Source organism: Limnohabitans sp. JirII-31 (genome assembly GCF_002778315.1).
Taxonomy (GTDB): domain Bacteria; phylum Pseudomonadota; class Gammaproteobacteria; order Burkholderiales; family Burkholderiaceae_C; genus Limnohabitans.
Genome location: NZ_NESA01000007.1, coordinates 57,672 through 112,715 on the forward strand (window position 1 = coordinate 57,672; position 55,044 = coordinate 112,715).

The window sequence follows — 55,044 nt, forward strand, 5'->3', positions numbered from 1 at the left end:
TGGTTTTTTCGAACCAACTTGGCTTGATAGGCTTTGGTAAATCTGGCCTGGTGCGTTGCCATTCCAATGCCGCCCAACAGTTCAATGTCAAACCATTCCGCCCCCTCCTTAGCTTCGTGTTTGAACCAAGCTTCAAAGATGGCGTAGGTCAGTGGTCTCAAATTCCAGCGAACAGCCACCTTGGCAGGGGTTTGTGTAAATCGACGCCGCGCACGCGCAGCGCCTGACTCCATGTCCGTTCGAATCACACCCTCACTTGGGGATATCTGATACCCATCGACTGTTGGAAGCGGGATCTTGTCCGGCCAAACTAAATTAGTCATCGCATTGCTCCTGCGGCGGGGTTGAGTCCATAGCGACGCTCAAGCGTTGGCGCAATACCCGTGCCCTGACCAATCGATCGGGACATGCGGGCTTCAATTTGCTCAACGATGATGTCTAGACGCATGGAGCCATCTGCCTGTTGTGAGGACTGCACGCGTGCATCCACGCCAGAAGCGTTGTTGATCACGTTCACGGCCACACGCACTTGGGGTTGGTTCTTCGTTGAGAGCGCACCACCCAGCGCACGCATCTGACCGGGCGTGAACACAGCCTCACCTGGCTGGGCAATGATGGGCACCTCCCCATCGACCAAACCACCTGTGTGATACCGGGTAGCACCTGCGAAGTTGTGAAGCCCAACAGAGCGGGAAGCCAAACTGTCCGAACCAATCAAGCCACCCGTGTGTGCCACTGCAACCAAGGGATTCATAAGGTCTGTCGCACCGATTGGAACGATGCTGCCCCCGGGTGCAGGTGTTGGTGATGAGCCCAAACCTCCCAACCATCCAGCCAATGGCAAAGTGACCATGCGCTGGATCTGAATGCGCACCAGGTCAGCAATGATGGAGTTGGCCAAGCTGCTGAAGTCAAGCTTGCCCGTGGTCACAAATTGAACCAGCGCATCTTCCATGCCTTTAAAAGCAGTAGTCACCGCCCGCTCAGCTTGCTTGGCAGCGTTGGTGGAATCCTCCACATAGCTACGAACAGATGAGCGCATGCCGTAATCAAAGCTGCGTTGATACTCTACATTGGCACGGGCCAAATCCACAATCACAGGCAACTGGCGCGACAGCGCGTGGTTGATGAGCTCGATGGCCTCAGCCTTCAGACCCGGGTCCGTGATTTGATCCGCTTGCTTACGGGCAGCGTAGGCAGCTTTTTCCAAATCGAAGCGTACTTGCATGCCAGCGCGTTCGATCTCGCCCACATCCAGCATCTGACGCTTGAGCATCAGCTCCTCTTGCTTGAGTCGGTTGTTGCCGATGTAGCCCTCGGTGATCTGGTAAACCTTTTGGATCTCTTTCTCGTACTCATCGAACTTTTTGTCTGAGACCTTTTGCTTCTCCATGGCCTCAATGACTTGGATGTACTTCTCAGCCTCAGCCCGAACGCCCGCGTAGCCCTTCTTCTCTAAGTCCAGCGCCTTGGCTCTGAGCTCGGCAGCTTCACCACCCGTCACACGCAGTGAGCGCTGCTCGAGTTGTTTTAAGAACTGCAGGCCTTCGTTGTTCTTATCAAAGCCCGAGAGGTCCATCCCAGTGGGAGCCTTTCTGGGCATCTTTGGCAAGAACTCGTCATAGATCTTTTGAACCTGTGCGGCTTGCTCAGCCGTATCAAGTACAAACTTCTGCCCCATCACCCGAACAGTTCGACGTTGCTCGTCGAAGAACTTCTCAATGGAGTTCACATAGCCGGGGTTGTCATTAATGCGTGCCAGGCGCTCATTGGCCGATTCGACAAACTTGTCACGGGCACTTTGCAGCTTGGCAATCTCTGCATCAATCTGCTGTTCGTTGTAGCCCATGGACTTCATCGAGCGCAGCATGTCGCTCTTCATCCAAGTCTCTACGTCCTTGCTCACCACCGACAAACTGTCGAATGGTTGAGAGATCACCCGCTTAGCCAACACCGCCGATTCAGCAATGAAGCCAAGCCCCTTGGCAACGTCTTCAAGGTAGTTGAGGACTTGCTGACGGTTGTTACTGATGGCAATGAGCTCACTGCTAAAACCGCCAGTCTCCGTCTTAGCAATGAAGATATGCTCAGTCAGGTCAGCCAAGATTGGAATGAAGGCCGAGCCAATTTGGCGCTGTACACCTTCGTTGACTGCGTGCAGTCGCTTGAGGTTGTCGTTGAACTCTTCAGAGGCTCGGGCAGCATCTGCCGACATCACTAAACCCAAACGCTTGGCTTCTTCCATCATGGCCGTGATGCCCTCACGCCCTTGGTTGAGCATCGGGATCATGTCCAGACCGTTCTTGCCAAAAAGCTTCACAGCCAATGCCGCCTTCTCGGCGCTGTCAGGCATGGCCGAGAACTTGTCGGCCAGATCGAGCAAGACTTCTTCAGTTGGGCGAATCTGGTTGTGCGCATCCACAGCAGAGATGCCAAACGCGCGCAACGCTGCGCTGCCCTCGCCACCTTTGACTTTCGCGTCAAACATGGCGGTAGACAAGAACTTCAAAGCCTTGGTCAAACTCTCCGTGCTCACGTCCGACAGCTCGGACGCATACAGCAGTGCAGACAAAGCTTCCACGGACACAGCCGTTTTTTGGGACAACTTGTTGAGTTCTTCGCCCACCTCAGCCACGGGCACGATCAGCTGGTGCATGCCGTAGCCTGCGGCTGCGATGGATGCTCCAGCGATTAAACCTGCGGGCCCGAGTTTGCCCAGCACGGTACCGAGCATGCCAAGACGCGACGTTGCATCCTCCATTTGGGCGAATGCATCGTTCGCTGCTTTGGAGACGATCTGCAAACCCGCCGATGCGGGGTGGGAAGCTGATTCAATGCGCTTGAGAGATTTCTCCCCGGCTTCACCCACATCAGACAACTCAGCCTTGACCTTGCCGCCATCCACCACCGAGAGTCGAATTGCGAGATTGCGTTCAGCCATGTCCGTTACCTGTTGTTGATACGTTGCTTGAAGAATTCATGGCTGCCGTCACTCCTGCCTCAATTGCAGGAAATATGTGCGACATCGCACAGACATCCGCATCCAAAACCTCACTGGCTTGTTTCCATGCGTTGAAGTCCAAGCCAATGACTGTGTTTTGAGCCATGCGAAGCTGAGCCGCGCAGACCTCAAGCACCGACAGCGCCTGCCAACCTTCTTCGGTCTGAGGCGCGTTCAATCGGTAGGGACACTCATGGCACGTTGTTTCACACGCTTCGCAGTAGGTGGGCCCGCCACCGAAGTGCCATTCGGTGCGAGCCTTCAGACGTTTTTTTCTGCATCCAGCAAATAAAGCGCCGCCAGATACTCACGCTCGAAAGCGTCGGCCACAGGCCACAGCTCCATCAAGGCTTCAATGCCCTCTGGGGTCACTGGTGTGGCCTTGCCCTTTTCGTCACCCACACCTTCCCAAGCCAGCACTGCTAACTTGGCAAGTTCGGTGATCAAAGTCGCGGTGCGTTGGCCTGCTGCTGCATGGTCTTTGCCATCGATGACAGATGCCGCATGGCGCGCAGCCATGACCAGTGCAGTGGTGGCGGGTTTGACCTTGACGCGTACGCCATGGTTCAAGTCGAGCCAATACGGCTCACGTTTTAAGTTCAGTTTGAGCATGGGGATGAATCTCTTGGAGTGGCTCAATAGCTGGCCACATCGTTGTGAAGAATGACCGTGAACATCCGACCTGCGGCAGTGTTCTTGGCGGCTTGCCAGTTGAAGGTGGCCTGAATGCCACCAGGCCCAGAGATGGAGAGCTTGGGCTTTGGCAGATACACCTCATGCGCGATGAAGGTCAAACTCTTCGTGGCATCAATGACGTAGCTGAACGTCAACTCCAGCGGCGCGTTGTTGGTCGCCGCATCGATGAGGTCTGTGTCAGCAAACCGAACCTCAAGGTTTCCGGTCAGACTGGCAACCGTTGGATCAGCTCCTTCGATTTTTCCGTCAGAGCGGATGGTCTCGATGCGGGCTAGGTTGTTTGAAAAGGTGAGCTGCGCTGCCACCACGTTGCCAAGCGCCTGTCCGTTCTTTTTGATCGAACCTTGGAACTGGTTAAAGCGGGTGATGCCCAGCGCCTGTGGCGTTGCATCCACTGACACCAGTTGCTTGACCTCCCCTTGCGCGATTAACCCCAGGGTCGCATCCGCTGCGCCTGAGCGCGCGAACTTGACCTGAACGGAGTTGACCATCACACCCGAAGACTCAAAGTACGCGGGGATATCAGGCAAGCCCGTCTCAAGCGCGAGGCTTGGCAAAACAGGCTGCCCCGACCCAAAGGTGTGCTGATGATCCACATCGCCTGTAGAAACAGGAGCGCCTAACAATGCCTTGAGCCACAAGCCAAAGTTGCGCAAGTCGATTGGGACCACCATGTCACCCTCGACCTTGATCACATCCCGAATGGGAGCACTTGGGTCTCGCCCCAGTCCAATCAGGTCATTGGCAATGAGGCCTTGTTCAGACCCCAATGAGGTGGACACAAAGGGAAGCTTCCAGTACTCGGTCGTGCCGCTGGGGTGCGTACCGTAGGAAGGTTCGAATGCAGCCAGCAAGCTGGCATTTGCGCCATAGGCACGGGCCATAGTTTTTCTCCAGTTTCAAAAAGATTCAAGCCAGCGGATCGCTGCTTGCGTAATGCATCACCACATCCAAGGTGCAGGCCTTGATACCCACAGCACCATCGGGTGCGACTTCTTCGAACTTCGGGGGATGAATTTCGATAAACTCCACAACGCCACCCAAAGTTCGGTCTGCCCTGACAAGGGACGAGAACTGCTTAAGCAACGCATCCATGCGCGCGTCTCGCTCCGCGCCATCCGGGTGACTCACGTACACCTCCAGATTGGCCGAGTGCTCCCACTGATAGGTCAGTGGCGAGAGCATCACTTCGACTTCGTTCATGTCACCATCACGCAGCACCACCATGGAGTGCTCTGTCATGCGCTCGGGCAGCGCGCTGTTGCGCTTAGGGGGATTGCCACCAAGGGGCAACTGCCCCAACAACTGAAACAAAGCACCGACGGCCTCTTCACGCTTAGACATAAAAAAATAGGCCCATGGCCTGCTCCGGTAAATCAACCCCTGCCCTCATTCATCGGGCCAGTTGGAGATGACGTTTTGTATGAGCTGGGATTCCCAGCGTTGAACGGCTGAATTGATGTCGAACTTCTTCTTGAGCTGAGCCTGCGGCACCAGCAAGAAAATCGGCACACTCACCAGCCCCTTACCGGACTGCTGCGCAGAAGCAGAAGCGGTTGTGAAACCACCCCGCTTGCCTGCTCTTGCACGTTGGTTGTCCGCCACCAAGAGTGACGGCTTACCTGATCGGTAAACGAATCGAAGTCTCTGGCCACGCATGCGCTCCCAAAGCCCCGGTGTGATGCGCTTGCCGCGTGGGCCTGTTCCTGCAGCGGGCAATGGAATGGAGAGCCAAAACCCGTTCTTCGAACGAATCAGTGCTCCCTCGTCATGAGCCGCCACAACCACAGGTGCTCGGCTGTAGACCAAACCTGCAGCTCCCAGACTCTCACGCCCCTTGGGATAGACCTCACCGCGCCAAGTATTGGCAAGACGTGCGCCAAGACCAGCACCTGTGATCTGACTGCGCAGTTCACCTTTCAGGCCCTCGGTGGCATCACGCACACCTGTGGTCACCGCATGTCTGGCCGCCTTGAGTTCAGCAGCCATCAGCTCTTGCAGATTGCCACTGAGCGCAGCAATAAGTCTTGAAGACACGCTCAATCCTCCGGCCAAATAGACGCACTCACCGTCCAGACGAGCCGCTCACGGTCAATGAGCGGCGCCCCATTAAGGACATAGCGCGTCCCACCCAACACCAATCGGTCCCCTTCTCTTGGCTGTTTGACCTCGAATGCCATCAACTCAAAACGCTGGGTATCAACCACCAGATGGGTTTGACCGAAGTTTTGAACCGCATCGGGCGCTTTGGCGATCACCCGCACATCGAGATAGGCCCCCGCTTGTGTGATGTACACAGCGGGAGCCCCCAAGCGAAGAAACAACCGAGAGATGAGCTGAACGAAAGGATCTCGACTCATCAACTAAGCCCTCAGCTGGCTAAGACTTTGACCAACAGGCTGGGACGATGGCACATGGGCAACGGGTTGCTCTGCGTGTGCAAGTCCGTACCGCGACCGAAGTCACGCGGCTCTTGCTTGGCATACAGCGGCTGGCCCAATGTGTTGACCGTCTCATTGAAGTCGGCGGGTGCGAAGTACGTGGCAAAGGTATCGAGCGTGCCCTCAGGGAATGCTTGGCCCTCGCCGGGTTCAATGAAGCGGCGCAGATTGCCCGACATGTCAGTCGCCTGGCCCAAGTACTCTTCAAAGGTCACACCTGCAAAGGTGAAACCAGAGCGTTGGTCTGTGCGCAACATGGCGCTCTCTTGGGTGAGCTGATACGCACGGATCACATTGGGGTGGCTGGTGAGCGCATCGAAGAAGTCCGAAGACACCAGCACACGCACATTGGTCATGTACTCGCCTTTGAGGTTGAGCTCAAAGTAGCGTTTCAAGTCCAGACACTTTTTCTTGACGTCTGTGTCTTTTTTGTTGAGTTCGAAATTGAACACGGCAGGCGTGATCTGAAACTCTTCAAACAGGTCGTACAGCAAGGACCCATCCGCATCCAAGATCACGCCTTTGAGGGCACCCATGCGCAAGTGCTCCAAAGTGATCGCGTGCTTGTTGCGCATGGACTGCAAGTGATCGGTCATCACATTGGCCACAGTCTCGGTGTCTGTCTCAGAACCAAAAGCGCGCAGGCCTTGAATTTCCTCGGGCAACACCACATCGTCGTGTGGGATGTGAGGAATCATGAACGAGCGCAACTTGCGACGGCTGCGCTGGCCCACCGTACCGGGGGCACCCACAGGCAATGTGGGCAGGAGGTTCAACACGCCATCACGCTCTTCAATGGCAATCTGGCGAAAACGCACAGGCTTGGCAGGCATGAGGTTGATCTGTTCAATCTTGCCAAATTGATTGGGCAGGATGTTGATCGCGGCGGTCAGTGCGGTCATTGAGAACGCGGGGGACTGGAAAGGATTGTTCATTGCTTAGACTCCTTGACGAACGAGAATGCCCAGAGCTTCGAGCTGCGCAGTGGCAGTCGCTTTTTCTTCGGCGGTGATGGCAGCGGGCCACACGAGTGCGTGGTGCGCGACGATGGACTGACGGGTCACTGCGATGCCGCTGGACTTGTCGTTTGTGGTGGCATCCACGGACTGCAACAAAACAGCCGTGGCGATTTGCGTGCCATCGGTGGCAGCGGGGTCGAGTGCTTTGACCTTGCCGTTGGCATCAACGCGTCCGAGGACCGTGCCGATGCGCAAGTTCTGGCCTGCAGCGACTGTGACTTGGTCGCGGGAATAGAGGGACTCTTCCTCATACTTGAGCAAGTCGCCCAAGGTCAACTCATTGGTGAGAACCGACATTTAAAACTCCTAGTTGGATTTGTAAGAAGGACGATTGGCCGCGAGTTTTTGGGCACGCTGCTGTGCAGCGATTACCACAGGGCTTTGCTCAGGCTTGGTCGTCGTTTGGGTACCGGCTTGCGGCAAGATGTGAGAGCTGATCTCGGGGCTGTCTGAAGCCTTGGCGGCCAGCAACTCATTGCGAACTTGCTCAACACTCAAGCCACGCTCCAGCGCAGACAACGTCATGTCTGACTTACCAGCCAACAAACACATCTCGGCAACGGCCAGCACGTTGGCACTGGCTTTACGGATGTCATGACTGGCTGCAGATGCTGCGGCAACAGCGGGCTTAACCTCAGGGGTATCTTGCGTTGACTCACCAGCGCCAGCAGGTAACTCAACCTCTTGATGTGGGGCCTGAGGCTCTTGGGGATTTGCATCCCCAGGAGCCACAACGGTGGATGTGACGGGAACAGCTTCTGTCGAAGCGGTAGATGCAGGCGGCGATGTTTGCGACATCAATTTCTCCTTAGAAAGAACTGGATCGGGAAGTGAGACTTCCATCTCGCGCCCCGATCCAAACGATCGCGCGATGGCAGATTTGCGTTGTTGAACTTCCATAGCCAGCGCGCGCAAGGCGTCGTCTGCCGTGCCAATGGCATCAGCAAACCCAGCCTCAATGGCGTCACCCGCGTAGAAGAGTCCCGCTTGCGTGTCTCGGACGGCTTGCGCACCCAAACCTCGGTTGGTTGCGACCGTCGAGACAAACATTTCGTAAAGCCGATCGACTTCCGTTTGCAGTGCCGTGGACGCTTCGTTGGAGAGAGGCAGATGTGGGGAGAGGTCGTTTTTGCGGTCACCTGCGTAGATGGCCGTGTATCGGTAGCCATCGAGCGCATCGCGCTGCGTCTGGTCCACGTGCAGTGCAATCACGCCGATGGAGCCCACACCACCTGTGCGCGTCAGATAGATGCGCTCCGCACTGCACGCAATCGCGTACGCAGCAGAGAACGCATCGTCATTGGCCACCGCCCAGATGGGCTTGGTACTTCGTGCAATCACGATTTCGTCGGCCAAGTCGAACGCCCCGCCCGCCTCACCGCCAGGCGAGTCAATATCAAGCAGAACAGCGTCCACATTGGGATCGGTGATAGCCGCATTGATTTGCGCGCTAATGGAGGCATAGCTCGTTAAGCCTGATGCAGCGTCCATGGCACCCGTGCGTCTCACCAGCGTCCCTAAGATGCTGATGACTGCGATGTTGGGGACTTGAAGGTCTGTGCGCATCACACGCTCAGGCGGAGAGATTTGCGCTAGCTGCGCTGAGGTTTCTGGAACGACCATGCCCATTCGTGCCCCCACCACCGAGAGGATGACCTCAAGCTTGCGGGGATGAATGAGCAAAGGCGTGCCAAAAACCCGCGAAGCCAGATACGGCATCGTCGGAAGATTTGTCATAAGACCTCTGAGTTAAGAGATGAAAAAAACCGCGTCTAGGTTTATTGCTCCACCAGCGATGCATCAGGCACATCAGGTGGATGAGTGGGAGCGACTTGGTTAGTAGCTCCGTTGCGTGCGACCAAGCGTGGGTCGGTGTCGAGCACCAAGCCCAGCGAATCGGCGCGTGCGTTGTCTGCGGCGATCTCCCGATCAATGGATTCCGCGTCGTAGCCGTAGGACGAAATAGCTTCTGAGCGACTCATCAAGCCAGAGCGAATGGCCAACTGCATGGCCTTGAACTCTTTCTCGGGATCCACCCATTGCCAGCCCTGTGGGATCCACTTGGCCGCTTGATACTCGCGCGCTTTGGTTCGGTAGTTGGGCAAATCCAGCTTGCCCTCGAGTACCGCTTGCTGCATCCATGCGCGCCAGATCGGGCGACACAACTGATGCACGATCACGCCGTGCTGCAAGGTCTCGCACCGACGCCGAAACTCCAACAAACCTGCACGGATGGATGAGTAGTTCACTTGGGTCAAGTCGCCCGTGAGCATCTCAAACGTGATGCCCATCGCAGCGGCCACCGCTCTGAACTGCTGACGCATGAATTCGGCATAGCTCGAACCCACATCTGCTGGTGCAGAGAACTTGATGTCCTCACCAGGCTCCAAGATCTGCAATGTTCCGGGCTCCATGCCTGCCAAGGCCACGCCGCTTTCATCGGCATCACCCTCGCCCATGAGGTTGTCCTCAGGGGCCATGCGGGTGATGAAGCCCGCAAACATGGCAGCCGTTTTCTTGCGCACCAGCTCAGCATCGTCGTACTGGTCCAGCTCATTGAGCTTGACCAACGCTCTGGCAAGCCATGGCTCACCCCGAATCTGTCCCGGTCGAAGTGGTCTGTACAGATGCACGATTTCAGTCGCATCCACACGGACCGAATCAAGACTCCCCGCACCAGATGCACCAGACATAGGCGCCAGCATCCCGTCATTGGGATGCGCGCGGTACAGGTGATACGCCACTCGTCGACCCAAGAGGTCGAACTCAATGCCCGCTCGAATCATATTGCCGTTCGGCAAGTCTTGATTCAGACTGATGGGCAAATGCTCAGCTTCAAGCACTTGGAGCTGAAACGCCACAGACAGGTTGTCTTCCGCTCTTCGGTAGCGCATGCGCACAAACGCCTCACCACCTTCGAGCATGGCGCGTGTGGCCAAGCCTTGAAGACCATAGAAGTCGGTGAGCCCCGCCGCATCGGCATCCTCACACCAACTCCACCACAGGGCATGAACTGCCTCGCGCTGGGGTTGGTCTTGAATCATGCTTTGCGGCTTGATGCCCGTGCCAATCGCGTTGGCCACAAAGGCATCAATGCCTGCAGCGGCCCATGCGTTGCGACGCACAAGGTCACGGCTCTTGGTGCGCAACTGGTCTTGGGTAAGCGCCAGCGCTGAAACAGCTCCCGGATTGCCCGGATTCCATTTCAGCGCGCGCCGTCCCATCCCCGCGCCGTCATAGACCGGGGTGTTGCCAAACATCCGGCGCTTGATGGTGTTGATCCAACTCATCACAACCCCTTAGACGTTGTGATGCGGATCTGGCGAGACTTGCGCTTACCTACGGCACGTGCAATCTGCGACTCCACTTCGGCGATGGCAGCCTTGAGGTCAGTCACGCTTCGGTACTCGACACTCTTGCCGTCGTACGTCACGCGATGCTCGCCGCTGGCCAAGGCCTCTCGCAAAGCCTGAAGGTGTTGTTCGGTATAGCTCGTCATCACTTCATCCAGTTACTGCGAATGACCCTCCTGCCGCGCTGGGGGACTTTGTTCATAAAAAAGCCACCGACGGGGGTGGCTGGGAGAGTTGTAGGACTTGAGGCACTGGGCAATGGAGACGGGTTTCGCCATGACACATCCTCAACCGGCTCGTCCACCTCTTCATCCACATCCTGATCGGCATGGACCTCGACCTTGGGCTCTGCTTCCACAAAGTCGACGTCATCGTTGGGTGGCCGCACACCCTGAATCCCTTGCAAGAACTCAGCTGTCTCAAAACCTGGACGCACCGGAAACAGCCCATCCATGCGCAACTCCGGTGGCTCAGCACTCAGCGGAATTCCCAGTTGGCGCTCAAGCTCCAACCAGTGACGTTCCTCAAAGCGGTCTAAGCCCGCCAGACTGGCAGCGGCACGTGCGTACACGTAACAGTCCAAGGCCTCGTTACGTTCACGCACTTTTTGCCACTCGCGAAACGAGAAACCATTGCGGTCACGCCGCGTGACCAGTTGTTCGGAACACAGTTGCTGGACGTACTCGGCGTCGACTTGCGGCAGGTGGACATACCCATTGGGGAACACAATCTCGCCATCTTCGGTGACCTCAATCGTTTTGCGCAGGTTGTTGAAGAACTCCAACTTGGCAATGCCACCCACCACCGCATAGACACGCAGGCCTCGGCGCAAACGTCTGCCGTTGGTGGTCATGTCCACAGCAGTGGGCAAGCCAACCAAAGCAGCACCGCGCGCGACGCCTTTCATAGGAAGCAAGCGGGGGTCGTGCTGGCGACGCACAAAGGCATAAGCCTCTTGGGTTGCGTAGCCCGTATCGAGTCCCATGCGCACCAAGCGCATCGGCACACCACTGATGTGCGTCCAGCTCTCTTGCAGCATGAGCCCCAAGCGCAGCCAGACATCATCTCGGGCGGTATCGCCTTCGAGTACTCGGTGCTCAATGAGCCAAGAGCGCTTTTCCCGACCAAAGCCCCAGATGGAGACTTCGATACGGTCTTTTTGAATGTCGATGCCGCCTGCAAGCAATAGCGCGCCATAAGGCACAGTGCCCATGCGGTACGACTCACGTCGCTCAAGTAAGCGTTCCCACTCAGGCGTTTCGCCTTGCTCGACCCAAGTCTCACCCAGCTCGGTGTTCTTGAAAGCCTTCAGTGCGGTGGCTGACCCTTGCGCCAGCTCCCACGCCTGTGCAATCTCGACCCAACTGCGCCAGCCCACCGGGCTGTACAGACTAGACAGATGAAAACCAGCAGTTCGGCCATTGGCGGGAATGGTTGCCACCCAGCGCCCCTGCTCGAGCATTTGGGTCTTGGCGTGCTCGTAGATGGGCTCCTCGCATCCCGTACAGACGTAACGCACGGATTCCGGTTGACCCTTCTCCCAGATCAAACGCTCAAACTGCAAGCGTTGCTCATGCCCACAGTGAGGGCACGGCACCATGAAGTGACGCTGGTCGGATTGCTCAAACTCCCGCTCGATGCGCGAAGCACCAGAGATGGTCGGGGTCGACACAATCAAAATCTTGCGCCGGGCAAACGTACGGGTACGCGCCTCGGCCAGCGAGATGGCGTCACCCTCACCTTCCACGTCACCGGGATATCCATCCACCTCGTCCAAGAAGAGGTAACGCACTGGCATGGAGCGCAGGCCTACCGCGCTGTTGGCACCTGTGAGGACCAACACCCCGCCACGGAACTCCTTGGCAAGGATGGTGTTGCCCGAGTCACGGGCGCGCGCAGGTGCGATGAGGGCCGAGAGTGTTTCGCTCTCCTCAATCAGCGGGTCAATCCGCTGCTTGGAGTTTCGTTTGGCCATCTCCACTGTGGGGGCCACGGCCATCATGGGACCTGGTGCCATGTGAATCACATAGCCAATCCAGTTGTTACCGCACTCGGTACCGCCTACCTGAGCGCCCTTCATGAACACCACACGCTCCACGGGTGAGGTGGGCGAGAGGCAATCCATGATCTCTTTGAGATAAGGCGTGCGGCTCGTGCGCCAGCGGCCAGGCTCAGAGGCTGACTTACCCGACAAGAAGCGGTACTGGTCAGCCCATTCAGAAACACTTAGTAATGGGTCGGGGGTGAGTCCCTCGCGCCATGCCTCAGAGATGGCATCAATTCCGTCGTAGTGTTCAAACACATTGGTGTTCCTCAATCGATTCGCACCGCCATGTCACCTAAGTCGAGCAAATGCTCACGCACCGCCTTCTCCAAGACCTGGTGCATTTGGTGAGCATCGACGTTCAAGTCAGACGCTAGCTGTGCAGAGACACGAGCGGGCCAGTTCAGCCACGCATCGCGCTGTGTGCGCGCTAATTTGTAGACATGGGCCACCGCTTGGGATCGGTCCACTAAGTCGCCTTTGAGGCGCGCTAAGCGCACCTTGTTGGTTTGCGCTTTGAGCACCTCGTTGGCTGTGCGGGCTTGCAGCAAGGTGGTACCACCCGATGCAGGCGCTTGTGCCCCCGTTGAGTCACCCAGCGTTTCACGAACGCTGGCAATCGCTTCGTTGGGTACGGGGCGTTGTTCGCCGCGTTGCTGAGCGGCATCGGTGTTGCGCCGCCACTCATCGTTTGCCCGGTCCACATCAATGGAGCCATCGGCATTGGCCGTGATACGCCCTGAGTTGATGGCTTTGCGCACAGCGCCTTCGGAAATTCCACGGTAGCGGGCATAAGCGCGCATGGACATGTTTTGACTCATGAATGAGGTCCTGTGAGTGCGTGCGCGCGAATAAGCGTACTAAAGCGTGCCAGTGCGCACTCATGTCCAAGTGATTCAGTCTGACTTAAAGAACAACTTGATCTTGTTTGCGAATGAAGCGTTCATACGTACATGCGCTAACGCATTTGAATAACTTTTTTGGAGCGATTGATGAACCACCACACCACGACCAACGCGATCACCGCGCCCTCTTCGCTTTTGGAGCAGATCGCTTTGAAGCACTTTTTTGTCCAGACCCTGCAGACACAGAACCGCGACTCTTTGGACTTCCACGACGTTTCGGTTTGGGCGATTGAGTCGGCTCTGAAGGCTGCGTTTGAAGCAGGGGTTCAGGCGGGACAACAGGCAGCTTTGAAGGAGAAGACAAAGAAGGCTTAAAGAGCACAAGAAGTTCAAGCAAGAGATTCACAACTCGCTTGACTCGATCGGAAATAGAAGCGTTCATCACGCACCTCACTGATAAAGATTTGAAAAAGGAATGAAAGACATGACCACACAACTCACAGCCACCCAGCAAGCCATCCTTGCCCACGCCTACCAACACACGGCTGGCAAGATTGAATGGTTCCCCGAGAACATCAAGGGCGGCGCGCGCCAGAAAGTGCTCGACGGATTGTTCAACCGCGCACTCATCACCAAGAGCGCCAGCGACTGGTTGATTGCAGCCGAGGGCTACGACGCGCTCGGTGTGCCACGCAAGGGGGCAGTCAACGCGCCAACGGCAGATACCACCGATGCGCCAGCGAATCCCACAACACCTCGCACACGAGAAAACAGCAAGCAAGCTCAAATGATTGAGTTGCTCAAACGTCCCGACGGAGCAACCTTGAATCAAATGGTCGAAGCCACTGGCTGGCAAGCACACACGGTGCGCGGCGCGATGGCCGGGGCTTTGAAAAAGAAACTGAGCTTGAACATCGCGTCAGAGAAGACCGATGGTCAAGAACGTAAGTACAGCATCATCACCACAACTGTTTGAGGACCCCATGAACCCTATCAACATCACGATTGAATCCAAGCCCACAACCATTAACTTCGATGGCCGCGAATTACAGGTTCAAAAGCTCAGCATCCCACTGCCCTTTGGCCGCAAGCCTACAGACATCTCCGACATTGCCGCTTGCGGCGTTGAGGCGGTCTACGTGACCGAAATCCGGGAGATGGACCCCGAGGAATTTGATGGCTTCAAATTGAACCTAGGCAAATCTCGCGCCTGGCTCAAAGGCAAGGGTGGCGATTACTGGGATGGCCGGTTGTGCGTGATGGTGCACGCACCCGGTAGACCCTACTTGTTCATTGATCCATCCGGAGGAGACAGCGTTCGCTACCTCGCGCGTCTGGGCTGATCAGTCGCAGAAAAGCAACTAATCAGAAAGATCTGATGAATCGCTTTACTTCTGTCCAAGGTAGAGCGTTCATAGAGTCATCGCAACGCAAACGGAGAAACAACATGAAAACCGTACACGAAATCAAAGCGCAATACGCCGAAGAAGCGGCCCTCAAAGCCCTGTTGCATGCACAAACGACACTCGAGGCAAACATGCGTGAATTGGATCGTTACATCGAAAAATTCAAAGAAGCCTCCACCCCACAAGATAAAGCAGCAGTTTTGAATTGGAGTTTGAACCACTTGGTTTGCAACATCACACCAAACTTGCGCTTAGACCTGATTGCCAACGCCCAAGCGGAATTGGCACGAACAGAAAGCTTCCCCAAAGGAGAGTCGGCATGAGTCAATCGGAAAAAGCTACCCAGGTTTTAGTGAGCCTGCGCAAGAAAACCAAGCAGGAAGTCTTTACCGCATGGACAACGCAATGCTTGGGAAAAATCCACAATGCCAAGGTTCATGAGATGCGCAAGTCTTGGATGATCTACGACATCATCAGAAGCCAGTTCGGTGAATTGATTGCCGACCAACTGGCTTGAGCATGGAAATCGCTCGGGCGCATCGCACAGATGCCAACAATCGGTCACGTGGGCAATGCGTGGTCACTTTGGAGTGGCACCGCAACACCATCATGGCCATCACTCACATGGAGCGACGCTATCTACCCACGGGGAGAACAAGCATTCGCTCAACTGGTGAAGTAGTCGTTGAAATGATGACCCGTGATTATTTCGTTGAGCGTCTGTGGCTCAAAACAGATGGCACCGCTCTTTGGGAACAACAGCCGCTAGCGCTGTAAAAAGAAAAGGCGGCAAGGTAGAAACCTCTGCCGCCTTGTACGAGACACAAGAGAAATGATTACTTCTTCTTGTTCACTGCTGCTTTGAAAGCTGCACCAGGTGTGAACTTAGGCACATTGGCAGCAGCGATCTTCAATGCTTCGCCAGTACGTGGGTTGCGACCCGTACGTGCAGCGCGCTTGGTAGCCTTGAAAGTACCAAAGCCAATCAACTGGACATCTTGCTTCTTAGCAACAGACTTGGTGATGATTTCAAGTAATGCATCGATTGCACGACCAGCAGCGGCCTTTGACATTTCGGTTTCGTGGGCCAACGCCTCGATCAATTCAGTCTTGTTCAATTTTTTCTCCTTTTGATGAACGGTCGAGATTCTGACACGGCCATGTGTCAACTCGCTCAAGGGTTTTCGACAAGAACTTGAGGCGTATCAAGCTCTGCCGTATCTGCACGGTGAAGGACTGCCTTCTTGCCCGTGAAGTCCTCCCAACGCTTGACGATCACATCAACGAACTTGGGATCCAACTCCATGAGTCGGGCGTGTCGGTTGGTTTTTTCACATGCAATTGCTGTGGTGCCTGAGCCACCGAACAAGTCGAGCACGATGTCTCGGCTCTTGGATGAGTTCTTCACTGCGCGCTCAACCAGCTCCACGGGCTTCATCGTGGGATGCAGGTCATTGACGCGGGGCTTGTTGTAAAACCAAACATCAGCCTGATCGCGGTCACCGCACCAGAAGTGATCGGAACCTTGCTTCCAACCGTACAGGATGGGCTCGTATTGGCGCTGATAGTCAGCACGTCCTAACGTGAACGAGTTCTTAGCCCAAATCACAAAGGTCGACCACTTACCACCCGCATCGAGCCAAGCTTTTTGCAAGGTGTGGAGCTCAGATGAGCTCATGCACACGTAGCACGCGCCCTTGGTCATGATCAGCAGGTTCAGGCAAGCGTCGTACAAGAACTTGTAGAACCCATCGCCCAAAGCATCGTTCAAGATTCGACGATCTTTGCCGCGCATCTTTTCTTTGGCGCTGTTGCCATAGTCCACGTTGTAGGGCGGATCCGTGAAGGCCATGTCTGCGAGTTGGCCATCCATGAGGCGCTCAACATCCGAGAGTACCGTGGAGTCACCACAAAGAAGGCGGTGATTGCCGAGAATCCACAAGTCCCCAGGTCTGGAAACAGGATCTACTGGTGGTTCTGGGATTGCATCATCCTCGGTTAAACCACCGCCTTCATCTTGAGGATTGAGCAAGTCGTCAATCTCGTCATCCGTAAAGCCCATGAGAGAGAGGTCATAGTCGGCTGCTTGCAACTCAGCCAGCTCGAGCTTCAAGAGCTCTTGGTCCCAGCCAGCGTTTTCCGCGATGCGGTTGTCGGCCAAGATGTACGCCTTCTTTTGCTCAGGGGTCAGGTGAGCCAGTTCGATGACTGGCACTTCCTTCAACCCTAGCTTTCTAGCTGCCATCAATCGACCATGGCCTGCAATGACACCTCGCTCTCCGTCTGTGAGGATGGGGTTGGTCCAGCCGTACTCGGCGATGGATGCTGCGATTTGTGCGACCTGCGCATCGTTGTGCGTGCGGGCATTGCGGGCGTACGGGATGAGCGTATCGACCGCGACCATTCGGATCTCGGTTGTCATAGGGGCCTTGGTAAAATTGCGCAAACAACAACGAGAAGCTGCAGTGCGGATAAAAGTCATAAACGGGGTCTTAGCCCGTCAGAAAAACAAAGATGGAAGCGATGCAGGCTTTGCACCACTAGTCGCAGGGACTTACGAGGTCACAGGCCCCGCCAAGGAAGGCCTACTCGAAGTCAAGAAAGATGCTGAACACAGCGTGTTCATGCCGCTCGATAAGCTCGACAACTACGTCAAGCAAGGCGACATTCAAATCATTTGAGATAGGCACTGGGTGCGTACCCGGTGCGTACTGCGTACCCCGAATTAAGGGCTGTCGGTAGCGAAATCTCGCGCCTTTGCCCCCCGCATAGGTTTATCGCCAGGAAGGACCCGTGAATTCTGGAAGTTGGGGGTAACTTGGCTTGATTGACGCCAGTGGTTGAGCGTTTTGTGCCTGAGATGGCGCATGAATTCGTGAGGTCACGCGCTACGAGTCACTTACTCTTTCGCACTTAGCCACTTACGGTCACTGTGTGGGTTCACTTGACTCACAACTGCCGCGACCATAGACAGAAATGTAGCTTCAAAACGCTGAAATGTTGCAGCGTGATTTGGGCTCAAAAGCCGCGCATTTCCTCTCCCCCTTTAACTGCGCCGCTCACTCACTTCAAATCACGCTAGAACCCTCACAAACGGTTCGCAGACGGTTTTGCTTTGGCGTTGAGCTTGTCGGTCACGACTTGCATGTCCCGCTTCCAACGTCTCCACGCTGTGGTGCGGTCGCAGCCAAAGCGCTTACCGATCTCTCGCCAGTCGTATCGCTTGGCGCGCATCCACACCAAGTGCCGCTCATCCAACTCCAAGACTTGCACCCACTGCATGACCTCAAGCATCAGGTCCACATCCTTGGGACTAGGTGGCGGCAATCGATAAAGCTTCTCGCGATCGGGATATGCCTCGAGTTCACTTTGCGCGACCACTGGCCAAGTGCTCACGTAGCCTTGCACAGTCACTCGAGGCAGTCGCCTCGCAGTGCGTGCAGCTTCTGTGAAACGCTCGGCCACAACATCAATCGTCCACACCTCATCCATGCTGGCCTCTCTTGGGTGAGTTTGGTGAGGCATGGTGTGATTGGCCGTAGAGCCGCTCACCAATGCTGCGAATGAGTTGGCGCTCCAAGAAGTTCAGACGTGTGTCTTGCTCAGAGATGACCAAGATGTGTTGCTCTTGCCATCCTTGGCGCTTAGTGGCTTCAACATCCATGGGGTTGGCTTGCATGCGCCCAAGGGGCGATGGATAGTGCGGTTGGGGAATGTTCATTGAACACCTCCAACCGTGAAATATCCATGTGCTGATGGAAGGGCAAATGCGTCGAATGACGCATTTGACGTTTTAAAACATTCCTTCTCTTTATGCGCGTATGTACGTACGCGTAGAGAACTACTGTTAAGTAGTGTCGTAAGTGTCAAAGTACCTGTTTTTGAATTCCTTAGTTTCATTTTTATCTCCTAGTTATCGTTGTAGGGGTAGCTGCGATTAGGGAAATTGGTGGGCTGTTTGATGTCGATACCTGCAAAGCCACGAACGCCCATGGAGTTACGCCACTTGTCGAAACGTCGCGTGATGAGGGCATCAGAAAATCGGCGTTGTGTGCCCACAAACTCACCGCTCATCTCGGCCCATTGCTTCCAATCGTTGAAGAGAGTCACCGTCAGCGCTTTGTCATTGGCTCCAAGCTTGCAGCGCTCATCCATCCAACGCCCCATGGCGTCTTCGCCCTCGAAATACTCATCCGTGGCACTGGTCACCGAGAGAGGTTGCTTGAGCCCGATCTGCTGCCAGAGCAAACAACCCTGTAGCGCCCAAGCCAAGATGCCGTCGCGCTCAGAGAGCAACTTCTCCGTGAGCAAGGGGTCACGTTTCTCAGGCGGCACCGTGATCGTGAAAGGGATCAAATGCATGCGACGACGCATCGCCTCATCAATGTTTCGAATGGCGGGCTTGTGATTGCCCGCAATCAAGAGCTTGAACTGAGGTGGGTAGGTGAAGAAGTCTTGGTGCATCAGTCGAGCCGTCACCAAGTCACCACCTGTGATGGCTTTGATCTTGGATTCGTTCCAACGCCTGCCCTGCTCGGTTTCTGTGGCCGAGACGAAGCGTGCGCCACGCAAGCCCGCAAGGTCTGTTGGGTGACGGTCTGAGCGTGTTTCCATGAACGTGTCCATGGGAGCGTTAGCCGCGTAATCACCCAAGATGGTTGAGATGACGTTGACGAACACGGACTTGCCGTTTGCCCCTGTGCCATACAAGAAGAACAACGCGTGCGTGCTGATATCGCCCGTGAGGCAGTAACCCACCACGCGCTGCAAGTACAGCTGCAACTCTTTGTCGCCCCCTGTGACGTTCTCAAGGAAATTAGCCCACACAGGGCTCTCGCCTTTGGGTGTGGCTGTGGTGACCTTGGTCATGCGTCGATCACGCCTGTGCGGCCCCATTCCGCCACGCCTTAGGTCAATGATTCCACCAGGCGTGTTGAGCAACCAAGGATCGGCATCCCACTCCTCAACGGTCGCACTGTGACGTGGGTCGGTGCGAACAATACGTTCAATCGCAGACATGGTGCTCGAGCCAGCCAAGCGGGACTTGAGTCTTGGCGTGTCTGCTTTGTAGGACGCGGCACGACAAACCGTTCGACTCAGGTGATGCACGTAGAGCGACTTGTCGATGTTCCAGCGCACGCCATTCCACACCAACCATTTGCCCCATGGTGAACAAAACCGCCAGTCCTCACCAAACTGGCGCGTAAACGCCATAGCCAAGCCATCTTCAGTGGTGTAGTCCAGTCCATCCACGATGTCTGTTGCCATGTTCTCGTCGGCTTGACGCACAACAGGCATGCGGTCGCCTGCCGCGATAAAACCAGCGACATCAAACCCTTCGACGCGCGCATCGGCCACATCCCAGCCTTCAGGTTTTTCCTCTGGGGGCTGGAGAATTGCGCAGCTGAGTGCCCCCGCAAGCAGGATGGCTTGTGACGCACGGTCCGCATAGTCCCAGCCGGGCTTGTCGCGATCAGGCCAGATGAGCACATGCTTGCCAGCAAGTGGTGTCCAGTCAGTTTTATCCACGGGCGCATTAGCACCGTGCATGGCCGTCGTGGCGCACACACCCAACTCAATGAGCGCTTGGGCGCACTTTTCACCTTCAACCAAAACAATTCGCTCGGAGTACGAGATACCGGGCTGGTTGAACAAGGGTCGTGGGTCAGGCGGTGCCATCTTGCGACGCTTCACATCCCACGGACGAAACTCTTTCTTGCCGGGCTCAGGATCGTAGCGATAGACCACTGCAATCAGCTTGCCTGTTGCATCTTGGTAGTCCCACTTGGCAGTGGCGGGCCCAAGTTCATCGACTGCTGGCGTTTTGGCTTTGTCTTTACTTGGGGGGCGTTGCGGCAGTGAATCCACTCGACCCAGTAAATCCTTGGCACGTTTGAGCACATCGGGGAAATGGGTCTGTATGTTGAGCTGGTAGTGACGCGCAATCAGATCGAAGATGTCACCACCCTCACCTGTTGCGCGGTCAGTCCACAGTCCTGCTTTGGGGCCTGAGAGCAGCAACTCCAAACTGTCACCTGGGCCGCCCATCACATCGCCCACCAAGTACTTGGTGTTGCGGCGTTTGCCTGCTGGCCAAATCTCAGCGATGAGTGAGCTCAAGCGCTCAAGCAAAGCTTGTCGGATGTCGTCTTTCTCGCGCGAGCTATCCGTTTTAGTTGGAATCGTTTTACGAAACGCCTCTTGGGCAGGGTCATTGAAATCAAGCATGTGCAGCCTCGCCTCCTTGAGAGTGGCGAGATGGCTCAGACGAAAGTTGGTCTTGTGCCTCCTTTGCTTGCGCAGCCAACAGCTCACCAAGTTGTGCATGCCACACCCGCAACTCGTTGAGGCGATAGCGCACCAGCTTGTTGATGTAGTAATGCGGGATCTGAAGCTTCTTGCGCTTATAGGGATTGCGGAAAAAGTAAAACGGCAGGTTGAACGCGATGGCAGCTTGCTCAGACGAGATCATGGTCTCGAAGGAGTTTGAGTTGGTGTGTGAATTTCGGGGTGTTTGATTTGTCATGGCAAAAGCTCTCCCTACCAACCACCGCAGTGGTCAGCATCAGGTTTGAAAATTGAATAAGACGCAGCAGCTCTTACTGCGTCTGGGGCTTAGATCTAGGTCTAGCCGTAGGACTCGTGGCCAAGCATCCGTAAGGGCGGGTACTTGCTCGCTTCATGCGCTTGCACCATCGCTTCGACATAGGTGGTGACCACAGCGTTGATCAAGAGCAAGGCCTCCTCCTGTGAGTAAGTACTCAGCGCGCGGTCCATGCCCACTTCGTTCGCTGCCTCGCCCAAGGGTTTGAGGCAACGACGCATGGCGGCCATCTCAGCTTCAGAAGGATCAATCACATCGACCTCCTTCACCGAGATGCGCACATCGCCACGGTTGAGCAAACGCACGCCTGCTTCGTAGAGTTTGTGAAAACACCGCTGGCAGCGCATCGAACAAAACACCCAATCTACGGGGTAGCGTGCAGCACGCCCCACCTTGAATCGAATGTCCGCATGACCGAAGCCTCTTGCCTGCCGTGCACACACCCAACACTTCATGACTGCGTGTTTGCTCACCATGTGTCAGGGCTTTGTTCACTGCGCCCATGAAGGACGTCCCTGCGTGCTGGGCACGCGCGTTTGGGTGGAGTACCCAGTGGGTGGGTAGTTCGATGGAGGCAAGTTAGCAGGCGGAACGTGTGACACGGGGACAGCTGCAGCGGGTGCACCACCATTTGATCCACCATGCCCTGCTGCTTGCGCCTTGGCCAAAATCAGATCGGCATAGTCTTTGTGGTCAGGCTCAATCACCATGCGGATGATGTTGCGTAATTCACCCTTGCCGTCTTTTTCAACACCGATGCGTGCGGGGAACTCCACGCCATCGAGATCTGCAAAGCCTCGGATTTGTCGCGCATGCGCCGCCTCGGGTGAGTTGTCATCCGGGTGGATGTTGCGTGAGCTGTTGAGCACCGCTTTGATAAAGCTGCGCCCCATTTGCCCCCATGTAGGTCCCTTATTGGAGTGCAAGCCCACATTGCTCCAGATCTTGCGTTTGACAAACTGGCCGTGCAACACAACAAACTCGCATGATAGGAAGACCGCTCCTGTTTCATGTGAAGCAGTTGCGTAGCCTCCCGTCCATCCGCGCTCGGGTTCGTCGTAGCCACCAGGTTTGATGGTCATGCGCACCACGGCTTGGGTGCCTTTGGGAATCAGATCGAAGCCACTTTGTTGGGCTTCGGCGTCATTGAAATCGTTCCAACTGCTGGGAGCGCTATGGGTGTGTTGTTCTGGGTACATGTGTAAATCCAATGAATGTGTGAATGAGGGGTAGATTCAGAGCTGGACTTCGCCGACCCAATGAATCTTGAATTGAGGCTCGGTGACAAGCTCTTGGCGTGCGGGCTGGAAAGCCGCACGAAGTAATGGATGCCACTTGGCATAGTCCTCCTCGGACACTGACAAGTGAACTTCCATGAAGTCCTGCACGCGGTCCCCGGCTGCGACCATGCGGTCGGCGATTTGAGTGAGGTGTTCCTGATCCCAGACTATCTCTTTTGCTTGCGAGACATCAATCTGCAAGTCCCCGTCGTCAATCCGAAAACGTGCTGACTCCTCCTCACCAAAGCTATTGGCTTGTCGGATTTGTTCGTCGTAGCGTTGTTCAAGACCACGGTTAATACGACCACGCATCTGGATGGTCCAGTCATGGAGTTCTTGCACCGCATGGCTGAACTGAGCCAGTTGGTCTTTGGGGAGTCGGCTGATTTGGTTGGCCGAGAGGTCAGGCAATCCAGCCTGGTGAAGTTGGAGGTGGTTCATGTTTGGCTCCTTAGCTTGCGACACGTTGCGAAGTTGAGATGTGCTGAACGAAGTTCTCGTACGCCTCAATCGCATTGATCGTGTAAGTCACGCGCTTGCCGAGTTTTAGGTAGTGAGGACCACGACCTTCGGTTCGCCAACGTTGCAGGGTTTTGGGGCTCATGCCCCAGCGGGATGCCAGATCGGCTTCGGTGAAGACCATTCGCTCGGCTGGCAGGGCTTCTTGGCCGGGGATGCCAAGAGGGGAAGTGCGCCCGGTTCGGGCAGGTGTTGCAGACCGCATATTTACTCCTTTGATTCATTAGAGGGACAACGGCTCTATTTCAGGAAATCAATGGAGAACTGATAAGGAACTGATTGGTGAACTTGTGCGAAAACTCTAGTTCGCCAATCTTTTGAACGGCAGCTCATGCACCACCGGCCTATCAGACCGGTTGGCGAAAATAGCGCTAAATTCGCCAAGCCCTGAAATGACTAGGGCTTGAGGCCAATGCGGAGGACTCCCTCGCACCACATGGCTAGGTTTTGTGCCATGTTGCAGACTTAGCCTAAAAAATGTATCATCCAGTCATTGAGCTGTATTTGCTTGATTTATTTAATATAAATCAATCACTTACGACTATTTTTATTTGATGGTCAATGAGCCATAAATGTTTTCATGAATATCACCGACCGCATCAGACGCTCCATTCGGAGCCGTGCCGAACTAGTGTTTCGGCCTGCCGACTTCCTGCCATTTGGCAGCGAAGCATCGGTAAAGCGCGCACTTAAGGAACTCATGGACATTGGCGTGTTGGTACGGCTAGGCGTGGGCATCTATGCCAAGGCCAAACCCAGCGTGATTTCCGGCAAACCCATTCCGATCCAACCCCTTGAAGTACTTGGCCCGCAGGCGTTAACCAAACTCGGGATTCGCCTAAAGGAATCGTTCCAAACTGCTGAGTACAACTCAGGTCGAAGCACTCAGGTACCTACGGGCATCGTTGTCAACATTGGCAAACAACGAGTCAGCCGAAAAATTGGCTTCAACGGCAAGTTCCTAAAGTATGAGCACGCATGAGAACGCTATCAGCTGAGCGTCAGGAGCTCATTGATGCATTGGTTGCCGAAGCAGACATTGGCGGTGTGACCGCAAGTTTGCTTGAAAAAGACGAGCACCTGACTGCCGGATTGCAGGCGGTTTTTAATCTCAATTTTGAATATGCATCGCTAGTCTTTTGCGGTGGCACCAGTTTGTCCAAAGCACATGGACTGATTGAACGCATGTCCGAAGATGCAGACATCAAAATTGTGCTGTCGCAAGACACTACAAATTGGTCACAGAATCAATTAAGACGCTACCTTGGTGATGAAGTTCGAGGACCAGTAATCAAGGCACTGGAAGCTATCGGACTCGTTGAGGATGAAACCTCCCGACGCTCATTAAATAGCAACCGATATATCCATAGCCAATGGATATACCAACGCGCGTATGAAGGCATTGCAGCTCTACGCCCTAACCTGCAACTGGAATTAACAGCACGTGCACCAGTTAGAGCAACTGAAACTGCATCGATAGGAACATTGGCAGACAAACTTGCGGGCCGCGCAGAGGCGATGTTTTCAGTACCAGTCGTCTCAGTCGCAGAAACTTTGGCAGAGAAGGTTCTATCTTTTCTGAGACGATTTGCGCAACACCGCTCTGGACAAATGCAACAAGATTGGGATACGGCGCTAGTACGTCATATCTACGATGTACATTGCATCGCATCAAGAAAATCAGAAGCCCTGGACGATTCCGTTGCTGCCTTTGTTGCCCTAACGGCTGGTGATGTGGACGAGTTTGGTTACCAAGATGCCACTTTCGCAGCTGACCCTAAGGCTATCCTCACAACTGCATTACATCAAGTTGGAAGTGACACGCAATCACATCATGAATATAACGGGGTACTTTTGCCATTGGTCTACGGCGAAGGGAAGTTCTCCTTCGAAGAGTCTTGGGAAAGCTTTAGCGAAATCGCAAAGCGATTAATTGATCAGCTTTAATGCCAATCACAAAAAGAAGTTCGACCTACTTGTCGCCAGCCTGCCTAACCAATTCACCTGCTCGGTGTCCAGCATCTGATATTGCACTAGCTAGTGCCTCGCAAAAAACAGCGACGATGCAGGGGTCTAGTGGCGCAACTAGCCCCTTAGTTCGTTTTAACCATTCAGTGGCTCCTGGTGAATTTCCAACTAGCTTCTTAAACTCTGAAGCTTGCCTCTCACCAGAATTACCAAAATAATCAGGTCGACGATAGTTCCAAGTATTTCTTATACGGCTTGGAGATAATTCCGCATTTTCCAGTAAGTCAATATAGTAATTCGCATCCGTCCACCCTTTCCCGCCTAGAACCTGTCTAAGAACATAAAGCGCATTCTCCCAAGCTGCCTGATGAGGCTTTGTTCCAATTGAACGAAAAATCAACTTACCAGCATGTTCTGAACCTACAAAATTCGTATGCTTCGCTGCAAAGAATGCGGCATGATCAGTCCCCACAGCTTTACAAGCAAGAGAGTAAAGATCGCTATCCTCTAGGCTCATCGGGATACGGTTCATGATCTTGCCTAGCTCAACACATGCAAAGTACGCACAATAATATGTAGAGACTAGCAACCAAGCGGCAGAAGCACCACACGCTTTCAAACGCAAAACGTCTTCATACTGCTTTCTGACACGAGTTACCCCAAGCAGAAAGTCTGAGAGCCGAGCCTGTGAGATAGCAGGACCATTAGGAACAATCATCCCTAAACTGGATTCATAAATTTCAAAAGATGACGCCCCTGTGATTACCACCGATATGCTTGGATCGCAAAGCATCAAATACTTAAGCGAACCATTAAACGTCAAATGGTCAATCTTTATGGCGCCGCTTGACCTAATAAAACCAGCAAGGGTAGTTGTGCATTTATCCGCAAGGACTTGTGAACATCTATTCATTGATTTAGTTAGAAAAGATCATTCGAAAATTTCGATTTTTTATCAACATCTAACTTATCAATTAAATCCTTTTCGAGATTACTAATCGCTTCTTCATTGGTGCCTGTGTGGTACTCAAAATTTACGCGATGCAATGCCTCAAAAATATATTCAAACGACTCTGCCTTAAAGTTCCCTCTAAGCAACAACGCGTTGTCACAAGCCTTTTCAAAGACGCGAAATATAGCAACAAAGAATGCCGCCTGAGTCAACTTAGATGCAAGCTCAGCGTCAAGAAGTACGTTGTACACGCCAGAGAGAAAGTTTTTGATTAAAGCCTTCTTCTGAGAATACTCTAAATCTTTTAGGCGATCGCTTACCAAAATTTTGTTAATGGCAGTTTCAAAAGGGACATGCGACAAATAACCTTGCCCTTTTGTTTCAGCGCTGAGCTTTCCACACAGAGGCGAGTCCGGTTCTGAGTTGAGATCTTTAAATAAGCGAAGACGGATGTCGTCAATCGAGTCTTGGGTTACAAGAAACTTAGTCAGTTCAATGCGAAGAGTTTTAGGAACGCCCTTAGCTGTTGAATTGATATCGATAAAGTATTGAACTTCATCTTCAATAGAAAGTCCCGACAAAATGCATATTGGCAAAACAACGTTGGGACCATCTTTTTGATCTGCCGCAATTTTTGCACCAAAGAGACGATGTTGACCATCAATTACAAGAAGCGAACCTGGTTCATCACTAATGGTGAGGATTCCATTCTGTGAATTAAAGGTCGAAGGGAATTCAGCCTTTGTGCTCAAAACTATCGCCCCGGGGATTACACGGTCTTCAAGATATTTAGCAATTCGACGAGCTCGAGGAGCGTCTAATTGCCTCTGAAACCCCTCCTCTGGATTCGTACTGACTCGCTCAACTCTGCATAAAGGAAAAAGAGCTTTAGCATCTAATGCAGAAAGATAAAACCCAGTCTGGGCACGACTCAAGTCAAAGGCTTTTAGCTCCATAACCTATCCAATCATTAAGAAGTTTTCGATAGTGTATTTGATATGAATTTGCAATACGTTAAAGATTGTGACGCGCCGAGATTGCGGTCCTGCTGACGCTAGAAGCAAATGAGTACAGTCCTAATCTTCGATTCCTAACGACTAGTTTTTTGTAGACAAACAAAGGCCCCTCGTATAAAAGATTTCCCTTGTTCGAAGCCTTAACTTTGAAGACATCAATGAGCTTTTCACTAGACAGATGAGCCTTGCTCATGATCGTCTCAGCTGACTGCGGTTGCCCTTGGTACCGCCAGAGAACTCCAAAGATTGCCGCCTGCGCTGCAGTCAATCGAATAGGCTCACTCGACCAATCTGGCAAGTGAACCCATTCAAAGGTCTCTGAGAACGGTCCATGCACCGCAGTTGATTTGGACTCAACCACAAGAACGAGTTCATCGCTCCCCTCCTCCACAAGCCGAAGCCCATTGCCATGAATTGCAAAGCGATCTTCAAGATGCCACCAGGTTGCAGTGCCAGAGAGTGGGTCCGCTGAGGTACGACCTAGTGGTTTTGGCGTAATCACCCAACTGTCTGGGCGAGGTGCTTTACCGTGAAACAAATGCAACGCATTGGCCACAACGAGCTCAATTCGTTGAGCCAATAAAACTGCACGTTTCTTGTAGACGCCTATCTGCCACACCCCCTCGTGAATTTTCTCGACTGCAATGTGCGCCGGGATGTTCAATGCAGCTCTGAGCTTTCTGATCATCCATTCGGTATCGATCGCCCAATTACGTTGCTCAGTCAGGTCCACCTTGTATGGACCGCATTCTGGACACTGCACATGCATCTCGCCATCGACTCGAAAGACAGGACCTCGGTGCAAGCCACAAAACGAGCAACTTGCGTAACGTGAATCAAATGGCCCCGGCACCACGGCCTTGAGTTCACTCAGAATTTTCAGTCCATTGACTTGCGTTTTAGGAATAGAACGCTCGTAGGAATAACCACCACGGGTAAGGAGTAACGAAGCCAAAGCCATCGCTTTTTTATTCGCAGGCATATGAGCTCCTTTACTCGAAAAGGCTCATTGGTTGACTACTCCCTGTTGTCCTCGCTTCATGGAAGTTCAGCGCCTGCTTGGGCTCAAGAATTTCGAGATGAACAAGGTAGCTCTCGAGTTGAGCGCGCAACTTCTCATCGAACTTGTGTAAGTTCAAACGACCCTTGCTCGTCACCTCTACGCTCACAAGTGGGCAGCGCGACTTTCCATGTGCGGGAGCCATAAACAGATTCAGGGTTGCAGCGTGAATCTCCCAACCACGGCTGAGTGGGTTTTCATTCTGGAAGTACGCCCCAATCAAATCCGTGACACATTGACGATCTGTGGAGCCACTGGCTGTGCATTCAATTTTCAGCCGCTCACAAGGGCTCAACAAGTGCAAGCTCTTGACTTGCAGCCCCACAAAGCCATCCTCGAATGCCTGTGGAATTTGCATCCCGAGGCGCAGCTTTGATAAATCGAGAACCGGACGTTGAATCCGCTGCGCCTCTGCACTGACACCCAACATGTGCGTGGCAAACGCCTCACACAGCATGGCGTGATATTTCGCTCCACCCCTGATGATGGTTCTTGCAACGCCTGTAATCTGCGAATACTCCAACACCATGTGAATGTTTGGGCTACCGACGCGCCGTTGCAACTGTGTGCCCTCGAATTCCAAACGCGCAGTAGCGAGGTCTTTGGCGTGAATCGTGATCAGCTGCGTTCCTTGGGAACGGTCCAGCACATTGACCACGCACACTTCGCCACAACCCAGCTCACGTTGGTAGAAAACTTTGATCGCATCGCAAAAGTTCGTAATCGAACCCTCATCACGATTGACCTCTCGACGTAGTCCTAAGTCATGTTGTTGAGCTTGCTGGCTGTGTTGGTCTAGATACTCAATCTCAGCAGCGGCCTCAAACAACGAGGGGTGATTGACGTATAGCCAAAAGGATCGATGCAAGTCGTTCTTGCAACCAATGAGTCCTACGAGCTCATTGGGTTTGTCATGGGTTGCTTGAAACATCGCCTGCTTACCAAGTGGGTGTGCAAGTGTGGAACTTGCATGGAGTCCCGCGATGATGCGATCACGCTTGATCGTGTTTTGGTAGCTCTGGATGAGCTTGACCAATGTGCGCGATGTGTAGGTGTTGTCTTGCCATGTCCACCTCGCTGGCAGGGGAAGTTCATGACGAACCATGAATGTTTTAAGCGTCTCGTCGACGGGCAGACACAGCAAGATGTCTGCGTAAGTCTGTGGCTTACTCACGTTGTCTCCTTCTTGTTTTTATTGGGGAAATTGACACCTCTTGGCACCCTTGAGAGGTATGCCAATTCATATCAAATTTTTAACCAATGCTGGATAAATATACAGTATCTGAAAAATCTGTCAAAAGCACCAATACAAACCCCTAAAACAGGGCCTCGCTCATAGAAAAGCCAATGTTTACGGGCCCTTCAAGGCCCAATGTCGCCACTATCCCCACCACTTGGAGTTACTCGTTAAGGGGGTCAGACCTACGATTTCAAGCCAGTTTTAGCAAAACCCAACCTAGCCATGAAATCACCACAACTTCCCGCCCCAGTCATCGTTTATCGCCCCCGCTCAAACGGTCAGCCGCAAAAGTGCAAACACCTCACCTTGGACAAGGTAACGGAGCTCATTGCACACGCTGCGGTCATGACCAAAGATGATCTTGAGCAAGCCTCGAAGAGTCAGATTTATGCGACTGAAAGAGATGAGTTTGTGGACTTATCTGCCCACCAGAGCGTCAATACGAACCCCTCAACAAATACAGGAGTTCGCTCGTGATTGACGACATCGCAACAGAAGATGCATTGCCATTGACCAATATGGTGGGCAATCAACTGCATTCGTTTTCCACCTTGGCAATGCCAGAGTTTTGGGAGCTTTGGGACAAGCACTTCAAAGATCGCCCTAAACGCCCCAATCGCAAACAACTGGAATCACGCTTGTCCTATCGGCTTCAAGAAATCGCATATGGCGGCCTAGACCCAAAGACCCGCAACTTGCTCGCAGACATCGGAGAGCGACTCTCCAAGATCAAAACCAGTAAACGCCTCAACACCACCCTACTGCCGGGAACCGTTTTGATTCGTGAGTTTGACGGCATCGACTACCGCGTCACCGTCGCAATTGATGGTCGATTTGAGTTCGAAGGACACAAATACAAATCGCTATCCGCGATCGCAAAACAAATCACAGGAACTCAATGGTCAGGTCCTCTTTTCTTCGGCTTAAAACAAGGTAACTCCAAATGAACACCATCGCACCAAAACGCTGCGCCGTCTATTGCCGCGTCTCCTCCGACGAACGACTGGACCAATCATTTAACTCCATCGATGCCCAGCGCGAGGCAGGTATTGCCTATGTGGCCAGCCAAAAAACAGAAGGCTGGGAGCTGGTGCCAGATTTTTATGAAGACCCGGGGTTTTCTGGCGGCAACATGGAGCGCCCCGGTTTAAAGCGCCTGCTCAAAGACATTCAGGCCGGAAAGATTGACATCGTGGTGGTCTACAAGATTGACCGCCTCTCACGCTCGTTGGCTGACTTTGCCAAGATGGTGGAGGTGTTTGACAACCACATGGTGAGTTTTAGCTCGGTGACCCAGCAGATCAATTCGGCCACCTCCATGGGACGCCTGATGCTCAACGTCTTGTTGTCATTTGCACAGTTTGAACGGGAAGTGACTGGTGAGCGCATTCGCGACAAGATTGCTGCTTCCAAGCGCAAAGGCATGTGGATGGGTGGATCCGTCCCTCTTGGGTACCGTGTTGAGAACCGAGCTCTGCACATTAACCCCGAAGAGGCCGAGCTGGTGCAGCGCATCTTTGAGCAATTCATTGCTGAGCAATCCACCACCAAGATTGTCAAAGAGCTCAATGAACAGGGTATTCAAACCAAGCGTAAAAAAGCTTTTTGCAAGCAAAGCATTTACAAGATCCTGCACAACCGAAACTACATCGGCGAGATCTCTCACAAAGGAGAAAGCTTCCCCGCTCAGCACGAGAGATTAATTGACCAAATCACTTGGGAGCGAACACATGCCATCTTGTCGCAGGACAATCGCCAACGTTGCAAGAACGTGTGGGAGAAGAAAAACCGCAACGACTTCCTACTCAGAGGCATTGCGTACACACAAGATGGTGACTTGTTGATACCGATGGCGACCAAAAAGCCAAACGGTAAGCTTTACCGTTACTACGTCATCAACAAGAAAATCCACAACGGCGCTGAGGCTGCACAGTCGTGGAACTACCAAGCTGCGATGCTTGAAGATGTGGTGTCAGAAAAACTTCTGGAATACCTACGCAGCGAACTCATGGTGGACAAGTACTGGTCTGAAATTCAAAAAATCAACCCGAGCATCGATGAACCTCAGGCCGTGGTCTTGATCCTTAGACATACGGCAAGCATCTGGGATCAGTTTTTCACAAAGATGAAAACGGAGATCATCCATGCGCTGATCAAACGGGTGGTGATAAAACCAGACGGAATTGAAGTTCAGATGCGATTCGAGGGGCTGGGGGCGGTTGTAAAAGCAATGCAATCACAAGTCCCGCAGCTCGAAGTTGCCTGAAGGATAGTCATCGATGCAAGAAACCAAATCTTCAGTCGATGTGTTCGGCATAGACAGGCATTCATCTCTTAAATTTAAGCAACGTGGAGGCAGGAAAGTGGTCATTCCTGCAGCTGATTCTTCACTTGAGGAGCAACAGACTAAGAAAACTTCGATCAACTCACCCCTCATCAATGCAGTTGCCCAAGCTTTTTACTGGGCAAAACTAATTGATATGGGCATTGCAGCCAACGGATCGGATATTGCAAAGCGAGAAGGACTAGAGGCAAGTACCGTAAATGAGAGGCTTAGACTATCACTGCTGTCTCCCCATATCATCGAAGGCATCCTCAACGGCGCTCAACCAGCAGGTTTGACTATGCAATGGTTAACTAGGAATAGTTTTCCTGCTAATTGGAGCAAGCAAGAGAAATTGTTTCAATGCATTCAAACTGCCTTAGCGACTGAATAAAGGTTGCTGATACTGAAAATTTTAGACGGCAGGCACCTGCGCCCAGTCTGAGGTGTAGTCTGGCGATTTGCGCTCTTGTCGCATGCCCCACTTCTCTCGCAAGTCGCCTCCACTCAACTTAATTGTTCCTCGACCAAAGCGAGAATTAAGGCCATCTATGGCCATCATCAACTTAGTGTCACTTGCCATGACAGGTTCGAGCCAGTCACCCTGAACCATAGTCACGGGCGAGATATCGCCCAACATGATTCCCGCCTTTTTGTACTTGTAGCCATCACGCCAAAGCAGCTCAGCCACATGGTGCACCCAGCGGTTAATAACTAGGCAGTCGTTCGTTGGTTGCGGCAAAGGTACCGTCATACTGGGGTTGTATTGGGGCTGTTCGGGCCTGAAACGGTTGGTGAGAAAGTTGACCTGCACCAAGGCTGCATGCCCATTCTGTGCCCTTAGTTTCTCGGTGGCGGTGGTTACAAATACGCTAAGCGCATCTTGAATGACAACCAACTCTGTTACAGGCTTACCGAACGATCGACTGCTGATAATTTGCTGCTTGTCGGGGGCGTGCTCTTGTAGGTCGATGCACGAGATGCCCAGCAACTCACGCTGCGTTTTCTCCATCACCACACCAAACTCTGAGCGCAAGGTTGGTGCGTGGGCTTGACGCAAGTCTTGAGCAGTCTGGATGGCATGAGCTGCCAGTCGTTTGGTGAGTTTTCTGCCAACGCCCCAGACTTCATCTACCGTGATTTGGCTCAGCAGTTTGGTTTGTTGCGCCTCGTTCAAGTCGTTAAAGTTGAACACGCCCTTTGAGCGGGGATGCTTCTTGGCCACATGATTGGCAAGCTTGGCGAGAGTCTTGGTTGGTCCAACGCCAACACATACGGGAATATTCGTCCACTTCACTACTCGATCACGCATGGAATAAGTCACATCCCTGAGCTTTGGCATCCCGGTGAGATCAAGGAAGCATTCGTCAATCGAATACACCTCTCTGAGTGGTGAATACTCACCCAAGATGTTCATCACCCTGTTGGACAAGTCAGCATACAAAGCGTAGTTGCTGCTCATGGCCACGATGCCATGTTCTTCTGCCAATGCTTTGCATTCGAACCACGGCTGGCCCATCTTGATACCTAAGGCCTTGGCCTCATTGGAGCGTGACACCACACAGCCGTCGTTATTCGATAGAACGACCACAGGAACTTTGGCAAGGTCTGGTCGAAAAAGCCTCTCGCATGAAACATAAAAGTTGTTGCAATCGACTAAGGCAATCTGCTTCACAGGCATGGTCAAAGCAACTTATGCAGGTTGAAAGTCACAACGCCCCAAACCGTGAAGTCATCGGCTTCTTTGATAACGGTGGTTGGATAAATAGGGTTTTCTGCAACCAGCTTTACAACGCCGCCACGCTTATACAAACGCTTGACCGTAAATTCACTGTTGAGGACCGCCAGAACGATGCTGTTGTGTTTGGGCTCAATACTGCGGTCAATCAGTAGCCTGTCGCCTTCGTAGATCCCAATGCCAGTCATGCTGTCACCAGCTACGCGAAACACATGGGTGGCATCCCCGTTGTAGATCAGATGTTTGTTCAGATCAATTCGCTTGCGCGTGTGGTCTGCCGCTGGGCTAGCAAAACCTGCAGCCACACTCCAGCCGCACACCTCCAACATCACCTTCTCGTCGGAGATCAATACAGGTATCGGGGCCGAAATTACTTCTTCATACATGCGGATAAATATACTGTATATTTATCCAGCATAAAAGTAATCAAACGTTTTAACTAGCTCGCAATAAAACGATGACAAGTTCAGTTGAAAGAGGATTCACTCAGCGCGGATACCTGTTTTGGCGTTTGTAGACATCGAGACAACTGGGTCAAACTTTGAGCGTGATCGGATAACCGAAATTGGCATCAAAACTCTGACGAATACAGAAGTCATTGAGTGGGAAAGCCTGATTGATCCCGAAACTTTCATTCCTCAAAACATCCAAAGGCTGACAGGTATTACGCCCGACATGGTGTCTGGCCAACCTACTTTTGAAGAGCTTGCACTGCAATTTAAGGAAGAGCTGGAAGACAAAATTTTTGTAGCCCACAACGCGAGGTTCGACTCCGGCTTTATCGCTTCTTCCCTAATGATGGAAGGCCACCACCCACAACCGATACCCATGTTGATAGATTTTTATCTAGGGCAGGTGATGCCGTTATCTTCTTTTCGTTATGTATCAACTCTTTGTGACTTAGTAGCATTCCTTTAGGAATGAATTCACCGCAAAGAACACAGTAAGTTCCTTTTTTGGTTTTTCCTCTTTCTGACTTTATCAAGTCACCGTAACTTTTCCAGTTACGTCGTTGTTGTTTACTTGGCATACATCCTTTCCTTTGATGTTAAAAATCAAGGTCAGTCTTCACCTGATGAAGGCTTCTTTCTCATTGATTCAAGGAAAGCAAGTCGCCCTTCGATGGCCGCAGGATTCACCTTCAGAGGTGGCACCTCGAATTCTTCGCCAGCGAATTCACCCTCAATGGATACCAAGAATTCATGCATTTCATTGATTGCACGGTCAATTCTTCTGCGTTCTTGTTCCAAGAAGCTAACGCACTCAAGCAACTTTGTATGAAGCTCTGGTGCTGCCGCTAGAAGTTTTGCTGTTGCGGCTTCTTTTTGACGTGTGACCTCTTTGGGCTTTGTCACCGGAGTGGGTTGTTGCATAACTCTTGCAAGCCTGCCTCCATCACTATCGATGATGGTATGGCTATACAAGATGTCACTTCTATCCTCGGCACTTCTCCAAGGGGTGTTGCGGATATATTTCATAGTTTCTAAGTCTTATCTTTCGCTTCATCAAACGCAATTTCTAGTGCTGTTTTGACTCGCACTTTTTGCTTGGATTCTTGCTCACGCTCTTCTCTTTTTTGTGCTCGTTCGTTTCTTTTCTGGGATGCGACCAGCGACTTCTGGCTTGGTTTTTTTTCTTTTGATGGTTTTTGAATTTGCTGTGGTTTCTTTTTTACTCGAACAGGGATATCTCGATTAGTAACATGCAATATAGCTCGCTCTGCCGTTTCAGGCGCTATGTGTTGCATCACTCGCTTCACTATTGGCTTTGGCTTTTCATCTTTCTGGACACTTTGTTGGTTGAGAGAGATTTCATAAGCTTCCGCCTCTTCGATAGTTGTGAATGCGAACAATCGAATTTCAGTTGGTTTGGATTCCCGAACATTCAAGGTCGAAATTTCATAATTCAATTGGTCTTTTATGCGCCTTATAAGTATCGGACTCCTTGAGTCAACTAGTTGTCTGGAAAACTTTGCGTATAGATGCTTCCTGTTTTCGGTGTCAAACAAAGAAAAATCTAAATAGTCAGACAATCTATCTGACACTTGAATTTCAAAGCAATAAACTGGCATCCAACCATCTTCAATTTGGATTGGTTGCGGTTTGGGTTGGGAAAAAAATGACACACCAACCTTCCGTCCAGTCACCTTGGTATGCGATGCCCCGTAGGCGTAAGTATCCATACATGGATGCTTCGGCCATGGCGGACCCATTTGGTCAAAGTAGACCTTTCCACCATATGGAGACTCGTAATAAAACACCTTTGCTCGGCAACGTGGACAGTTTGCATTGGGACTGGTGAAGCTTTCTGACTTTTGCCAATAGTGACTTCCAGATGTAAGTCCCAATCCGTGAAAAACACCACCCCAACCGCAGTTGCAGTTTGGTGGATGGTTCCATGCGTTACAGGACATTACTACTCAGCCAGCGTCAATCTGAAGAAAACTCCCAAAGCTTTGAGAGTTTCATCCTTGGTGAGTCCTTTGCCAGTTTCGGCATCAAATGAGTTTGCAATTAACTCAATCAATGAGTCACGCATTTCCTCCACATCAGAGAACAGAACGTATGCACCGCTTGGAGTCTGCTCAACTGGACCGTGAGCATTAAATCTATTCATCATCCTCTCCATTCACCCATCCAATGCCATCTGAGAAACAACTCTCTTCGAACGAACGAGCGTCGTAATAGTTCCCCTTGGGCATTTCTCCCAGTCCGATCATTGGTCCATCTCCGTGTCTACGAAAGCTATTTCGCACCAGACCCTTCATTGCATTCTCAAGAGAGTTGAACTCTAAAGAGTCAACTACCGCATACCTATTTCTAAGTTGAAGGCTGGTGTATTGCTTCGACCTCAACATTGTTGTGCCACAGTCGTAGAAGAAATATACGGTTACGTTTCCATCATGGTGCGGCTCAAGGATTGCCCATTCGTGCTGAAGCATTCCATGAATCTTTATCCATACGTCAGTTGACTTGATGTGAAACAGCGGAGGACCACTTGGGTCAAACGGCAAGGCTGTTGAGCCTTTCGCCTCTCTGCGATAACTCCAAGCATCAGCTAGCTCCCCATCGTCTTCAGGGATTCGCTTCACGTAAGAGTCTTCACGCAAAGCCAGTGAGTAGATTAACTCTGCTTGTTTCGCATATTCGTAACCAAAATCAAACTCTAAAACTGCCATTGCTTCTTTGAATTTACCAAGACAACGAAGCAACTCAGCTTTAATCAGAACGCCTCTTTCATTGCGTGCAATCGTCAATCCAAGTAATGCTGATATGTTCTCCAACTCTCTTGGGCTGTATGGCTTTAATTCATCATTCCGTCTGTCATCGTTAAGTAGTTGAAATAGTGTGAATCGCAAATACGCTTCTTTCTCATCTCCCAACTGACCGGACTCCAGCACTTCCCAATATTGGTCAGCGTTTAGTTCTTGATAATGCGGCAACTCTGCAGATTTGGATGACTCTTCATTGAAAGTGCTCCCATCTAGTTGGGCGATTTCTTCCAGTTCAAACAGCCAGACAAAAGAATTGCAATGTGGACACGAAGCAGCAGCAGGCACATTCGGAAACATGGGGGCTTCCATCTTTCCATCAGTCCAAAACTTTGCCCTGCGAGTATTGCCACTGGCAATAGTGCGTTGCTGGAAGTGCCCACTACAAGAGGTGCATTTCTTAATTAAAGTCGGACCTGGAGTCATTGAATCTTCCTGTTTTGCTATGTATTAAACCTTAACATTCAACCAAAATTTATGCGAACATTGTTCGTAAACAGGAATAAAGATGATTGCATCACCGACACCGCAAAAGGTCAAAACAGTCAGGACATCCTTGGGTTACACCCAGAAAGAAGCCGCCGAAATGGTTCACGTCACCCTGAGAGCTTGGCAACTCTGGGAAGCTGGTCAAAGGCGGATGCCATCGGGTCTATGGGAGTTGTGCGTTATCAAGGCTGGACTACATCCGCTATACAAGGCAAATAGATAGTTTCTATTCTGAATAAGATTATCAACTTCTGATACCTACTACTGCTTTGCTAGCTCTGGGGACGGAGGGATAAACCGACTCCCACAAGCGGACTAGCGCAGCTCAGCGCTAACTGAAAGGTATTTGCTTTGGATGCTTCTTTCAACGTATCCAGTCAACCATGCTCATGCAAAGTTAAGGTTAAACGACCTCCCGCAAACCCGCATGAAGCCTAGGCTTCCCTTATGGACACGTCCTTAAGAAAACAGAGAAAAGAGAGAGAAAAAGGCAAAAAAACTCCACTTATTGAAGAAGTGAAATTGCCGCGTCCTTAAGGTCACCCGTCGGAAGCCCGCAAATACAGGGCTTTGGAGCAAAGAAAAAGGGCTCGGAGATTTTCCGAGCCCTTGTGTATGGTGGAGCTGGCGGGATTTGAACCCGCGTCCATAAGTCTTTTTCGTACAGTTCTACATGTGTAGTCGTCTGATTTGAGTCTCATCAAATACATCGCGCAGCGACACGCTATGTACCCAACCAGCATCCTTAGATCTCACACAACACCAAGGTGCCCGGTGTCATGCCAGCCAATATGAGTTACCTTGCAGCTAGGACTTGTGAGGTTTTAACGCCCCCTTCACCCTAACCCAGCCTATCGGCCAACTGTTGCAAGGCTCACCGGATTAAGCGGCGAGTGCGAAACGTTCGTCGTTTGCAGTTAGTTTTTTTTCTGCTGTTTAACGAGGTAACAGAACCTCGACATGCCCTGCCACGCGTCCGAACCCATGTCGAAACCAGTGCAGCCCCAAGTTTTCTATTTTAGGCCTATGCAAGCAATTTCAAGAGCTTGACGGGTGAATCTATGTGTAAATCGGCCCCCCAGCTGACAATATTTGTCTTTTCTCCCAAATAACCGTAGCTCGCAGCCACCGTACGCATGCCTGCAGCACGCCCAGCCACGATGTCACGCTCATCGTCCCCCACATACAAACACAACTCAGGAGCCAGACCCAAACGACGCGCGGCTTCAAACATGGGTTCAGGATGCGGCTTGGCATGTGGCGTGGTGTCACCACTGACAATCGTGGATGCCGTCGCGAACAAAGGCATAGCTTGAGTCAAAGGATCGGTGAACCGAGCCATTTTGTTAGTGACCACACCCCACAGCAGGTCGCGCTGGCGCAGTGACTCGATCACTTCTTGCACGCCATCGAAGACGTAGGTGCGCAGGGTCATCGCATGCTCGTAGTTGACAAAGAACTCTTCACGCATGGCATCGTAATCTGCGTGCTCTGGCGTGATGCCAAAAGCAACTTTGAGCATGCCACGGGCTCCAGCTCCGGCCATGGGTCGGTACATCTCCTCCGGCAAAGAGGGTAAGCCTCGGTCGGTGCGCATTTTGTCTGCTGCATCGCCCAAGTCTGGCGCGCTGTCAATCAACGTGCCATCCAAGTCAAACAAAACGGCTCGAATATGGGTCAGCATCAAACAGCTTTCTGAGTAGCCACCAAATAGTTCACGCTGGTGTCAGCACTCAACCAGTAACGGCGGGTCAAAGGGTTGTATTCCATGCCACGGGTGTGATGCCACTCCAAATCAACCTCACGACAGGCATGCGCCAGTTCACTCGGGCGAATGAATTTTGCGTATTCATGTGTACCTCTAGGGAGCATGTTCAACACATATTCGGCCCCTACGATGGCAAACAAAAAAGACTTGGGATTGCGATTGAGCGTTGAGAAAAACACCCAACCACCGGGTTTGACCAATTGTGCGCAAGCACGAACAATGGACGAAGGATCGGGGACGTGCTCTAACATTTCCATGCATGTCACCACATCAAAACTGGCAGGTCGCTCAGCCGCCAAAGCCTCCACGCTCACCTCTCTGTATTGAACGTTAGGCGTTTGCACTTCCAACGCATGTAACTGAGCGACTTTGAGTGACTTGGTGGCTAAATCAATACCCATGACCTGAGCGCCCGAACGTGCCATGGCGTCACTCAAGATACCGCCACCGCAGCCCACATCCAGCACTTGTTGGCCTTTGAGCGGCGCAAGTCCGTTGATCCACTCCAAACGCAAAGGATTGATTTGGTGTAGCGGACGAAATTCACTTTCTGGATCCCACCAACGGTGGGCCAGATCTGAAAACTTGGCCAATTCGGCCGGGTCAACATTGACGTGTGATGAAGTTTGCATGGCTCGATTGTCCTTTATCCAATAAAAAACCCCGCCGAAGCGGGGTTCTCGCAAAGATCAAAAAGATCAGTTAGCACGGGTGCCAACGACTTCGATCTCAACGCGACGGTTCTTGGCGCGACCTTCTTTGGTCTTGTTGTCAGCCACTGGCTGTTTTTCGCCTTTGCCTTCGGTGTAGATGCGGTTTTTCTCGATGCCTTTAGACACCAAGTAAGCCTTCACAGACTCGGCACGACGCACCGACAGTTTTTGGTTGTAAGCATCGGTACCGATCGAATCGGTATGACCCACAGCAATGATCACTTCCAAATTGATGCCTTTGACTTTGCCAACCAAGTCATCCAACTTGGCTTTGCCAGCGGGCTTGAGCACCGACTTGTCGAAGTCAAAGAATGCATCAGCAGCGTAAGTCACTTTAGATGCAGCAGGAGCTTGGGGAGCTTGGGGAGCTGGAGCTGGTGCTGGAGCAGCAGCTTTAGGGGCCACAACAGCAGGTGCAGCAGGAACGATTGCGCCGTCGCAATCTTTGGCAGCCGTTGCTGGCGTCCAGTTGGCATCGCGCCAGCACAGGCCCGTGGAGTTTTTCCACACATCGCCTGACGAATTGCGCCAGTTGTCAACAGTTTGAGCAACAGCGGCAGTTGCCAATGCAGCAGTAGCAACAAAAGCTGCCAAGTTCTTCAAGTTTTTCATGATTCACCTCTGAGGGATTTAAAAGCCGCAGACCTTGCTGCGATTCCAGGCATTCAAGGTGCAAACACCATAACGCTGTAAATATTGTGCCATATCTCCTATGCGCCGCACCCAATTCAGAGAAGTCATGCTGACGTATGCGCGGGTCTGTTGCCAGTGAGCCACAACTGACCCAAAGGAGTTATCAGCCTAAAATGTCCGGTTTCCCGCTTTACGGCCGCTTTCATGACTCAGTTTGCCAAAGAAACATTGCCCATCAGCCTAGAAGAGGAGATGCGTCGCAGTTACCTAGATTACGCCATGAGTGTGATCGTGGGGCGCGCACTGCCCGACGCGCGTGACGGCTTGAAGCCGGTGCACCGTCGTGTGTTGTTTGCGATGCACGAGCTCAACAACGACTGGAACCGTCCTTATAAAAAGTCGGCACGTATCGTCGGTGACGTGATTGGTAAATATCACCCACACGGTGACAGTGCGGTTTACGACACCATCGTTCGCATGGCACAAGACTTCTCCTTGCGCCACATGCTGGTCGATGGCCAAGGTAACTTCGGCTCAGTCGATGGAGACAACGCTGCGGCCATGCGTTACACGGAAATCCGCTTGTCCAAAATTGCCCACGAAATGTTGGCAGACATTGACAAAGAAACCGTTGACTTCGGCCCCAACTATGACGGCTCAGAAAAAGAACCTTTGGTCTTACCCAGCCGCATCCCCAACCTGTTGGTCAACGGCTCGTCTGGCATCGCGGTGGGCATGGCCACCAACATTCCGCCGCACAACTTGAACGAAGTGGTCGACGCTTGTCTGCACATGTTGCGTCACCCGCAAGCCAGCATCGATGAGTTGATGGAAATCATCCCCGCGCCTGACTTCCCCACCGCCGGCATCATTTACGGCATGAGTGGCGTGCGAGACGGCTACCGCACCGGTCGTGGCCGTGTGGTCATGCGTGCGAAGTGCCACTTCGAAGACATTGATCGTGGCCAACGCCAATCGATCATCGTCGACGAGCTGCCCTACCAAGTGAACAAAAAGACCTTGCAAGAACGCATGGCCGAGTTGGTGCACGAAAAGAAAATCGAAGACATCAGTCACATCCAAGACGAGTCCGACAAATCGGGCATGCGCTTGGTGATCGAACTCAAGCGCGGCGCCGTGCCTGAGGTGGTGCTCAACAATCTGTACAAGCAAACACAGCTCCAAGACACCTTTGGCATCAACATGGTGGCCTTGATCGATGGCCAGCCCAAGTTGTGCAACCTGAAAGATCTGATCAGCGTCTTTTTGCAGCACCGCCGCGAAGTGGTCACACGCCGCACCATCTTTACCCTGCGCAAAGCACGCGAACGCGGCCATGTGCTGGAAGGTTTGGCGGTGGCTTTGGCCAACATCGACGAATTCATCGCCATCATCCGCAACGCCCCCACCCCACCGGTAGCCAAGGCCGAGCTGATGACCCGTCCTTGGGACAGCAAGCTGGTGCGCGAAATGCTCACCCGCAGCCGCGCCGATGGTGGTGTGATCAATGCCGACGACTACCGCCCTGATGGCTTGGAAAAAGAATTCGGCATGGGCAACGACGGCTTGTACCGCCTGAGTGACACCCAAGCTCAAGAAATTTTGCAGATGCGCCTGCAACGTTTGACCGGTTTGGAACAAGACAAGATCGTCAACGAATACAAAGACGTGATGGCCGAGATCGACGACTTGCTCGACATCTTGGCCAAGCCTGAGCGTGTGTCCACCATCATTGGCGACGAGCTCAATGTGGTGAAACAAGAGTTCGGACAAACCAAACTCGGCGCACGCCGCAGTGTGATCGAGCACAACGCCCAAGACCTGGGCACCGAAGATCTGATCACCCCCACCGACATGGTGGTCACACTCAGCCACAGCGGGTACATCAAGAGCCAGCCCTTGAGCGAATACCGCGCACAAAAGCGCGGGGGGCGAGGCAAGCAAGCCACCGCCACCAAAGAAGACGACTGGATCGACCAGCTCTTCATTGCCAACACGCACGACTACATCTTGTGTTTCTCAAACCGTGGTCGCCTGTACTGGCTCAAGGTCTGGGAAGTACCCGCAGGCTCACGTGGCTCGCGCGGACGCCCCATCGTCAACATGTTCCCTCTGCAAGAGGGCGAAAAAATCAACGTCGTCTTGGCACTCACAGGAGAAGCTCGCACCTTCCCTGAAAATCAGTTCGTGTTCATGGCCACCTCCATGGGCACCGTCAAAAAGACCTCGCTCGACGAGTTCAACAACCCACGCAAGGGCGGCATCATTGCCGTGAACTTGGACGATGGTGACTTCCTGGTGGGCGCTGCCCTGACCGACGGCAAACACGATGTGATGTTGTTCAGCGATGGCGGCAAGGCCGTGCGCTTTGACGAGAACGATGTGCGCCCCTTGGGTCGCAGCGCCCGTGGCGTGCGCGGCATGATGATCGAAGACGGCCAAAGCGTGATCGCGATGCTGGTGTCTGAACAAGAAGACCCCAACGCGCCCGCCGATGCGGTACGCGCCAGTGTGCTGACCGCCACCGAGAACGGCTACGGCAAACGCACCAGCATCACCGAGTACACGCGTCATGGACGTGGCACCAAAGGCATGATTGCCATCCAGCAATCAGAGCGCAACGGCAAAGTGGTGGCTGCCACACTGGTCCAAGCCGACGACGAAATCATGCTCATCACCGACACCGGCGTGTTGGTGCGCACGCGCGTGTCTGAAATCCGCGAACTCGGTCGTGCCACCCAAGGCGTGACCTTGATCGGTTTGGATGCTGGCGCCAAGCTCAGCGGCTTGCAACGCATCGTTGAAAACGATGCCAACGCGAACGACAGCGAAGGCACCGAAGACGGCCAAGCAGGCGACACCAGCACGCCCAACGAAGCTTGAGGCACACGGCATGAGCACGCGCCCCTATAACTTTTCTGCTGGCCCAGCGGCCATGCCGCTGGAGGTGCTGCAACAAGCCGCCTCAGAAATGACCGACTGGCACGGCAGTGGCATGGGCGTGATGGAAATGAGCCATCGCGGCAAAGAATTCATTGCTATTTACGAACAAGCCGAAGCCGACTTGCGTGAGCTGCTGGCCATTCCGGTCAACTTCAAGGTCTTGTTCATGCAAGGCGGGGGCATTGCTGAAAATGCCATCGTGCCCCTCAACCTGTCACGCGGTGAACAGGTTGACTTGGTGGTCACCGGCAGCTGGAGCGAGAAGTCATTCAAAGAAGCAGCCAAGTACTGCACGCCGCATTTGGCAGCATCTGGTGCCGACAGCCACTTCACCACCCTGCCTGCACCGGCTCAGTGGCAACTCAGCGCGAATGCACGCTATGTCCATGTGTGCACCAACGAAACCATTCATGGGGTGGAGTTCCATACCTTGCCCGACCTGCAAGCCTTGGGCTCCAACGCACCACTGGTGATTGACTTTTCATCCCACGTGCTGTCGCGCTCGGTCGATTGGTCCAAAGTGGGCCTGGCCTTTGGCGGCGCCCAAAAGAACATTGGCCCTGCCGGTGTGACATTGGTGGTGGTGCGTGAAGACTTGTTGGGCCACGCGCTCAAGGTGTGTCCTAGCGCGTTCAACTACAAAACTGTGGCCGACAACGGCTCGATGTACAACACCCCGCCGACCTACAGCATCTACATGGCGGGTTTGACCTTTCAATGGCTCAAACGCCAAGGCGGCGTGGCGGCAATGGAACAACGCAACATCGCCAAAGCCCAACTGCTGTACGACTTTTTGGACAGCTCCAGCTTCTACAGCAACCACGTGGCCGCTGACTGCCGCTCACGCATGAACGTGCCCTTCTTCTTGGCCGACGCCGCGCGCAACGACGCTTTCTTGGCAGGCGCCAAAGCGGCTGGACTGCTCCAGCTCAAAGGCCACAAGTCGGTGGGCGGCATGCGCGCGAGCATCTACAACGCCATGCCCATCGAAGGCGTACAAGCCTTGGTGGACTACATGCGTGCGTTTGAACAAACTCAGGCTTGACGCCTTTTGAGCACCATGAGCCAAACACCTATTCAGTCTGACGCCTTGGGCGAGCTGCGCGTGCAAATCGACGCGCTGGACAAACAACTGCTGAGCCTGCTCAACCAACGCGCCCATGTGGCCGAACAAGTTGGTGAAATCAAACGCGCCGAAGGTTCACCGTTCTTTCGTCCAGACCGCGTAGCTCAAGTGATCGACAAAATCACCCAAGCCAACCCAGGCCCGCTGAAGAACCAACATGTCGCGGCGATCTGGCGCGAAATCATGTCGGCGTGTCTGGCCCTTGAAGCCCCGCAACGCGTGGCCGTGTTGGGCCCACAAGGCACCTTCTGCGAGCAAGCCGCCATTGAGTTCTTTGGCAGCGCCGCCAACCTGATTTACTGCGCCAACTTTGACGAGGTGTTCCACGCCACAGCGGCGGGCACCGCCCAATACGGTGTAGTCGGGATGGAAAACTCCACCGAAGGTGTGGTGGCACGCTCGCTCGATTTGTTCTTGCGTTCCCCCGTGCATGTGGTGGGCGAAGTCAGCCTCTTGGTGCGTCATAACCTGTTGCGTCAAATCAATTCTCTCGACGGCATTGAGGTGGTCATGGCACACCCTCAAGCCCTGGCGCAGTGCCAGGTCTGGCTGAGCCAACACCTGCCCAACGCAGAACGACGTGCAGTCTCCAGCAATGCCGAAGGCGCACGGCTGGCCGCGACCAACCCCGCCTGGGCGGGCTTGGCCAGTGAACGTGCCGCGGGTCAGTTTGGCCTGCACATCGTGCACCACGCCATCCAAGACGAGGCCTACAACCGCACCCGCTTTGCCATCATCACCCTGCCGCAAACCTTGGCCACGCCTCCAGCGTCAGGCAAAGACTGCACCAGCTTGGTGGTGTCGGTGCCCAACCGCCCAGGTGCCGTGCACGACCTGTTGGTGCCACTCAAAAACAACGGCGTGTCCATGACGCGCTTTGAGTCGCGCCCGGCCAAATCGGGCCAGTGGGAGTACTACTTCTACATCGACATCCAAGGCCATATCTCTCAGCCCCATGTGGCCGCCGCCTTGCAAGAATTGCAAGGCCTGTGCGCCTTCTACAAAGTTTTGGGCTCTTACCCCGTCAGCGAATGAGTTCGCCGACATTTCAACGCCTGGCACTCATCGGCTGCGGCTTGATGGGCGGCTCCTTTGCCCTGGCCTTGCGTGAAGCAGGTATGGTCCAGACCATCGCAGGCTTTAGCTCGTCGGACGCCACCCGCCAGCGTGCGGTAGCGCTCAAGGTCATCGACCAAGCCTGCACCAGCGTGGCCCAAGCCGTGCAAGGCGCCGACCTGGTGTTGCTGGCTGTGCCCGTAGGAGCCATGCAGACCAGCTTTGAAGCCATGCGTGATGCACTGGCCCCCAACGCCTTGCTGATGGACGTGGGCTCCACCAAATGCGACGTGATCGCCGCAGCTCAAGCAGGCTTGGGCGAACGCCTGGCTTGCTTTGTCCCCGCCCATCCGATTGCAGGCAAAGAAGTCGCGGGCATTGAGCACGCCGAAGCGGCCCTGTACCAAAACCACCGCACCATCCTCACGCCGCTGCCCAAGACGGGCTTAGCGCGCTTGCAAGCCGCACACGACGTCTGGGCCGCCATTGGCAGCCACGTCAGCACCATGACACCCGAGGCCCACGACGCCACCTTTGCCGCCGTCAGCCATTTGCCCCACATGTTGGCCTTTGCAGCGGTGAATGCCCTCACCTCGCAGCCTCAGGGGGCAGCGTTCTTGGACATGGCGGGCCCAGGTTTTCGAGATTTTTCACGCATCGCAGCCAGCGATGCGGCCGTATGGCGCGACATTCTGAGCGCCAACCGTGCAGAAGTGCTCACCCAAGCAGCGCACTTTCGCGCCGCACTCGACCAGTTCGAAGCTGCGCTGAAAAGTGGCAACACACACGCTTTGCAACAACTCATCCAACAAGCCAGCGAGGTACGCGCTGGCTGGCAACTGCAAGCCCACACCTCGTGCAACACGACCTCTGAGTCCTAAACTTCAGGTCTTACCTTTTTTCGCCATGTTCTCCACGGCCTTTCTCGACTTGCCACCCTTGCAGGGTGCCTCCGGCACCGTGACTTTGCCGGGCTCCAAAAGCATCTCCAACCGCGTGCTGTTGCTCTCGGCCCTGTGCCAAGGCACCACCGTGGTCCACGACCTGCTCGACTCGGACGACACCCGCGTCATGCTCGACGCACTGCGGCAACTCCAATGTGGCGTCGACGTGCAAGGCAGCACCGTCACCATCACCGGCTTAGGTGGTCAACTGGCACACCACGAACCCGTCGCGTTCTTCATGGGCAATGCAGGCACCGCCATGCGTCCACTCACCGCCGCCTTGGCCGTGCTGGGGGGCGACTTCTCGCTCTCCGGCGTGGCACGCATGCACGAGCGCCCCATTGGCGACTTGGTTGATGCGCTGCGCTTGCTCGGGTGCCAGATTGACTACCTGGGCCAAGAAGGTTTTCCTCCGCTGCACATTGGGCAACCCACACTGCAACTCGATGCGCCCATCCAAGTGCGCGGCGATGTGTCCAGCCAGTTCTTGACCGCTTTGTTAATGGCCCTGCCCTTGGCGGCGCAACACAAACCCATCGTCATCGAGGTGGTGGGCGAGCTGATCAGCAAGCCCTACATCGACATCACGCTCAACTTGTTGACACGCTACGGCATCGCCGTTGAGCGCGTAGGCTGGCAACGCTTCACCATTCCTGCGGGCAGTCGCTACCAGTCGCCGGGCAGCATCCACGTCGAGGCCGATGCGTCGTCGGCCAGTTACTTCATTGCACTCGGCGCCATCGCCAGCGGAGAAGGCATTCGCATCCAGGGCGTGGGGGCCGACTCGATTCAGGGCGACATCCGCTTCATCGACGCTGCCACCCAGATGGGCGCGCACATCACCAGCGGCCCCAACTGGCTGCAGGTGCAACGTGGCACCTGGCCACTGCACGGCATTGAACTGGACTGCAATCACATTCCCGATGCCGCCATGACCCTGGCCGTCATGGCGCTCTTCGCCGACAGCCCCACCACCCTGCGCAACATCGCCAGCTGGCGTGTCAAAGAAACCGACCGCATTGCCGCGATGGCCACCGAATGCCGCAAACTCGGCGCCACGGTGGAAGAAGGGGATGACTGGCTGCGCATCCACCCGCTGCCCAACGGCCCATCCGCCAACACATCGGCACAGGGGCACTGGCAGCGCGCCAGCATCCACACCTACGACGACCACCGGGTGGCCATGTGCTTCTCGCTCGCCGCCTTCAATGCCAAGCAACTGCCCGTGCGCATCGAAGACCCCAAGTGCGTCGCCAAAACTTTTCCCGACTACTTTGAAACCCTGTTCTCGGTGGCGCACGCCAACACCACGCACATCCCCGTGATTTGCATTGACGGCCCCACCGCCTCAGGCAAAGGCACGCTGGCCAGCCGCGTGGCACAGGCCTTGGGCTACCACTACCTCGACTCGGGCGCCCTCTACCGCGTCACCGCCTACGCAGCGCTGCAAGCAGGCTTGGTGCTCGACACAGCCCACGAGCCGGCCATTGCCGACTTGGCCCGCAGCCTGCCCGTGCGCTTTGAAGGCGACACCGTCTGGCTCGGCGACCAGGATGTGAGCGAGGCCATTCGCACCGAAGAAGCGGGCATGAATGCCTCCAAGGTGTCTGTCCTGCCTGCGGTGCGCACCGCCTTGGTGGCACTGCAACACAGCTTCCAACGCTTGCCCGGCTTGCTCGCCGACGGTCGCGACATGGGCACCGTGATCTTCCCGCAAGCCCCGTTGAAGGTGTTTTTGACTGCCAGTGCCGCACAGCGTGCCGAGCGCCGTCATAAGCAATTGATTTCAAAGGGTTTTTCGACTACACTTGACAGTCTTCGTGCCGATTTGGAGGCTCGTGACGCCCGCGATTCATCGCGCAGCGTGGCGCCCTTGAAACCAGCACAAGATGCTTTGCAACTCGACAACTCCGCGTTGTCCATCGAGGCTTCGGTGGATCAGGTGTTGACGTGGTGGAAAGCCAAGCAGCCTTTCTAGGCTGCACCCTGGCCCACTCGGCTCCTCTCGCGCGGCACATGCGCACTGGCTTGAGTGGATCGACAACTTAACCCGTGGCTCACGCCACAACCCACCGCTAACCGCAGGCCCATGTGGCGCAGCAATGGTGCTGCCCTCTTTCCCGTGGTTAGACACAAGGAACTACATGTCTGAATCTTTTGCCGCCCTGTTTGAAGAATCCCTGAAGCGCTCCGAAATGCGCACAGGTGAAGTGATCACTGCTGAAGTGGTCCGCATCGAGCACAACCACGTGGTTGTGAACGCTGGCCTCAAGTCTGAAGCCTACGTGCCAATCGAAGAATTCAAAAACGACAAGGGCGAACTCGAAGTCCAAGCTGGCGACTTCGTGTCTGTGGCCATTGGTAGCGTTGAAAACGGCTACGGCGACACCATCCTCAGCCGCGACACCGCCAAGCGTTTGGCATCGTGGATGAGCTTGGAAAAAGCACTGGAATCTGGCGAATTTGTCACTGGTACCACCAGCGGCAAAGTCAAGGGCGGCCTGACCGTGTTGGTCAACGGCATCCGCGCCTTCTTGCCAGGCTCACTGATCGACACCCGTCCGATCAAAGACTTGTCTCCCTACGAGAACAAGACCATGGAATTCAAGGTCATCAAGCTCGACCGCAAGCGCAACAACGTCGTGCTGTCACGCCGCGCTGTGGTGGAAGCTTCGATGGGCGAAGAGCGCGCCAAGCTGATGGAAACCCTCAAAGAAGGCTCCATCGTGCACGGTGTGGTCAAGAACATCACCGAATACGGTGCGTTTGTGGACTTGGGCGGCATCGACGGCCTGTTGCACATCACCGACATGGCATGGCGTCGTGTCCGTCACCCCTCTGAAGTGGTCACGGCCGGTCAAGAAATCACTGCCAAGATCCTCAAGTTCGACACCGAGAAAAACCGCGTGTCTTTGGGCCTCAAGCAAATGGGCGACGATCCTTGGATGGGCGTCAACCGCCGCTACCCACAAAGCACCCGTTTGTTCGGCAAGATCACCAACATCGCCGACTACGGCGCATTTGTGGAACTCGAACCCGGCATCGAAGGCTTGGTGCACGTGTCTGAAATGGACTGGACCAACAAGAACGTGGCACCTTCCAAGATCGTGTCTTTGGGTGACGAAGTCGAAGTCATGGTCCTCGAGATCGACGAAGACAAGCGCCGCATCAGCCTCGGTATGAAGCAGTGCAAAGCCAACCCTTGGCAAGAGTTCGCGCTCAACACCAAGCGTGGCGACCGCGTCAAAGGCCCCATCAAGTCGATCACCGACTTCGGCGTGTTCGTGGGCTTGGCTGCCGGCATCGACGGCTTGGTGCACCTGTCTGACCTGTCTTGGAACGAAACCGGCGAAAACGCCGTGCGCGAATACAAGAAGGGTCAAGAAGTCGAGGCCTTGGTCTTGGCTGTGGACGTGGACCGCGAGCGCATCAGCTTGGGCATCAAACAACTCGACTCTGACCCCTTCACCACCTTTGTGTCGGTCAACGACAAAGGCCAAACCGTCACAGGCAAGGTCAAGACCGTGGATGCCAAGGGCGCTGAGATCGACCTGGGCGAAGACATCATCGGCTACTTGCGCGTCAGCGAAATTTCGCGTGACCGCGTGGAAGACGCGCGCAGCGTGCTCAAAGAAGGCGACGAAGTCACAGCCGTGGTGGTGAACGTGGATCGCAAGACCCGCAACATCCAGTTGTCGATCAAAGCCAAAGACGCTGTGGACCAACAAGAAGCCATGGCTTCCTTGTCGCAACAGTCGGCCCGTGAGAACGCTGGCACCACCAGCTTGGGCGCTTTGTTGCGTGCCAAGCTTGACAACAACAACTGATGACCCGTTCCGACTTGGTCGAAGAACTGGCCGCTCGGTTTGGCCAGCTCACGCACCGCGACGCCGAATTCGCAGTCAAGACTTTGCTTGACGCGATGAGCGACGCCCTGGTGCGCGGGCACCGCATCGAGCTGCGCGGCTTTGGCAGCTTTTCCATCAACCGTCGCCCTCCCCGCATGGGACGCAACCCGCGTTCCGGCGAGAGTGTGGCGATTCCGGAAAAGCGCGTCCCTCACTTCAAGCCGGGCAAAGCCCTGCGCGAAGCGGTGGACGCTCGCACGCAAGAACTGCTGGCCAAGTCAGAACTCAAAAGTTAACCAGAGGCGGGGCTAAAATTCTCCTCGTCACAGAGGAGTCGCCTTGAAAAACCTCATGTGGCTGCTTCAGTTAGCACTGAAAGCAGCCATTTTTTTTACCCTGTTCGCTTTTGCACTCAACAACCAGCACGACGCCGTGGTCCATTTCTTTTTTGGCACGACGTGGCAAGCGCCTTTGGTGCTGGTGGTCTTGAGTGCCTTTGTCGTGGGCGTGGCCGTGGGCGTGCTCGGCATGGTGCCGCGATGGTGGCGTCACCGTCGCTTGGCCAAGCAAGCGCCAGCCGGCGCCAACACCACACAGACAGACCCCACCCATGGAATTTGATTTCACCTGGATTTTCATTGGCCTGCCCATTGCCTTTGGTTTGGGTTGGTTGGCCTCACGCATGGACTTGCGCCAGCTGCGACTGGAAAACCGACAAACCCCCAAGGCCTATTTCAAGGGCTTGAACCACTTGCTCAACGAGCAGCAAGACCAGGCCATCGATGCCTTCATCGAAGCCGTTCAGCACGACCCCGACACCTCGGAGCTGCACTTTGCACTCGGCAATTTGTTTCGCCGCCGCGGCGAATACGAGCGTGCGGTGCGGGTACACCAGCATCTGCTGTCGCGCGGCGACCTGAGCCAAAACGACCGTGACCGTGCCCAACACGCACTTGCCCTCGACTACCTCAAGGCAGGTCTGTTAGACCGCGCCGAAGACGCGCTGCACAAACTCGAAGGTACGGTGCATGCCCCCCAAGCCCACTTGGCGCTGTTGAGCATTTATGAGCGTTCACGCGACTGGGCCAAGGCCTCGGTCATCGCCCAAAAGCTCAGCGACAGCGGACAAGGCAGCTTCCAAGGACGCTTGGCCCATTACCTGTGCGAGCAAGCAGCCAGCCTGGACCTGGCACAGCATGGCGACGACGTGCTGGCCTTGCTCGAGCGCGCCATCGCCGTGGCCCCCCAATCAGCACGCGCACGCATGGCCCTGGCCCAAGCCTTGGCCGATAGCCAGCGCCCGCAAGACGCCTACGCCACCCTCGAAGCCTTGGCCCAACACGTGCCCTCAGCTTGGCCTTTGTTGGCGCCTAAGCTCGCCGCCTTGGCACACACCTTGGGTTGCATCGACCAGGCGCTGGCCCTGCTCGAAGCCAGCTATGCCCAAACTGCCTCGCTCGATGTGCTCAACGCCATCGTGAGCCTGCGTGCCGCACAAGGCGATGCCCACACCAACGCCCGTTACGCCCAACACCTGGAACGTGAGCCCTCATTGGTAGCCGCGACGCAATGGATTGCGCACGAGAAGTTCGAACATGACCAATTTCACCCGCAGGTACAACGTGCCTTGGAGCGTGCGGCCAAGCCGCTGCAACGCTACCGCTGCGCCGCCTGTGGTTTTGAAGCCAGCCAACATTTTTGGCAATGCCCCGGCTGCCAAGCCTGGGACAGCTACCCCGCTAGGCGGGTGGAGGAACTATGACCGTGAGCCGTGAACAACTCACCCAAGCCCAGGTGCTGGTGGTGGGCGACGTGATGCTAGACCGCTATTGGTATGGCGCGGTGGAGCGCATCAGCCCTGAAGCCCCGGTGCCCGTGGTGCGCGTCACCCGTGAAGAAAACCGCCTGGGCGGTTGCGCTAACGTGGCTTACAACGTGGTCAGCCTGGGCGCGCATGCCAGCTTGCTGTCGGTGGTGGGCGACGATGACGCCAGCCACTTGCTGGAAGATCTGGTGGCCAAGACTGGCATTGCCCCTCATCTCGGGCGCGACGCCCAACTCCAAACCACCGTCAAGCTGCGCATCATTGGTCGCCAGCAACAGTTGCTGCGGGTGGACTTTGAAAACACACCACAGACCGAAGTACTGGCATCACAGTCGGCTCTGTTTGCCAAGCTGCTACCCGCGCATGCCGTGGTGTTGTTCTCTGATTACGGCAAAGGCGGCTTGGCCCACGTGAGCCAGATGATTGCCGCCGCCCGCGCAGCAGGCAAAACCGTGTTGATTGACCCCAAAGGCAGCGACTACTCGCGCTACGCCGGGGCCAGCTGCATCACCCCCAACCGCGCAGAACTGCAACAAGTCATTGGCGAATGGACCAGCGAAGACGACTTGCGCCACAAAGCCCACGCACTGCGAGAGGAGTTGCAACTCGACGCCTTGCTTCTGACCCGCAGCGAAGAAGGCATGACCTTGTTTGACGCCCAAGGCGAGCTGCATGTGTCGGCACAAGCACGCGAAGTGTTTGACGTCACCGGTGCAGGAGATACGGTGATTGCCACGCTCGCTGCCCTGGTGGCCAGCGGCCTGAACTTGCGCGAGGCCATGCCCCTGGCCAACCGCGCCGGTGGCATTGTGGTGGGCAAGTTTGGCACAGCCACGGTCAGCTTTGAGGAATTGTTCGCGTGAATTTTTTGACCACACACACTGGCGCGATGCGCGTAAAGGAAGCCTCATGAAAATCGTCGTCACCGGCGCCGCAGGTTTTATTGGCAGCAACATCATCCGGGGCTTGAATGCCCGCGGCATCGACAACATCATCGCGGTCGATGACCTGACCGAGGGCGACAAATTCCGCAACCTGGCGGACCTGAAAATTGCCGACTACCTCGACAAAGACGTGTTCTACGAACTGTTTGCCGAAGGTGCGTTTGGCAAGGTCGAAGCCGTGTTCCACGAGGGCGCTTGCAGCGACACCATGGAGAGCGACGGCAAGTACATGATGGACAACAACTACACCTTGTCGTGTGGCTTGTTCAACAGTTGCCAGCAGGCGGGCACACGCCTGATTTACGCCTCATCCGCCGCCACCTACGGTGGTAGCGACACCTTCCGCGAAACGCCCGAATTTGAGCGCCCGCTCAACGTCTACGGCTACTCCAAGTTGCTGTTTGACCAGCGCATGCGCCGCGAGTGTGGTGACAACTTCAAAAAGTTCAAACGCCAGGTGGTGGGCTTTCGCTACTTCAACGTCTACGGCCCGCGCGAACAACACAAGGGCCGCATGGCCAGTGTGGCGTTTCACCAATTCAACCAGTTCAACACCGAAGGTCGGGTGAAATTGTTTGGTGAGTACGGCGGTTACGCCAGCGGCGGGCAAATGCGTGACTTTGTGTTCATCGACGACGTGGTGGCCGTGAACCTGTGGTTCCTCGACCACCCCGACCAATCGGGCATCTTCAACCTCGGCACGGGCCGGGCACAACCCTTCAACGACGTGGCGCTGTCGGTGGTCAACGCCTTGCGCACAGCCAAAGGCGACAGCGCGCTTGACTTGGCAGGCGCAGCCCAAGCGGGCTTGATCGAGTACGTGCCCTTCCCCGATGCACTGCGTGGCAAATACCAGTGCTACACCCAGGCCGACTTGACCGCTTTGCGCGCCAGCGGCTGCGACCACGCCTTTGCCGATGTGCAAAGCGGCGTGACACAGTACATGGCCACGCTAAGCCAGGCCACTTGATCGACTCGGGGCTGGGTCACACGTGCGGATGAAGGCTTACTCGGCCAGCGTCAGGTGACCCACAGCCCCCCACGCCAAGACCACATGCAGACACGTTTTCAAGCGGACCTTGCTGCCTTTGCTGCCTTTGCTCTTTTTGCAGCACTTGGCAGGCGCGCGGCCTTGGGCCTGTGCGCCCTGCTGCTATGCGCCACCTGCCACGCGCTCGAAATCAACCAGGCCAACGTCGCCGAACTCGACAGCCTGCGCGGCATGGGCCCGGCGCTCAGCGCCAAGGTGCTCCAAGCACGCGCGCAAAAGCCATTTGAATCGTGGCGCGATGTGATGAAGCGGGTCTCAGGTTTTGGCCCAGTCAAAGCCCAACAGTTCTCAGACCAAGGGCTCACGGTGAACGGCCAAGCCTTGAAGCCTTGAGGCAGCCCTCGAAGCGCCTTGCAGAAAACTGCATTGACAAGGCATAAAACCGAATTAAACATTGAAATTTCAACGTCACACGTTAAAATTTCAATGATGATAGATCGACAAGCCCTCTCTACCCTGTCTGACCGCCTGCACGAATCCCCGGCGGTGGTGCTGCTCGGCCCGCGTCAAGTGGGCAAAACCACCTTGGCGCTCGCGCTGGCCGACACCTGGCCCAAAGGCGCCACCTACCTGGATCTGGAGCGCCCAGCGGACCGTTCGCGGCTGGAAGATGCCGATGCCTTTTTGCGTACCCAGGGTGACAAGCTGGTGATCTTGGATGAGATCCATCGCATGCCCGGCTTGTTTGAAGTCTTGCGCGGCATCATCGACGAGCGCCGTCGCGGCGGTCAACGGTTTGGGCACTTTTTGCTGTTGGGCTCGGCGTCGCTGGATTTGATGCAACAAAGCAGCGAAACCTTGGCGGGACGTGTGGCGTATCTGGAAATCGGCCCGATTCACGCGCTGGAGTGGTCGGCCAACGATCTGGATACCCTGTGGCTGCGCGGCGGTTTCCCCGACAGCTTGTTGGCTGCCAACGACGCGGCCA

At 54.4% G+C, this 55,044-nt stretch carries 64 protein-coding genes and 1 other RNA gene (2 of these 65 running past the window's edge); 26 read left to right on the forward strand and 39 right to left on the reverse strand.

What is annotated here, in order from left to right:
• The 15 genes from B9Z41_RS10090 to B9Z41_RS10155 all read right to left on the reverse strand — a co-directional run.
• Positions 1–323: the 5' portion of a hypothetical protein gene (locus B9Z41_RS10090; RefSeq protein WP_100146948.1), read on the reverse strand. The gene continues 157 nt to the left of window position 1, outside the view; 323 of the gene's 480 nt are visible here — the first part of the coding sequence; the start codon lies at positions 321–323; its stop codon lies off the left edge, out of view.
• Positions 320–2,941 carry a phage tail tape measure C-terminal domain-containing protein gene (locus B9Z41_RS10095; protein ID WP_100146949.1) on the reverse strand — a complete coding sequence of 874 codons (2,622 nt, stop codon included), beginning with the start codon at positions 2,939–2,941 and terminating at the stop codon, positions 320–322. The genes B9Z41_RS10090 and B9Z41_RS10095 overlap by 4 nt, the downstream gene beginning before the upstream one ends.
• The gene (locus tag B9Z41_RS16980) at positions 2,934–3,179 is read right to left on the reverse strand and encodes a hypothetical protein (RefSeq protein WP_143474188.1); all 246 of its coding nucleotides are present in this window, start codon (positions 3,177–3,179) and stop codon (positions 2,934–2,936) included. Before B9Z41_RS16980 ends, B9Z41_RS10095 begins: the two co-directional genes overlap by 8 nt.
• 83 nt (positions 3,180–3,262) lie before the next feature.
• Positions 3,263–3,613: a hypothetical protein gene (locus B9Z41_RS10100; protein ID WP_100146950.1), complete on the reverse strand. Its 351-nt coding sequence runs from the start codon at positions 3,611–3,613 to the stop codon at positions 3,263–3,265.
• Positions 3,614–3,636: 23 nt separating this feature from the next.
• Positions 3,637–4,581 (reverse strand): phage tail tube protein, encoded by a 945-nt coding sequence (locus B9Z41_RS10105; protein WP_100146951.1) that lies wholly within the window; start codon positions 4,579–4,581, stop codon positions 3,637–3,639.
• 25 nt (positions 4,582–4,606) lie between these two features.
• Positions 4,607–5,041, reverse strand: coding sequence for an acyl-CoA transferase (locus tag B9Z41_RS10110; RefSeq protein ID WP_100146952.1), 435 nt, complete (start codon positions 5,039–5,041; stop codon positions 4,607–4,609).
• A 45-nt stretch (positions 5,042–5,086) separates the two neighbouring features.
• Entirely contained in the window at positions 5,087–5,734 is a 648-nt protein-coding gene (locus tag B9Z41_RS10115) for a DUF6441 family protein (protein ID WP_233202629.1), read from the reverse strand.
• 2 nt (positions 5,735–5,736) lie between these two features.
• A complete protein-coding gene (locus B9Z41_RS10120) occupies positions 5,737–6,057 on the reverse strand; it encodes a hypothetical protein (protein WP_100146953.1) in 321 nt (106 codons plus the stop codon).
• Positions 6,058–6,068: 11 nt separating this feature from the next.
• The gene (locus B9Z41_RS10125) at positions 6,069–7,073 is read right to left on the reverse strand and encodes a major capsid protein (RefSeq protein ID WP_100146954.1); all 1,005 of its coding nucleotides are present in this window, start codon (positions 7,071–7,073) and stop codon (positions 6,069–6,071) included.
• Between the two features lie 3 nt (positions 7,074–7,076).
• Positions 7,077–7,454, reverse strand: a complete 378-nt coding sequence (locus B9Z41_RS10130) for a head decoration protein (protein ID WP_100146955.1) — start codon at positions 7,452–7,454, stop codon at positions 7,077–7,079.
• A 9-nt stretch (positions 7,455–7,463) separates the two neighbouring features.
• The gene (locus B9Z41_RS10135; protein WP_100146956.1) at positions 7,464–8,894 is read right to left on the reverse strand and encodes a S49 family peptidase; all 1,431 of its coding nucleotides are present in this window, start codon (positions 8,892–8,894) and stop codon (positions 7,464–7,466) included.
• Positions 8,895–8,935: 41 nt separating this feature from the next.
• Positions 8,936–10,447, reverse strand: coding sequence for a phage portal protein (locus B9Z41_RS10140; protein ID WP_100146957.1), 1,512 nt, complete (start codon positions 10,445–10,447; stop codon positions 8,936–8,938).
• Complete coding sequence (locus B9Z41_RS10145) at positions 10,447–10,656, reverse strand: phage head-tail joining protein (RefSeq protein WP_100146958.1); 210 nt, start codon at positions 10,654–10,656, stop codon at positions 10,447–10,449. Before B9Z41_RS10145 ends, B9Z41_RS10140 begins: the two co-directional genes overlap by 1 nt.
• The gene (locus B9Z41_RS10150) at positions 10,656–12,812 is read right to left on the reverse strand and encodes a phage terminase large subunit family protein (RefSeq protein WP_100146959.1); all 2,157 of its coding nucleotides are present in this window, start codon (positions 12,810–12,812) and stop codon (positions 10,656–10,658) included. Before B9Z41_RS10150 ends, B9Z41_RS10145 begins: the two co-directional genes overlap by 1 nt.
• An 11-nt stretch (positions 12,813–12,823) precedes the next feature.
• Positions 12,824–13,375 carry an elements of external origin gene (locus B9Z41_RS10155; RefSeq protein WP_233202630.1) on the reverse strand — a complete coding sequence of 184 codons (552 nt, stop codon included), beginning with the start codon at positions 13,373–13,375 and terminating at the stop codon, positions 12,824–12,826.
• A 171-nt stretch (positions 13,376–13,546) separates the two neighbouring features.
• On the opposite strand from B9Z41_RS10155, the gene B9Z41_RS10160 reads away from it, so the two are divergent.
• The 6 genes from B9Z41_RS10160 to B9Z41_RS17045 all read left to right on the forward strand — a co-directional run bounded on the left by B9Z41_RS10160 (position 13,547) and on the right by B9Z41_RS17045 (position 15,582).
• Positions 13,547–13,774, forward strand: a complete 228-nt coding sequence (locus tag B9Z41_RS10160; RefSeq protein WP_100146961.1) for a hypothetical protein — start codon at positions 13,547–13,549, stop codon at positions 13,772–13,774.
• Between the two features lie 109 nt (positions 13,775–13,883).
• The gene (locus B9Z41_RS10165; RefSeq protein ID WP_100147086.1) at positions 13,884–14,375 is read left to right on the forward strand and encodes a DUF3489 domain-containing protein; all 492 of its coding nucleotides are present in this window, start codon (positions 13,884–13,886) and stop codon (positions 14,373–14,375) included.
• A 7-nt stretch (positions 14,376–14,382) separates the two neighbouring features.
• Complete coding sequence (locus B9Z41_RS10170) at positions 14,383–14,742, forward strand: hypothetical protein (RefSeq protein WP_100146962.1); 360 nt, start codon at positions 14,383–14,385, stop codon at positions 14,740–14,742.
• A gap of 104 nt (positions 14,743–14,846) precedes the next feature.
• Entirely contained in the window at positions 14,847–15,128 is a 282-nt protein-coding gene (locus B9Z41_RS10175; protein ID WP_100146963.1) for a hypothetical protein, read from the forward strand.
• A complete protein-coding gene (locus B9Z41_RS10180; protein WP_100146964.1) occupies positions 15,125–15,322 on the forward strand; it encodes a hypothetical protein in 198 nt (65 codons plus the stop codon). The genes B9Z41_RS10175 and B9Z41_RS10180 overlap by 4 nt, the downstream gene beginning before the upstream one ends.
• Positions 15,323–15,414: 92 nt before the next feature.
• Positions 15,415–15,582 carry a hypothetical protein gene (locus B9Z41_RS17045; protein ID WP_158236167.1) on the forward strand — a complete coding sequence of 56 codons (168 nt, stop codon included), beginning with the start codon at positions 15,415–15,417 and terminating at the stop codon, positions 15,580–15,582.
• Positions 15,583–15,641: 59 nt separating this feature from the next.
• Here the strand turns inward: B9Z41_RS17045 and B9Z41_RS10190 are convergent, their stop codons facing one another.
• Positions 15,642–15,983 carry an HU family DNA-binding protein gene (locus B9Z41_RS10190; protein ID WP_255408416.1) on the reverse strand — a complete coding sequence of 114 codons (342 nt, stop codon included), beginning with the start codon at positions 15,981–15,983 and terminating at the stop codon, positions 15,642–15,644.
• Positions 15,980–17,227 carry a site-specific DNA-methyltransferase gene (locus B9Z41_RS10195; RefSeq protein WP_100146966.1) on the reverse strand — a complete coding sequence of 416 codons (1,248 nt, stop codon included), beginning with the start codon at positions 17,225–17,227 and terminating at the stop codon, positions 15,980–15,982. Before B9Z41_RS10195 ends, B9Z41_RS10190 begins: the two co-directional genes overlap by 4 nt.
• A gap of 16 nt (positions 17,228–17,243) precedes the next feature.
• On the opposite strand from B9Z41_RS10195, the gene B9Z41_RS10200 reads away from it, so the two are divergent.
• Positions 17,244–17,486: a hypothetical protein gene (locus B9Z41_RS10200; RefSeq protein ID WP_143474190.1), complete on the forward strand. Its 243-nt coding sequence runs from the start codon at positions 17,244–17,246 to the stop codon at positions 17,484–17,486.
• Positions 17,487–17,892: 406 nt separating this feature from the next.
• Here the strand turns inward: B9Z41_RS10200 and B9Z41_RS10205 are convergent, their stop codons facing one another.
• From B9Z41_RS10205 to B9Z41_RS10240, 8 genes are all read right to left on the reverse strand, one after another.
• The gene (locus tag B9Z41_RS10205; RefSeq protein WP_369823318.1) at positions 17,893–18,330 is read right to left on the reverse strand and encodes a DUF6362 family protein; all 438 of its coding nucleotides are present in this window, start codon (positions 18,328–18,330) and stop codon (positions 17,893–17,895) included.
• Positions 18,290–18,526, reverse strand: coding sequence for a hypothetical protein (locus B9Z41_RS10210; protein ID WP_100146969.1), 237 nt, complete (start codon positions 18,524–18,526; stop codon positions 18,290–18,292). Before B9Z41_RS10210 ends, B9Z41_RS10205 begins: the two co-directional genes overlap by 41 nt.
• Positions 18,527–18,714: 188 nt before the next feature.
• On the reverse strand, positions 18,715–21,033 hold the full coding sequence (locus B9Z41_RS10215) for a phage/plasmid primase, P4 family (protein WP_100146970.1): 2,319 nt from the start codon (positions 21,031–21,033) through the stop codon (positions 18,715–18,717).
• Positions 21,026–21,331: a hypothetical protein gene (locus B9Z41_RS10220; RefSeq protein ID WP_199172975.1), complete on the reverse strand. Its 306-nt coding sequence runs from the start codon at positions 21,329–21,331 to the stop codon at positions 21,026–21,028. The genes B9Z41_RS10215 and B9Z41_RS10220 overlap by 8 nt, the downstream gene beginning before the upstream one ends.
• 101 nt (positions 21,332–21,432) lie before the next feature.
• Complete coding sequence (locus B9Z41_RS10225) at positions 21,433–21,885, reverse strand: DUF6511 domain-containing protein (RefSeq protein WP_143474191.1); 453 nt, start codon at positions 21,883–21,885, stop codon at positions 21,433–21,435.
• A 15-nt stretch (positions 21,886–21,900) separates the two neighbouring features.
• On the reverse strand, positions 21,901–22,608 hold the full coding sequence (locus tag B9Z41_RS10230; RefSeq protein WP_100146972.1) for a hypothetical protein: 708 nt from the start codon (positions 22,606–22,608) through the stop codon (positions 21,901–21,903).
• 36 nt (positions 22,609–22,644) lie between these two features.
• Entirely contained in the window at positions 22,645–23,130 is a 486-nt protein-coding gene (locus B9Z41_RS10235) for a hypothetical protein (protein ID WP_100146973.1), read from the reverse strand.
• A 10-nt stretch (positions 23,131–23,140) separates the two neighbouring features.
• Positions 23,141–23,413, reverse strand: coding sequence for an AlpA family transcriptional regulator (locus B9Z41_RS10240; protein ID WP_100146974.1), 273 nt, complete (start codon positions 23,411–23,413; stop codon positions 23,141–23,143).
• Between the two features lie 375 nt (positions 23,414–23,788).
• On the opposite strand from B9Z41_RS10240, the gene B9Z41_RS10245 reads away from it, so the two are divergent.
• The gene (locus tag B9Z41_RS10245; protein WP_100146975.1) at positions 23,789–24,190 is read left to right on the forward strand and encodes a DUF6088 family protein; all 402 of its coding nucleotides are present in this window, start codon (positions 23,789–23,791) and stop codon (positions 24,188–24,190) included.
• The gene (locus B9Z41_RS10250) at positions 24,187–25,155 is read left to right on the forward strand and encodes a nucleotidyl transferase AbiEii/AbiGii toxin family protein (protein WP_100146976.1); all 969 of its coding nucleotides are present in this window, start codon (positions 24,187–24,189) and stop codon (positions 25,153–25,155) included. Before B9Z41_RS10245 ends, B9Z41_RS10250 begins: the two co-directional genes overlap by 4 nt.
• 25 nt (positions 25,156–25,180) lie before the next feature.
• Here B9Z41_RS10250 and B9Z41_RS16985 read toward each other — a convergent pair whose 3' ends face one another.
• From B9Z41_RS16985 to B9Z41_RS10265, 4 genes are all read right to left on the reverse strand, one after another.
• A complete protein-coding gene (locus tag B9Z41_RS16985) occupies positions 25,181–25,999 on the reverse strand; it encodes a hypothetical protein (RefSeq protein ID WP_143474192.1) in 819 nt (272 codons plus the stop codon).
• A 98-nt stretch (positions 26,000–26,097) separates the two neighbouring features.
• On the reverse strand, positions 26,098–27,084 hold the full coding sequence (locus B9Z41_RS10255) for a DGQHR domain-containing protein (protein WP_100146977.1): 987 nt from the start codon (positions 27,082–27,084) through the stop codon (positions 26,098–26,100).
• 58 nt (positions 27,085–27,142) lie between these two features.
• Complete coding sequence (locus B9Z41_RS10260) at positions 27,143–28,126, reverse strand: hypothetical protein (protein ID WP_143474193.1); 984 nt, start codon at positions 28,124–28,126, stop codon at positions 27,143–27,145.
• A 10-nt stretch (positions 28,127–28,136) separates the two neighbouring features.
• Positions 28,137–29,378, reverse strand: a complete 1,242-nt coding sequence (locus B9Z41_RS10265; RefSeq protein WP_100146979.1) for a hypothetical protein — start codon at positions 29,376–29,378, stop codon at positions 28,137–28,139.
• Positions 29,379–29,917: 539 nt separating this feature from the next.
• Here B9Z41_RS10265 and B9Z41_RS10275 point away from each other — a divergent pair.
• The 3 genes from B9Z41_RS10275 to B9Z41_RS10285 are packed head-to-tail and all read left to right on the forward strand — an operon-like array spanning position 29,918 to position 32,161.
• Positions 29,918–30,391: a DUF2924 domain-containing protein gene (locus tag B9Z41_RS10275; protein ID WP_369823319.1), complete on the forward strand. Its 474-nt coding sequence runs from the start codon at positions 29,918–29,920 to the stop codon at positions 30,389–30,391.
• Positions 30,388–31,710 (forward strand): recombinase family protein, encoded by a 1,323-nt coding sequence (locus B9Z41_RS10280; protein ID WP_100146981.1) that lies wholly within the window; start codon positions 30,388–30,390, stop codon positions 31,708–31,710. The genes B9Z41_RS10275 and B9Z41_RS10280 overlap by 4 nt, the downstream gene beginning before the upstream one ends.
• A gap of 13 nt (positions 31,711–31,723) precedes the next feature.
• Entirely contained in the window at positions 31,724–32,161 is a 438-nt protein-coding gene (locus B9Z41_RS10285; protein ID WP_100146982.1) for a hypothetical protein, read from the forward strand.
• Between the two features lie 21 nt (positions 32,162–32,182).
• On the opposite strand, the gene B9Z41_RS10290 is transcribed toward B9Z41_RS10285, so the two are convergent.
• Together B9Z41_RS10290 and B9Z41_RS10295 are read right to left on the reverse strand one after the other, a co-directional pair.
• On the reverse strand, positions 32,183–33,448 hold the full coding sequence (locus B9Z41_RS10290) for a Y-family DNA polymerase (RefSeq protein WP_100146983.1): 1,266 nt from the start codon (positions 33,446–33,448) through the stop codon (positions 32,183–32,185).
• Positions 33,449–33,450: 2 nt separating this feature from the next.
• Entirely contained in the window at positions 33,451–33,891 is a 441-nt protein-coding gene (locus B9Z41_RS10295; RefSeq protein ID WP_233202632.1) for a LexA family transcriptional regulator, read from the reverse strand.
• 118 nt (positions 33,892–34,009) lie between these two features.
• Here B9Z41_RS10295 and B9Z41_RS10300 point away from each other — a divergent pair, with 118 nt between their 5' ends.
• Positions 34,010–34,423 (forward strand): PolC-type DNA polymerase III, encoded by a 414-nt coding sequence (locus B9Z41_RS10300; protein ID WP_233202633.1) that lies wholly within the window; start codon positions 34,010–34,012, stop codon positions 34,421–34,423.
• 143 nt (positions 34,424–34,566) lie between these two features.
• On the opposite strand, the gene B9Z41_RS10305 is transcribed toward B9Z41_RS10300, so the two are convergent.
• The 8 genes from B9Z41_RS10305 to ompA form a co-directional block, all read right to left on the reverse strand.
• Positions 34,567–34,983: a hypothetical protein gene (locus B9Z41_RS10305; protein ID WP_100146985.1), complete on the reverse strand. Its 417-nt coding sequence runs from the start codon at positions 34,981–34,983 to the stop codon at positions 34,567–34,569.
• A 5-nt stretch (positions 34,984–34,988) separates the two neighbouring features.
• Entirely contained in the window at positions 34,989–35,687 is a 699-nt protein-coding gene (locus B9Z41_RS10310; protein ID WP_100146986.1) for a hypothetical protein, read from the reverse strand.
• Between the two features lie 233 nt (positions 35,688–35,920).
• On the reverse strand, positions 35,921–36,121 hold the full coding sequence (locus tag B9Z41_RS10315; protein WP_143474194.1) for a hypothetical protein: 201 nt from the start codon (positions 36,119–36,121) through the stop codon (positions 35,921–35,923).
• Positions 36,114–37,088: a hypothetical protein gene (locus B9Z41_RS10320; RefSeq protein ID WP_100146988.1), complete on the reverse strand. Its 975-nt coding sequence runs from the start codon at positions 37,086–37,088 to the stop codon at positions 36,114–36,116. Before B9Z41_RS10320 ends, B9Z41_RS10315 begins: the two co-directional genes overlap by 8 nt.
• A 793-nt stretch (positions 37,089–37,881) precedes the next feature.
• Positions 37,882–38,271, reverse strand: a transfer-messenger RNA (tmRNA) gene (gene ssrA, locus B9Z41_RS10330).
• Between the two features lie 18 nt (positions 38,272–38,289).
• Positions 38,290–38,949, reverse strand: coding sequence for an HAD-IA family hydrolase (locus tag B9Z41_RS10335; protein WP_100146990.1), 660 nt, complete (start codon positions 38,947–38,949; stop codon positions 38,290–38,292).
• Entirely contained in the window at positions 38,949–39,665 is a 717-nt protein-coding gene (ubiG, locus tag B9Z41_RS10340; RefSeq protein WP_100146991.1) for a bifunctional 2-polyprenyl-6-hydroxyphenol methylase/3-demethylubiquinol 3-O-methyltransferase UbiG, read from the reverse strand. Before ubiG ends, B9Z41_RS10335 begins: the two co-directional genes overlap by 1 nt.
• A gap of 66 nt (positions 39,666–39,731) precedes the next feature.
• Complete coding sequence (gene ompA, locus B9Z41_RS10345; protein WP_100146992.1) at positions 39,732–40,358, reverse strand: outer membrane protein OmpA; 627 nt, start codon at positions 40,356–40,358, stop codon at positions 39,732–39,734.
• Positions 40,359–40,583: 225 nt separating this feature from the next.
• Here ompA and gyrA point away from each other — a divergent pair, with 225 nt between their 5' ends.
• The 13 genes from gyrA to B9Z41_RS10410 form a co-directional block, all read left to right on the forward strand.
• Positions 40,584–43,262 carry a DNA gyrase subunit A gene (gene gyrA, locus B9Z41_RS10350; protein ID WP_100146993.1) on the forward strand — a complete coding sequence of 893 codons (2,679 nt, stop codon included), beginning with the start codon at positions 40,584–40,586 and terminating at the stop codon, positions 43,260–43,262.
• A 10-nt stretch (positions 43,263–43,272) separates the two neighbouring features.
• Complete coding sequence (serC, locus tag B9Z41_RS10355; protein WP_100146994.1) at positions 43,273–44,367, forward strand: 3-phosphoserine/phosphohydroxythreonine transaminase; 1,095 nt, start codon at positions 43,273–43,275, stop codon at positions 44,365–44,367.
• A 15-nt stretch (positions 44,368–44,382) separates the two neighbouring features.
• Positions 44,383–45,483 carry a prephenate dehydratase gene (gene pheA, locus B9Z41_RS10360; RefSeq protein ID WP_100147090.1) on the forward strand — a complete coding sequence of 367 codons (1,101 nt, stop codon included), beginning with the start codon at positions 44,383–44,385 and terminating at the stop codon, positions 45,481–45,483.
• Complete coding sequence (locus B9Z41_RS10365; protein WP_100146995.1) at positions 45,480–46,385, forward strand: prephenate dehydrogenase/arogenate dehydrogenase family protein; 906 nt, start codon at positions 45,480–45,482, stop codon at positions 46,383–46,385. The genes pheA and B9Z41_RS10365 overlap by 4 nt, the downstream gene beginning before the upstream one ends.
• A 25-nt stretch (positions 46,386–46,410) precedes the next feature.
• Positions 46,411–48,426: a bifunctional 3-phosphoshikimate 1-carboxyvinyltransferase/cytidylate kinase gene (locus tag B9Z41_RS10370; protein WP_100146996.1), complete on the forward strand. Its 2,016-nt coding sequence runs from the start codon at positions 46,411–46,413 to the stop codon at positions 48,424–48,426.
• A gap of 166 nt (positions 48,427–48,592) precedes the next feature.
• The gene (gene rpsA, locus B9Z41_RS10375; protein ID WP_100146997.1) at positions 48,593–50,275 is read left to right on the forward strand and encodes a 30S ribosomal protein S1; all 1,683 of its coding nucleotides are present in this window, start codon (positions 48,593–48,595) and stop codon (positions 50,273–50,275) included.
• A complete protein-coding gene (locus tag B9Z41_RS10380; RefSeq protein ID WP_100146998.1) occupies positions 50,275–50,592 on the forward strand; it encodes an integration host factor subunit beta in 318 nt (105 codons plus the stop codon). The genes rpsA and B9Z41_RS10380 overlap by 1 nt, the downstream gene beginning before the upstream one ends.
• A 43-nt stretch (positions 50,593–50,635) precedes the next feature.
• Positions 50,636–50,917, forward strand: coding sequence for a lipopolysaccharide assembly LapA domain-containing protein (locus B9Z41_RS10385; protein ID WP_100146999.1), 282 nt, complete (start codon positions 50,636–50,638; stop codon positions 50,915–50,917).
• A complete protein-coding gene (lapB, locus tag B9Z41_RS10390) occupies positions 50,907–52,058 on the forward strand; it encodes a lipopolysaccharide assembly protein LapB (protein WP_100147000.1) in 1,152 nt (383 codons plus the stop codon). Before B9Z41_RS10385 ends, lapB begins: the two co-directional genes overlap by 11 nt.
• On the forward strand, positions 52,055–52,984 hold the full coding sequence (gene rfaE1, locus B9Z41_RS10395; RefSeq protein WP_100147001.1) for a D-glycero-beta-D-manno-heptose-7-phosphate kinase: 930 nt from the start codon (positions 52,055–52,057) through the stop codon (positions 52,982–52,984). The genes lapB and rfaE1 overlap by 4 nt, the downstream gene beginning before the upstream one ends.
• A 46-nt stretch (positions 52,985–53,030) precedes the next feature.
• Positions 53,031–54,035 carry an ADP-glyceromanno-heptose 6-epimerase gene (gene rfaD / locus B9Z41_RS10400; protein ID WP_100147002.1) on the forward strand — a complete coding sequence of 335 codons (1,005 nt, stop codon included), beginning with the start codon at positions 53,031–53,033 and terminating at the stop codon, positions 54,033–54,035.
• Positions 54,036–54,119: 84 nt separating this feature from the next.
• The gene (locus tag B9Z41_RS10405) at positions 54,120–54,449 is read left to right on the forward strand and encodes a DUF655 domain-containing protein (RefSeq protein ID WP_100147091.1); all 330 of its coding nucleotides are present in this window, start codon (positions 54,120–54,122) and stop codon (positions 54,447–54,449) included.
• A gap of 93 nt (positions 54,450–54,542) precedes the next feature.
• Positions 54,543–55,044: the 5' portion of an ATP-binding protein gene (locus B9Z41_RS10410; protein ID WP_100147003.1), read on the forward strand. 671 nt of this gene lie beyond the right edge of the window; 502 of the gene's 1,173 nt are visible here — the first part of the coding sequence; the start codon lies at positions 54,543–54,545; its stop codon lies beyond the right edge, outside the window.

Coding starts and splice junctions, on each gene's coding strand:
- B9Z41_RS10245 (WP_100146975.1), top strand. CDS start 23,789: ATGAATATCACCGACCGCATCAGACGCTCCATTCGGAGCCGTGCCGAA.
- rpsA (WP_100146997.1), top strand. CDS start 48,593: ATGTCTGAATCTTTTGCCGCCCTGTTTGAAGAATCCCTGAAGCGCTCC.
- B9Z41_RS10240 (WP_100146974.1), bottom strand. CDS start 23,413: ATGCGGTCTGCAACACCTGCCCGAACCGGGCGCACTTCCCCTCTTGGC.
- B9Z41_RS10135 (WP_100146956.1), bottom strand. CDS start 8,894: ATGACAAATCTTCCGACGATGCCGTATCTGGCTTCGCGGGTTTTTGGC.
- B9Z41_RS10370 (WP_100146996.1), top strand. CDS start 46,411: ATGTTCTCCACGGCCTTTCTCGACTTGCCACCCTTGCAGGGTGCCTCC.
- B9Z41_RS10130 (WP_100146955.1), bottom strand. CDS start 7,454: ATGTCGGTTCTCACCAATGAGTTGACCTTGGGCGACTTGCTCAAGTAT.
- B9Z41_RS17045 (WP_158236167.1), top strand. CDS start 15,415: ATGGCCATCACTCACATGGAGCGACGCTATCTACCCACGGGGAGAACA.
- B9Z41_RS10310 (WP_100146986.1), bottom strand. CDS start 35,687: ATGGATACTTACGCCTACGGGGCATCGCATACCAAGGTGACTGGACGG.
- B9Z41_RS10255 (WP_100146977.1), bottom strand. CDS start 27,084: ATGGAGCTAAAAGCCTTTGACTTGAGTCGTGCCCAGACTGGGTTTTAT.
- B9Z41_RS10315 (WP_143474194.1), bottom strand. CDS start 36,121: ATGAATAGATTTAATGCTCACGGTCCAGTTGAGCAGACTCCAAGCGGT.
- B9Z41_RS10210 (WP_100146969.1), bottom strand. CDS start 18,526: ATGAACATTCCCCAACCGCACTATCCATCGCCCCTTGGGCGCATGCAA.
- B9Z41_RS10260 (WP_143474193.1), bottom strand. CDS start 28,126: ATGCCTGCGAATAAAAAAGCGATGGCTTTGGCTTCGTTACTCCTTACC.
- B9Z41_RS10320 (WP_100146988.1), bottom strand. CDS start 37,088: ATGGAAGCCCCCATGTTTCCGAATGTGCCTGCTGCTGCTTCGTGTCCA.
- serC (WP_100146994.1), top strand. CDS start 43,273: ATGAGCACGCGCCCCTATAACTTTTCTGCTGGCCCAGCGGCCATGCCG.
- rfaE1 (WP_100147001.1), top strand. CDS start 52,055: ATGACCGTGAGCCGTGAACAACTCACCCAAGCCCAGGTGCTGGTGGTG.
- B9Z41_RS10250 (WP_100146976.1), top strand. CDS start 24,187: ATGAGAACGCTATCAGCTGAGCGTCAGGAGCTCATTGATGCATTGGTT.
- B9Z41_RS10380 (WP_100146998.1), top strand. CDS start 50,275: ATGACCCGTTCCGACTTGGTCGAAGAACTGGCCGCTCGGTTTGGCCAG.
- ompA (WP_100146992.1), bottom strand. CDS start 40,358: ATGAAAAACTTGAAGAACTTGGCAGCTTTTGTTGCTACTGCTGCATTG.
- B9Z41_RS10225 (WP_143474191.1), bottom strand. CDS start 21,885: ATGGTGAGCAAACACGCAGTCATGAAGTGTTGGGTGTGTGCACGGCAG.
- B9Z41_RS10290 (WP_100146983.1), bottom strand. CDS start 33,448: ATGCCTGTGAAGCAGATTGCCTTAGTCGATTGCAACAACTTTTATGTT.
- B9Z41_RS10140 (WP_100146957.1), bottom strand. CDS start 10,447: ATGAGTTGGATCAACACCATCAAGCGCCGGATGTTTGGCAACACCCCG.
- B9Z41_RS10305 (WP_100146985.1), bottom strand. CDS start 34,983: ATGAAATATATCCGCAACACCCCTTGGAGAAGTGCCGAGGATAGAAGT.
- gyrA (WP_100146993.1), top strand. CDS start 40,584: ATGACTCAGTTTGCCAAAGAAACATTGCCCATCAGCCTAGAAGAGGAG.
- B9Z41_RS10100 (WP_100146950.1), bottom strand. CDS start 3,613: ATGCTCAAACTGAACTTAAAACGTGAGCCGTATTGGCTCGACTTGAAC.
- ubiG (WP_100146991.1), bottom strand. CDS start 39,665: ATGCAAACTTCATCACACGTCAATGTTGACCCGGCCGAATTGGCCAAG.
- rfaD (WP_100147002.1), top strand. CDS start 53,031: ATGAAAATCGTCGTCACCGGCGCCGCAGGTTTTATTGGCAGCAACATC.
- B9Z41_RS10220 (WP_199172975.1), bottom strand. CDS start 21,331: ATGACAAATCAAACACCCCGAAATTCACACACCAACTCAAACTCCTTC.
- B9Z41_RS10280 (WP_100146981.1), top strand. CDS start 30,388: ATGAACACCATCGCACCAAAACGCTGCGCCGTCTATTGCCGCGTCTCC.
- B9Z41_RS10105 (WP_100146951.1), bottom strand. CDS start 4,581: ATGGCCCGTGCCTATGGCGCAAATGCCAGCTTGCTGGCTGCATTCGAA.
- B9Z41_RS10165 (WP_100147086.1), top strand. CDS start 13,884: ATGACCACACAACTCACAGCCACCCAGCAAGCCATCCTTGCCCACGCC.
- pheA (WP_100147090.1), top strand. CDS start 44,383: ATGAGCCAAACACCTATTCAGTCTGACGCCTTGGGCGAGCTGCGCGTG.
- lapB (WP_100147000.1), top strand. CDS start 50,907: ATGGAATTTGATTTCACCTGGATTTTCATTGGCCTGCCCATTGCCTTT.
- B9Z41_RS10365 (WP_100146995.1), top strand. CDS start 45,480: ATGAGTTCGCCGACATTTCAACGCCTGGCACTCATCGGCTGCGGCTTG.
- B9Z41_RS10170 (WP_100146962.1), top strand. CDS start 14,383: ATGAACCCTATCAACATCACGATTGAATCCAAGCCCACAACCATTAAC.
- B9Z41_RS10145 (WP_100146958.1), bottom strand. CDS start 10,656: ATGACGAGCTATACCGAACAACACCTTCAGGCTTTGCGAGAGGCCTTG.
- B9Z41_RS10120 (WP_100146953.1), bottom strand. CDS start 6,057: ATGAGTCGAGATCCTTTCGTTCAGCTCATCTCTCGGTTGTTTCTTCGC.
- B9Z41_RS10180 (WP_100146964.1), top strand. CDS start 15,125: ATGAGTCAATCGGAAAAAGCTACCCAGGTTTTAGTGAGCCTGCGCAAG.
- B9Z41_RS10205 (WP_369823318.1), bottom strand. CDS start 18,330: ATGCCTCACCAAACTCACCCAAGAGAGGCCAGCATGGATGAGGTGTGG.
- B9Z41_RS10195 (WP_100146966.1), bottom strand. CDS start 17,227: ATGACAACCGAGATCCGAATGGTCGCGGTCGATACGCTCATCCCGTAC.
- B9Z41_RS10285 (WP_100146982.1), top strand. CDS start 31,724: ATGCAAGAAACCAAATCTTCAGTCGATGTGTTCGGCATAGACAGGCAT.
- B9Z41_RS10295 (WP_233202632.1), bottom strand. CDS start 33,891: ATGTATGAAGAAGTAATTTCGGCCCCGATACCTGTATTGATCTCCGAC.
- B9Z41_RS10155 (WP_233202630.1), bottom strand. CDS start 13,375: ATGAGTCAAAACATGTCCATGCGCGCTTATGCCCGCTACCGTGGAATT.
- B9Z41_RS10095 (WP_100146949.1), bottom strand. CDS start 2,941: ATGGCTGAACGCAATCTCGCAATTCGACTCTCGGTGGTGGATGGCGGC.
- B9Z41_RS10215 (WP_100146970.1), bottom strand. CDS start 21,033: ATGCTTGATTTCAATGACCCTGCCCAAGAGGCGTTTCGTAAAACGATT.
- B9Z41_RS10230 (WP_100146972.1), bottom strand. CDS start 22,608: ATGTACCCAGAACAACACACCCATAGCGCTCCCAGCAGTTGGAACGAT.
- B9Z41_RS10235 (WP_100146973.1), bottom strand. CDS start 23,130: ATGAACCACCTCCAACTTCACCAGGCTGGATTGCCTGACCTCTCGGCC.
- B9Z41_RS10175 (WP_100146963.1), top strand. CDS start 14,847: ATGAAAACCGTACACGAAATCAAAGCGCAATACGCCGAAGAAGCGGCC.
- B9Z41_RS10160 (WP_100146961.1), top strand. CDS start 13,547: ATGAACCACCACACCACGACCAACGCGATCACCGCGCCCTCTTCGCTT.
- B9Z41_RS10405 (WP_100147091.1), top strand. CDS start 54,120: ATGCAGACACGTTTTCAAGCGGACCTTGCTGCCTTTGCTGCCTTTGCT.
- B9Z41_RS10335 (WP_100146990.1), bottom strand. CDS start 38,949: ATGCTGACCCATATTCGAGCCGTTTTGTTTGACTTGGATGGCACGTTG.
- B9Z41_RS10125 (WP_100146954.1), bottom strand. CDS start 7,073: ATGAACAATCCTTTCCAGTCCCCCGCGTTCTCAATGACCGCACTGACC.
- B9Z41_RS10110 (WP_100146952.1), bottom strand. CDS start 5,041: ATGTCTAAGCGTGAAGAGGCCGTCGGTGCTTTGTTTCAGTTGTTGGGG.